This window comes from Bradyrhizobium sp. NBAIM03 (genome assembly GCF_020194055.1).
In the GTDB taxonomy this organism is placed as follows: Bacteria; Pseudomonadota; Alphaproteobacteria; order Rhizobiales; family Xanthobacteraceae; genus Bradyrhizobium; species Bradyrhizobium yuanmingense.
The window spans coordinates 57049-111883 of sequence record NZ_JADYVS010000026.1; the positions used below are offsets into that span (position 1 = coordinate 57049).

General features: G+C 60.3%; 47 protein-coding genes and 2 pseudogenes (1 of these 49 cut by a window edge). 25 read left to right on the top strand and 24 right to left on the bottom strand.

The features are described 5' to 3' along the window. A protein-coding gene (locus tag I6F21_RS29805) for a two-component system VirA-like sensor kinase (protein ID WP_346656839.1) crosses the window boundary here: on the top strand, positions 1–1307 show its 3' portion. Its footprint begins 1261 nt before the window's first position; only the last 1307 of its 2568 coding nucleotides appear in the window; its start codon lies off the left edge, out of view; it ends in the stop codon at positions 1305–1307. 35 nt (positions 1308–1342) lie between these two features. Here I6F21_RS29805 and I6F21_RS29810 read toward each other — a convergent pair whose 3' ends face one another. Both I6F21_RS29810 and I6F21_RS29815 read right to left on the bottom strand, forming a co-directional pair. Beyond that, complete coding sequence (locus I6F21_RS29810) at positions 1343–2590, bottom strand: multidrug effflux MFS transporter (protein WP_225183902.1); 1248 nt, start codon at positions 2588–2590, stop codon at positions 1343–1345. An 87-nt stretch (positions 2591–2677) separates the two neighbouring features. Beyond that, positions 2678–4030 (bottom strand): nucleotide disphospho-sugar-binding domain-containing protein, encoded by a 1353-nt coding sequence (locus I6F21_RS29815; RefSeq protein ID WP_225183903.1) that lies wholly within the window; start codon positions 4028–4030, stop codon positions 2678–2680. A gap of 477 nt (positions 4031–4507) precedes the next feature. On the opposite strand from I6F21_RS29815, the gene I6F21_RS29820 reads away from it, so the two are divergent. From I6F21_RS29820 to I6F21_RS29860, 9 genes are all read left to right on the top strand, one after another. Continuing rightward, entirely contained in the window at positions 4508–5233 is a 726-nt protein-coding gene (locus I6F21_RS29820) for a response regulator (protein ID WP_225183904.1), read from the top strand. 444 nt (positions 5234–5677) lie between these two features. Further along, complete coding sequence (locus tag I6F21_RS39090; protein ID WP_225183905.1) at positions 5678–6859, top strand: acyl-CoA dehydrogenase family protein; 1182 nt, start codon at positions 5678–5680, stop codon at positions 6857–6859. Between the two features lie 229 nt (positions 6860–7088). Next, positions 7089–7820 (top strand): DUF1127 domain-containing protein, encoded by a 732-nt coding sequence (locus tag I6F21_RS29830; RefSeq protein ID WP_225183906.1) that lies wholly within the window; start codon positions 7089–7091, stop codon positions 7818–7820. A 30-nt stretch (positions 7821–7850) separates the two neighbouring features. After that, positions 7851–9089 carry a cytochrome P450 gene (locus I6F21_RS29835; protein WP_225183907.1) on the top strand — a complete coding sequence of 413 codons (1239 nt, stop codon included), beginning with the start codon at positions 7851–7853 and terminating at the stop codon, positions 9087–9089. Between the two features lie 62 nt (positions 9090–9151). Beyond that, complete coding sequence (locus tag I6F21_RS29840; RefSeq protein ID WP_225183908.1) at positions 9152–10771, top strand: AMP-binding protein; 1620 nt, start codon at positions 9152–9154, stop codon at positions 10769–10771. A gap of 54 nt (positions 10772–10825) precedes the next feature. Next, positions 10826–12409 (top strand): AMP-binding protein, encoded by a 1584-nt coding sequence (locus tag I6F21_RS29845; RefSeq protein ID WP_225183909.1) that lies wholly within the window; start codon positions 10826–10828, stop codon positions 12407–12409. A 275-nt stretch (positions 12410–12684) separates the two neighbouring features. Continuing rightward, the gene (locus I6F21_RS29850; RefSeq protein ID WP_225183910.1) at positions 12685–13470 is read left to right on the top strand and encodes a cyclase family protein; all 786 of its coding nucleotides are present in this window, start codon (positions 12685–12687) and stop codon (positions 13468–13470) included. Between the two features lie 74 nt (positions 13471–13544). Next, the gene (gene ilvC, locus I6F21_RS29855; protein ID WP_035700280.1) at positions 13545–14564 is read left to right on the top strand and encodes a ketol-acid reductoisomerase; all 1020 of its coding nucleotides are present in this window, start codon (positions 13545–13547) and stop codon (positions 14562–14564) included. A gap of 154 nt (positions 14565–14718) precedes the next feature. Beyond that, a complete protein-coding gene (locus I6F21_RS29860) occupies positions 14719–15390 on the top strand; it encodes a peroxiredoxin (RefSeq protein WP_225141765.1) in 672 nt (223 codons plus the stop codon). Between the two features lie 301 nt (positions 15391–15691). Here I6F21_RS29860 and I6F21_RS29865 read toward each other — a convergent pair whose 3' ends face one another. Next, a complete protein-coding gene (locus tag I6F21_RS29865; RefSeq protein WP_225183911.1) occupies positions 15692–16402 on the bottom strand; it encodes a HAMP domain-containing sensor histidine kinase in 711 nt (236 codons plus the stop codon). A gap of 348 nt (positions 16403–16750) precedes the next feature. Here I6F21_RS29865 and I6F21_RS29870 point away from each other — a divergent pair, with 348 nt between their 5' ends. The 4 genes from I6F21_RS29870 (at position 16751) to I6F21_RS29885 (ending at position 24725) form a co-directional block, all read left to right on the top strand. Beyond that, the gene (locus I6F21_RS29870; protein WP_225183912.1) at positions 16751–17200 is read left to right on the top strand and encodes a cupin domain-containing protein; all 450 of its coding nucleotides are present in this window, start codon (positions 16751–16753) and stop codon (positions 17198–17200) included. Positions 17201–17976: 776 nt separating this feature from the next. After that, positions 17977–19503 (top strand): class I adenylate-forming enzyme family protein, encoded by a 1527-nt coding sequence (locus I6F21_RS29875; RefSeq protein ID WP_225183913.1) that lies wholly within the window; start codon positions 17977–17979, stop codon positions 19501–19503. Positions 19504–20562: 1059 nt separating this feature from the next. Further along, positions 20563–21384 (top strand): alpha/beta hydrolase, encoded by an 822-nt coding sequence (locus I6F21_RS29880; protein ID WP_225183945.1) that lies wholly within the window; start codon positions 20563–20565, stop codon positions 21382–21384. A gap of 458 nt (positions 21385–21842) precedes the next feature. Continuing rightward, complete coding sequence (locus I6F21_RS29885) at positions 21843–24725, top strand: winged helix-turn-helix domain-containing protein (protein WP_225183914.1); 2883 nt, start codon at positions 21843–21845, stop codon at positions 24723–24725. Between the two features lie 159 nt (positions 24726–24884). Here the strand turns inward: I6F21_RS29885 and I6F21_RS29890 are convergent, their stop codons facing one another. The 6 genes and pseudogenes from I6F21_RS29890 to I6F21_RS29915 all read right to left on the bottom strand — a co-directional run bounded on the left by I6F21_RS29890 (position 24885) and on the right by I6F21_RS29915 (position 29986). After that, positions 24885–25802 (bottom strand): LysR family transcriptional regulator, encoded by a 918-nt coding sequence (locus I6F21_RS29890; RefSeq protein ID WP_225183915.1) that lies wholly within the window; start codon positions 25800–25802, stop codon positions 24885–24887. 549 nt (positions 25803–26351) lie between these two features. Then, positions 26352–26816: pseudogene (locus I6F21_RS29895) on the bottom strand (LysR family transcriptional regulator); the annotation flags it as partial. 252 nt (positions 26817–27068) lie between these two features. Next, positions 27069–27446 carry a DUF202 domain-containing protein gene (locus I6F21_RS29900; protein WP_225141752.1) on the bottom strand — a complete coding sequence of 126 codons (378 nt, stop codon included), beginning with the start codon at positions 27444–27446 and terminating at the stop codon, positions 27069–27071. Between the two features lie 121 nt (positions 27447–27567). Beyond that, positions 27568–28143, bottom strand: a complete 576-nt coding sequence (locus I6F21_RS29905; RefSeq protein WP_225141751.1) for an isochorismatase family protein — start codon at positions 28141–28143, stop codon at positions 27568–27570. A gap of 193 nt (positions 28144–28336) precedes the next feature. Continuing rightward, the gene (locus I6F21_RS29910) at positions 28337–28738 is read right to left on the bottom strand and encodes a response regulator (RefSeq protein ID WP_225183916.1); all 402 of its coding nucleotides are present in this window, start codon (positions 28736–28738) and stop codon (positions 28337–28339) included. A 192-nt stretch (positions 28739–28930) separates the two neighbouring features. Then, on the bottom strand, positions 28931–29986 hold the full coding sequence (locus tag I6F21_RS29915; RefSeq protein WP_225183917.1) for a helix-turn-helix domain-containing protein: 1056 nt from the start codon (positions 29984–29986) through the stop codon (positions 28931–28933). Between the two features lie 190 nt (positions 29987–30176). Between I6F21_RS29915 and I6F21_RS29920 the strand changes: the two genes are divergently transcribed. Both I6F21_RS29920 and I6F21_RS29925 read left to right on the top strand, forming a co-directional pair. Continuing rightward, positions 30177–31889, top strand: a complete 1713-nt coding sequence (locus I6F21_RS29920; protein ID WP_225183918.1) for an ATP-binding protein — start codon at positions 30177–30179, stop codon at positions 31887–31889. 35 nt (positions 31890–31924) lie between these two features. Beyond that, the gene (locus tag I6F21_RS29925; protein ID WP_225183919.1) at positions 31925–32521 is read left to right on the top strand and encodes a response regulator; all 597 of its coding nucleotides are present in this window, start codon (positions 31925–31927) and stop codon (positions 32519–32521) included. Between the two features lie 111 nt (positions 32522–32632). On the opposite strand, the gene I6F21_RS29930 is transcribed toward I6F21_RS29925, so the two are convergent. After that, positions 32633–33613: an alpha/beta hydrolase gene (locus tag I6F21_RS29930; RefSeq protein WP_225183920.1), complete on the bottom strand. Its 981-nt coding sequence runs from the start codon at positions 33611–33613 to the stop codon at positions 32633–32635. A gap of 146 nt (positions 33614–33759) precedes the next feature. Here I6F21_RS29930 and I6F21_RS29935 point away from each other — a divergent pair, with 146 nt between their 5' ends. The 5 genes from I6F21_RS29935 (at position 33760) to I6F21_RS29955 (ending at position 37729) form a co-directional block, all read left to right on the top strand. Then, complete coding sequence (locus tag I6F21_RS29935) at positions 33760–34590, top strand: alpha/beta hydrolase (RefSeq protein WP_225141740.1); 831 nt, start codon at positions 33760–33762, stop codon at positions 34588–34590. Positions 34591–34621: 31 nt separating this feature from the next. Next, positions 34622–35377, top strand: a complete 756-nt coding sequence (locus I6F21_RS29940) for a cysteine hydrolase (protein ID WP_225183921.1) — start codon at positions 34622–34624, stop codon at positions 35375–35377. A 60-nt stretch (positions 35378–35437) separates the two neighbouring features. Next, the gene (gene soxC, locus I6F21_RS29945) at positions 35438–36715 is read left to right on the top strand and encodes a sulfite dehydrogenase (RefSeq protein WP_225183922.1); all 1278 of its coding nucleotides are present in this window, start codon (positions 35438–35440) and stop codon (positions 36713–36715) included. Next, positions 36702–37262, top strand: coding sequence for a cytochrome c (locus I6F21_RS29950; RefSeq protein ID WP_225183923.1), 561 nt, complete (start codon positions 36702–36704; stop codon positions 37260–37262). Before soxC ends, I6F21_RS29950 begins: the two co-directional genes overlap by 14 nt. Positions 37263–37324: 62 nt before the next feature. Beyond that, positions 37325–37729 carry a DUF302 domain-containing protein gene (locus I6F21_RS29955; RefSeq protein ID WP_225183924.1) on the top strand — a complete coding sequence of 135 codons (405 nt, stop codon included), beginning with the start codon at positions 37325–37327 and terminating at the stop codon, positions 37727–37729. A gap of 306 nt (positions 37730–38035) precedes the next feature. On the opposite strand, the gene I6F21_RS29960 is transcribed toward I6F21_RS29955, so the two are convergent. Next, positions 38036–38413, bottom strand: a complete 378-nt coding sequence (locus tag I6F21_RS29960; RefSeq protein ID WP_225183925.1) for a nuclear transport factor 2 family protein — start codon at positions 38411–38413, stop codon at positions 38036–38038. Between the two features lie 215 nt (positions 38414–38628). Then, positions 38629–39603 (bottom strand): helix-turn-helix domain-containing protein, encoded by a 975-nt coding sequence (locus tag I6F21_RS29965; protein WP_225183926.1) that lies wholly within the window; start codon positions 39601–39603, stop codon positions 38629–38631. A 429-nt stretch (positions 39604–40032) separates the two neighbouring features. Here I6F21_RS29965 and I6F21_RS29970 point away from each other — a divergent pair, with 429 nt between their 5' ends. Beyond that, complete coding sequence (locus I6F21_RS29970) at positions 40033–40332, top strand: hypothetical protein (protein ID WP_225183927.1); 300 nt, start codon at positions 40033–40035, stop codon at positions 40330–40332. Positions 40333–40377: 45 nt separating this feature from the next. Here I6F21_RS29970 and I6F21_RS29975 read toward each other — a convergent pair. The 6 genes and pseudogenes from I6F21_RS29975 to I6F21_RS30000 form a co-directional block, all read right to left on the bottom strand. After that, positions 40378–41263 (bottom strand): annotated as a pseudogene (locus I6F21_RS29975) (LysR substrate-binding domain-containing protein). Positions 41264–41766: 503 nt separating this feature from the next. After that, complete coding sequence (locus I6F21_RS29980) at positions 41767–43701, bottom strand: AAA family ATPase (RefSeq protein ID WP_225183928.1); 1935 nt, start codon at positions 43699–43701, stop codon at positions 41767–41769. Next, positions 43691–44290 (bottom strand): metallophosphoesterase, encoded by a 600-nt coding sequence (locus tag I6F21_RS29985; protein ID WP_225183929.1) that lies wholly within the window; start codon positions 44288–44290, stop codon positions 43691–43693. Before I6F21_RS29985 ends, I6F21_RS29980 begins: the two co-directional genes overlap by 11 nt. After that, the gene (locus tag I6F21_RS29990) at positions 44290–44736 is read right to left on the bottom strand and encodes a hypothetical protein (protein WP_225183930.1); all 447 of its coding nucleotides are present in this window, start codon (positions 44734–44736) and stop codon (positions 44290–44292) included. The genes I6F21_RS29985 and I6F21_RS29990 overlap by 1 nt, the downstream gene beginning before the upstream one ends. Positions 44737–44786: 50 nt before the next feature. Then, positions 44787–45263 (bottom strand): hypothetical protein, encoded by a 477-nt coding sequence (locus tag I6F21_RS29995; protein ID WP_225183931.1) that lies wholly within the window; start codon positions 45261–45263, stop codon positions 44787–44789. Between the two features lie 95 nt (positions 45264–45358). Continuing rightward, entirely contained in the window at positions 45359–46231 is an 873-nt protein-coding gene (locus I6F21_RS30000; RefSeq protein ID WP_225183932.1) for a hypothetical protein, read from the bottom strand. A 126-nt stretch (positions 46232–46357) separates the two neighbouring features. Here I6F21_RS30000 and I6F21_RS30005 point away from each other — a divergent pair, with 126 nt between their 5' ends. Beyond that, positions 46358–46624: a helix-turn-helix transcriptional regulator gene (locus I6F21_RS30005; RefSeq protein ID WP_225183933.1), complete on the top strand. Its 267-nt coding sequence runs from the start codon at positions 46358–46360 to the stop codon at positions 46622–46624. Between the two features lie 182 nt (positions 46625–46806). On the opposite strand, the gene I6F21_RS30010 is transcribed toward I6F21_RS30005, so the two are convergent. From I6F21_RS30010 to I6F21_RS30025, 4 genes are all read right to left on the bottom strand, one after another. Further along, positions 46807–47427, bottom strand: coding sequence for a DNA-binding protein (locus tag I6F21_RS30010; RefSeq protein ID WP_346656841.1), 621 nt, complete (start codon positions 47425–47427; stop codon positions 46807–46809). A gap of 58 nt (positions 47428–47485) precedes the next feature. Next, a complete protein-coding gene (locus tag I6F21_RS30015; protein ID WP_225183935.1) occupies positions 47486–47854 on the bottom strand; it encodes a hypothetical protein in 369 nt (122 codons plus the stop codon). Positions 47855–47857: 3 nt separating this feature from the next. Continuing rightward, a complete protein-coding gene (locus tag I6F21_RS30020; protein ID WP_225183936.1) occupies positions 47858–48673 on the bottom strand; it encodes a hypothetical protein in 816 nt (271 codons plus the stop codon). A 111-nt stretch (positions 48674–48784) separates the two neighbouring features. After that, positions 48785–48973: a hypothetical protein gene (locus tag I6F21_RS30025; protein WP_225183937.1), complete on the bottom strand. Its 189-nt coding sequence runs from the start codon at positions 48971–48973 to the stop codon at positions 48785–48787. A gap of 206 nt (positions 48974–49179) precedes the next feature. On the opposite strand from I6F21_RS30025, the gene I6F21_RS30030 reads away from it, so the two are divergent. Then, positions 49180–50280 (top strand): hypothetical protein, encoded by a 1101-nt coding sequence (locus I6F21_RS30030; RefSeq protein ID WP_225183938.1) that lies wholly within the window; start codon positions 49180–49182, stop codon positions 50278–50280. 12 nt (positions 50281–50292) lie between these two features. Here I6F21_RS30030 and I6F21_RS30035 read toward each other — a convergent pair whose 3' ends face one another. Further along, positions 50293–51291: a hypothetical protein gene (locus I6F21_RS30035; RefSeq protein ID WP_225183939.1), complete on the bottom strand. Its 999-nt coding sequence runs from the start codon at positions 51289–51291 to the stop codon at positions 50293–50295. An 85-nt stretch (positions 51292–51376) separates the two neighbouring features. On the opposite strand from I6F21_RS30035, the gene I6F21_RS30040 reads away from it, so the two are divergent. Further along, positions 51377–53665 carry a hypothetical protein gene (locus I6F21_RS30040; protein ID WP_225183940.1) on the top strand — a complete coding sequence of 763 codons (2289 nt, stop codon included), beginning with the start codon at positions 51377–51379 and terminating at the stop codon, positions 53663–53665. 442 nt (positions 53666–54107) lie between these two features. On the opposite strand, the gene I6F21_RS30045 is transcribed toward I6F21_RS30040, so the two are convergent. Beyond that, positions 54108–54835 (bottom strand): hypothetical protein (locus I6F21_RS30045; RefSeq protein ID WP_225183941.1); only part of this gene is annotated, 728 nt, incomplete at its 5' end.

A 54835-nucleotide genomic window follows, 5' to 3' on the forward strand; every position in this document is an offset into this window, starting at 1 on the left:
AGCGACAGACTGTCGAGGAGGAACGGAACCGGCTGCAGAAGCGCTTGCAGCAGGCGCGCCGCATGGAGAGGATCGGCACCTTTACCAGCGGTATCGCGCACAACTTCAACAACATCCTGGGAGGCATTCTCGGGCATGCCGAAGTGATGGAAGAGCACGCCCGTCTCAGCTCGCCGCTGGTGCGCCATCTCGCCGGGATCCGGCGAAGCGCGGACCGCGCCCGCGACCTCGTCAGTCAAATCCTGATATTCGGTCGTCGCAGCGACATCCGTCGCAATCCCGTCAGCATTGGGGCGCTTGTCGCCGAAACAGTTTCGCTGTTGCGCGTTGCGCTCCCGCCCCGGATTGAAATCGTCGTCAGACAGCATCCGGCAGGATTGATCGTCTCTGGCGATAGCGTGCAGCTGCAACAGGTCATCATGAACTTGTGCAACAACGCGGCGAACGCGATACCGGAGACGGGGCGAATCGAGATCGAGCTGCACGAGGTGCTCGATCCGACCTGTCTCAGCCACGACACGATCGAGCCCGGCCAGTACGTGCGAATGTCCGTTTTGGACACGGGAGTGGGCATGGACGGTGCGACACTGGACCGGATTTTCGAGCCGTTCTTCACGACGAGGTCCAGCGGAAACGGATTGGGACTCGCAACGGTCAAGGAGATCATCCTCGATCACGGCGGAGGCATCAACGTGCGCAGTTGTCCAGGCGAGGGCAGTCATTTCGACATCTGGTTGCCGCGGGCAACGGCAGTGGTCTCTGCGGAGCCGCCGCCGCCGGCACATCTGACGGGACAAGGCAAGGTCGTGATGCTCGTAGCCGGTGACCGTCATCGCCTGCTCACCGACGAGGAAATGCTGGCTGCGCTCGGCTTCGAAGCCGTGGGCTTCGCGACGGTCGAAGCTGCACGTGCTGCGGCCAAAGCAGCTCCAAGCCGGTTCGACATCGTAGTCGTCGGGCCGGTCTGCGCACTGGGGCAATCGCCTGAACTGGCGACCATGCTGCACAACGAGCTTCCGTCTGTTCCGATCATCCTTGCGACCAGAACGGCGTTCGAGATCAGCGCCGATGCGTTGTTGGCAGCCGGAATTTCCGACGTGGTGCGTTGGCCCCTCGTTGCCGAGGAGATTGCCATCGTCCTGTCGCAGGTCTTCCGGGCCTGCGAGCCCGGGGTTTCGCGACGGCCGAAATCGCAAGCCTCGGTGGCGCTCGCCAATGTGATCGCGTGCGGAGGAATGGAGGAGACGGAGGAGCCGGCGCGCCAAACCGGCAGTATGACGAATGGACCCAAAGGGAAAGGCGGGTGAAGCGCGACCGCGGAGCGGGAGAAAGGTTAGACAAATTAGCAGCGGGGATTCCGGATCGCGCCGCTGGTATCGATCGTATGCAATCGCAGCCGACGGTTGGCGGGACGGGCGACCAGGAAATATAGGAGGAGTGCGAGGAGCGACGACGCGGCCATCGCCGCCGTCATCGAGAACGCGGTCCGTCCATCGAAGCAAGCTGCCACCAGTCCGCTCGATATGGCCCCGGCGATGAGTTGGATGCTTCCGGCAGCCGCGCTGACGGAACCGGCGATGTCGGGAAGATGTTGCATCGTGGCGCTCATCAAGTTCGGCAGGCTGAGCCCGAAGCCCAGCGCGACCGCCATCAGCAGCGCGGCAACGGGCCCCGTGGGCATCCACCCGGTCAATGTCATCGCCAGCAGGGCGACGCTGGCCGCTGCCGACAGCGTCAGCCCGGTGGCGAGCATGCCTGCCGAAGATATCCCGCGCCGGGCCAGCCGCCCGTCGAGGAAGGCGCCGGCCATCACGGCAGCCGAGCAAGCGGCGAAGATAAGGCCATATTGCCCAGGTGAGAGACCGACGGCTCCGACGAAGAAGAGGGAGGATCCAGTGACGTAGGCAAACACCGTCGCGCCGCCGGCCGCGCCGACCAGAATGTAAGAGAACGACCCCGGATGCGTCAGGACGCGGTGATAGCTTTCGATCACGGCGGTGGGCACCAGGCGGGCGGACGGAGCGATCGTCGCGGTGTCGGCGAAGCGAAACATCACCACCACGAGCAGCATGAAGCCCATCGTAGCCTGGGCCGCATAGATCGACCGCCAGCCCGCCGTCGCAAGCAGGGCGGCGCCTGCCGTCGGAGCGATCACCGTAGCGATGTTGACCGCGACCATGACGTTGGCGATTCGGGTTCGTGCAGCGTCGCCAGCGAAGAGATCACGTATGATGGCAAAGATGGTGATGGTCGCGGCGGCGCCGATACCTTGAATGAAGCGGCACAGCAACAGAACTTGCAGCGAGCTGGAAAGCGCACAGCCGAGACTGGCGGCGACGAACAGCGCAAGGCCAAATGCCAGGACTGGCTTCCGGCCGAAACGGTCCGAGACGGGTCCATAGATCAGCGGAGCTGTTGCAAGGCTGACCATGAAGGCGCTCACTGTCAGCCCGACGTCCGATGCTCTCGCGCCAAAGGTGGTCCCGGTGGCTGCCAGCGCCGGCAGATTGATGTCGATGCTGGAATACGGCACGGTCGCCAGCATCCCGAGCAGCAGAACGTAGGCGAAGGAGTCAGGTTCGATGCGCATGAACGAACATCCGTGGTTATTGACGAACCCTGATGGCGGGACGGAGGGCGGTGGCACCGTCCTCCGTCGCCGCGGCTGGCTACCCGATCACCCGCGCCGGCCGGCGCGCCGATCCCGGTTCGGCGCGCCCGAGCGGAGGCGTGACAACCTGTTATCGTCTGCAACGAGTTCGCGGATGATCCGGTGAACTTCCTTCCGCGTATCGATCCCTGCAAACTCGTCCGCGATCTGCAACGCGCGCAATCGATAGCGTGGCACGTCGAGCACTGTCCGCACCGCCTCGCGCAAAGCTTCCGGCGTCGGCTCGTTGGTCGCTAGATCGATGCCGACACCGGACCAAGCGACCCGCGCGTTGACGTCGGCCTTGTCTTCGGTCAGTCCTGCGGTAACCAGGGGAATGCCGAAGCTCATAGCCTGGTTGACACTCCCGTAGCCGCCGTTGGTGACGAGCACATCGACCTTCGGTAGTAGCCATTCGAACGGCAAATAGCTTGCGACACGTGCGTTCGACGGCACTTTGCCGGGAATGGCGTCGGTCGTACGGCCGCCCGCCGTCGCGATCACCAGGATGTCGGGCTCGTTGGCGAGAGCTGCCAGGGTCGGGGCGACCAGCAAATTGAAGTTGTGATTGGCTACTGTCCCCTGCGTCACGAGCACGACTTTGCGCGAGCCGTCGAGGTCCTTCGCCCAAGGCGGCGGCGGGACCTGGTTGGCAATAATCGGAGGCGTCCCGACGAAATGCACCGAAGATGGCACGTCGCGTGGAAATTCGAAGCTCGGCACCGACAGTTGCAGATAGGAATCGGCGAGAGCGACCACGGAATGGAATAGCGGTATCGCGATCGGTCCGACTCCGAGACCGTGCAACGCGCGGTTCAGGCGCAGCAAGACCGGTTGATCGACAACCGAGTCATACTCCCGCGCCAGGGTTACATACCGATCCCGGTCCACGTCAGTTTTTGCCGGGGGCAAGCCGAGGAAATTAGGAGCACCGTCCTCACGGGCCCAATGCAGAATCGAGGTGCCGCACAACGCGATGGGGGGCCGATGCGAGCGCGGTCCGAGCAGCATCGGCAAGATACCGAAGAGCATGTCGTCGGCGACGATGATGTCCGCGGGAAATTGCCGCAACGCCTCCAGCAACCCCTGGTGCTGCGCCGGAATGGCGTCGACGAAGATGCGCTCGAAAGCGACACGCAGCCACTCCAGCCCCGGGGGAATGGCCTTGAGTTCGGGGACCAGCGAGAAGACGTCGTTCGGATCGAAATCTGCGCCCTCGGGAAAAGGAAAGAACTTGATGCTGCTGGCCTCGACGCGGGCCCGAAAGGCTGTGCCTGTCACGAGTGCAATCTCGTGGCCTTCGGCAACCAGGATTTGAGTGATCGCCAGCAGTGGATTGAGATGGCCCGTTGCGGGCGTTGACGCGATAAGAATCTTCATGTGAGCTTACCTCTTGATGATCGGGTGCGCGGTCGCTACAGGGCGGCCGATTGACTGCGCAAGCCGAATTGACCGGATCGCCGTTACACAAGCGCTTCCGCCGGCCATCGAATCGTTACACCGGAAACGCATCGTGACGTGGTCGGGGCCGACGCTGCGCGGACAACCGATCGGGTTGCCGCAAAGACTTCCGATCGCAGCGCGGGCAGCTGCTCGTGAAAACGGAAACGTAACGCCTTTCCGCTGGTGCGGCGGTCCGAGTGTCGGGCGCCGTCGAGTTCGGCATGGCGCGGATCACAATGCTTCACGTTTGCGACATCCGGCGGACGTGGTCGCAGAAACGGCGGATTACGGAATCATTGGGGCGCGAGAGACGGTGCCGAAGCGTCGCAACGTTCTGTCGTCGCTCGGTTTTCTTGAACGATACTCGATCGTGAACTTGGTTCTGCTGGTGCCGTCAGATATTGAGAGTGACATATGTCTGCAGAGGTCGGCCACATAGTGGTTGTCGATGACGATCCCACTTTGCGGCAGATGGTGATCAGGTACTTGGAAGAGCACAACATTCCGGCCAAGGCGGCGGTCAACAGGTCTGAACTCAACCGATATCTTGAGACCGGCCAGCCCACCCTGATCATCCTCGACCTGCGCCTCGGTCAAGACGACGGTCTGGATCTGTTGCGAGAGATCCGCTTGCATTCCGATGTGCCGGTAATCATTACGACTGGCCACCGTCCCGACGAGATCGATCGTATCGTCGGCCTTGAGCTCGGCGCCGACGATTACATCATCAAGCCCTTCTCCCTGAGAGAGCTCATGGCACGCGTCCGGGCAGTGTTGCGGCGGCAAAAGGCGAGCCGTGTTGCGCACGCTCCGGCTCTTGAGCGGGGAGGTTACCGATTCGACGGTTGGAAGCTCGAGCGCCGTAGCCGAAGGCTCGTCGATCCAAATGAAGTGACGGTCCCGCTCAGCAAAGGAGAGTATGCCCTGTTGCTTGCCTTCCTTGATGCGCCTCAGCGTCCGCTGACCCGTGAGCAGCTGCTTCAGGCGACGCGGGTCCATGAGGACATTTTTGATCGCAGCATCGACGTCCAGGTGTTGCGACTGAGGCGTAAGCTTGAGGTCGATCCGACTGCACCGCGCGTCATCCAGACCCAGCGCGGTATCGGCTACGTCTTCGCAGTTCCGGTGGATTTGTTCTAAATACGTTCGGCTGATTGCAGTTGTAACGCTTTTGTCGAGAACGGTGATCTCGGTGTAACGGCGGGCTTGCACATTGGTCACCACTAACAGCATGTGGGCGATCAATGATGATGACGCATTCTTGAAACGTGGCCAGGCTCGGACCGGAGCTTTGCAACCTCGTCGGCGATCCTTGCGTTCACGGAAGGGTTTGCGTTCCATCGTGCGGCGTTGAGTTTGACCGACGGCCGCCCTTACGAATGCAACGAAGTTCGAGCGTGGAGCAATCGATGGCGTCAACTGGGTAGTCTGACGGGAAAGTCAAATTGTACTGGAATATAGCTGGCTAAACGGGGGCGTAGAGCCCACAGGGATCGTCCAGAGAATCGTGCAGGTCTCAATGAAGGCCAGCAAGGTCGGCCGCAGGGCGATCAACAATTGGAGATCCCGTGTGAGGAGACAGGCGTGAATAAGCAAAGCAAGTCGATAGGCCCCGGGTTTGAGGTGCCAGGCGTTGAGGAACTAAGAGTCAAGTTCGAGCCGCACTTGGCCGAGATGGAGACCATCCGCCGACTGCCGGACGCGCTCGTTCAGCAACTGCAAACGATGGGCGTCTTCCGAATGCTGGCACCCCAGCAGTTTGGGGGGCAAGAGCTGGCTTTTCCGACTGCGCTGGAACTGGTCAGACGCATTTCGATCATCGACGGCTCGATCGGCTGGATCGCGGCGATCAGTAGCGGCGCATGCCTGGTGTTGCCCCGGCTATCAACATCCTCTCTTGGCGAGATATACAGTCGCGGCGCAGACCAGGTAATCGCCGGCTCGGCTCAACCGCAAGGGGTTGGAAAGCGCGTGCCGGGTGGTTGGCGAGTCAGCGGCCGGTGGCCTTTGGCAAGTGGATGCAACGCGGCAAACTGGATCATCGCTGGCTTCAAGGATGGTGAGCCGAATGCCGACGAAAAGCCGACCACGAAGCAGATGCTTCTTCGCTCCGACCTATATACCATCGAGGATACTTGGAAGGCGTTGGGCCTGCGCGGGACCGGAAGCCACCACATCTCGGTCTCGGATGCATTCGTGGCCGACGATTTCGTTCTAACTCTCGGGCCCGGCGAGCTTTCCGTTGATGCACCATTGTATCGCCACCCTGCGCATTTGATCGCTTTGGGACATGGGGCCGTACATCTCGGCATCGCACAGGCCGCGGTCTCAGACCTCGTCGCGGTCGAGCACGAACGGGCGAACGACATGTCGGGCCGACGAGACCTGATCAACTTCGAACTTGGAAAGTGTCATAGTCGGTTGAAAGCGGCGCAAGCTGTCTTCAACATTCAGGTAAGCTCCAACTGGTCAGACGCAAATAACAACGTCCCACCAAACCCCGTAACCCTTGGAGAGACCGTGCAGACGCTTGTCTACATTGCTGCCGAAGCACTGGATATTGTTCGGACCTGCTTCGAGCTTGCCGGAAGCGTAGCGATCTACGACAATTTTCCACTCCAGAGAAGACTTCGCGATATCCAGGTCGCCACGCAGCATGGCCTCATTCAACGGGCAAATTGGATGGCGGGTGGCAAAGCGCTTCTGGCGGGAGACGGCATTGCTAGTCTGAACAATCCGTTCCTCTCTGCTCTTGCAGCCGACTAGCGGCAACGCTTCTCGTATCGCGGCGGCTCTCAATGCCGGAGTTCACGGCATGGTTGGGTGTGTGAGTGAAACTGTTGCGGTGTCGGCGCAAGTTTGCAGTCGACCCAACTGTTAGATTGTTCCAACTGCGGCCAGCAGATTTCATCTGCAACGCCTTTGCCGAGGACTGTGATCTAGGTGTAACGGCCGGCGTAGACATTGGTCTCCACAAACAGCGCGTGGGAGATCCATGATGAAGACGCATTCTCAAAAGGTGGTCAAGCTAGTTCGTCCGGATGGCACGGGGCGCGATGGCCAAGATACGCCCGCATTATCGGGACGCTCCAGCGCGAGGCGTCTGGATGTCGACCGCATCGGAACACAGGGGCTCTCGGACTCCAGCGCGCATAGAGCGCCGGATGAAGCCAAGCCGGACCGGGGCGGTATAATATGGTCGGTGATCCTCGCCTTCATGGAAGGGTTTGCGCTCTATGGTGCGGCGTTGCATCCGACCGCGGCCATGCCGGTCCACGAGATCCTGGCGGCGCGAAGAGATCGGGAGCCGAACCAGCCGGTAGATCGCGTCGGTCGGCTCGGTGCCGAGGACGACGGCAAGGTCATGCAATGCGTTCTGCCGCGCAAGGCGCAACCGGAGCGACGTTACAATTGGCTACGCTCGGCCGGTGATAAGCTGGCGCTCTTGCGATTGCATCTGCGGCGAGAGGGAAAGGTCAGGGGTGCAGTTCCTGCTTTGATGAAACTCGACGACCGGACGTTACGCGATATCGGAATCCATGGACGTTCGGAAATCGAGTGGGCAGTAAGGCGCTGTTATGATTGCTGCGATGACCGCCTTGACGATGCTGCGCCGATCCCGGGTCGCGCTGCCGAGCCACCAGCCGTAAATCGCTTCGCCGCTGGTTACGATTGTAACGAATTTCCGTCGTTTGGAAATCGGGATGTAAGGCGTGAGGGTCTCTAATGAGACATCCGGGTCAAGGAGAGTAACGCCATGGCAGAGATAATGCGCGTAGAGGATCGCGAGGCACTTGCTGCTGTTGAAGACCTGCCGGTTCTCACTGCCGCAGAGCTCGACGCGGATCCTCACGGTATGTTCCGTAGGTATCGTGCCGCCTATCCCGTTGTGAGGCATGAAACGGGAGGTTATTTCGTGCTCCGCCATGCAGACATCGAGCGGCTTAGCACCGATGCCCGTATGGCAGCATCGGAAACCGCCCGCCCGGAACTGTTTGGGGTCACGGAGGGAGCGCTGTTTGACCTCTTCAAGCAGGGAATGCTCACCGCAAACGGTGCCGTTCACCGCCGCCGTCGCTCACCGTTCTCCAGAAGCTTTGCGGCTCGAACGATGGCCGATTTGCGACCGCATATACGGCGCGCCTCGGACGAGTTGATTGAGAGCTGGTATACCGATGGTCAGGTCGAATTTGTCGATCGGTTCGCAACTCAACTTCCGGCCCGCGTCATTGGCGATCTTCTCGGCCTGCCGCGGGCTGATATCCCGTCCTTTACAGAACTTGTCTACGCGGTGACCCGATTTCTCAGCACCAGTATATTGCCGGACGAAGTTCCCGAATCGGAGTCGGCGTGCCAAAAGTTGCGCATCTACGTGGAGAGGACGCTCGAAGACCGGCGGCGCACCCCCCGTGACAATTTCCTCTCTGATTTCCTGGCGAAGGCCGACGCAGCCGGCGAGTTGTCGCCACTCGAGATCGTATTCCAGATCGTGCAGTTGATCATCGGCGGCACGGATACGACTCGCGTCGCCGTCGTCATGCAACTGGCGCTTCTTCTCCAGCACAGGGAGCAATGGGACGCTGTGTGTCGCGATCCTTCGTTGATCCCGGACGCAGTTGCGGAAGCAATGCGATTCGAGCCGAGCGTGGCATCGTTCAGCAGGGTGACGACTGAAGACATCGAGGTCAGCGGCGCTGTTCTTCCAGCCCGGCAATTCGTCCTCTTGTCGACCATGTCCGCCGCGCGTGACGAAGAGGCCTATGAACGACCCCACGTCTTCGACATTCGCCGAACCGACCAGCCACGGTTGCTTCCCATCTTTGGAGCCGGTGCCCATCGCTGCCTCGGTGAGGCGCTGGCGCGTATCGAACTAGAGGAGAGTCTGGCGGCGCTCGCGGCCAGAATACCTCAACTCCGATTGGATGAAGCGCCTACGATTAGAGGCCACAGCGGCATCCGTCGCATCGACATCATGCGAATATCCTGGCAGCCGTGAGACGTGGTTGGGCCATTTGTTTCGAATGACCGGTTGATCTTCAGCAACCGCATGGAGCCGTCATGTGCGCGACACGTTGCAATTCTTCACAGCTTTCCTACCAGTCCGCCGATCTCAGCGAATCCGTCTTGGATATCACGTTTGGTGATGCTCTCCGCAGCGCAGCCGCCACATGGCCAACTCGTTTGGCGCTGGTCGAAGGCACTTCAGACAGGGCGGCGCGGCGCCGGTGGACTTTCGAACAACTTCTTACCCAGTCCGAAGCTGTCGCTCGCGCGCTATCGATGCACTTCAGCCCAGGTGAACATGTCGCAATCTGGTCGTCGAATGTGCCGGAATGGGTCCTGATCGAGTTCGGCGCGGCTCTTGCGGGATTGACGCTTGTAACGGTCAATCCAGCCTATCTCGGTGACGAGCTTGCATTCCTGCTGAAGCAATCACGCGCATGCGCTGTAATTGTACAGGATACTTATAGAGATCGGGACCTCCTCGCCACCGTGAACGACGTCCGCGACTTGCTTCCGGAGCTCCGCGAGGTCATTCCGTTGTCCTCATGGTCGAGCTTCGTCGAGGGCGGCGACGAATCCGTGCCCCTCGCCTCTGTGACACCGGACGATGTTGCCCAGATCCAGTACACGTCGGGTACCACAGGGAGGCCGAAGGGAGCTCGCCTGACTCATCGAAATCTGATCAACAACGCCCGGATGTTCGCGCGGACGATAGGTGCCGGGGACGACGACATATGGATCAACCCGATGCCGATGTTTCACACGGCCGGATGCAGTCTCTGTACGCTCGGCGCGCTGCAAACGGGCGGAACACATGTCTTGCCTCCTGCCTTTGATCCGCAGCATATGCTTCGCTTGGTCGAGGAAGAGCTTGGAACGATATTACTCTGCGTACCGACCATGCTGGTACGCATCTTGGACGTAATCGGGGCCGCCGATCGAGATCTCTCATCGTGGCGGCTCGTCACGCTCGGAGGCGCACCTGTGCCCCCCGAATTGGTCCGGCAGGCACAGCTGTGCGGCTTGAAGGTCGCAATCGGCTTCGGCCAGACGGAAGCTTCTCCCTATCTGACGCATACGCGGCCCGACGATCGTCATCCCGACTGGTTATCGACCGTGGGTCCGCCGTTGCCGCAGACAGAAATCAAGATCGTCAATCCGAATACTGGCGCGACCGTGCCGCGAGGAGAAATCGGCGAGATCTGCGCTCGTGGATACTCGATCATGAAAGATTATTTAGACGATCCGGAGGCGACATCGTCAGTGATCGATTCCGAGGGATGGCTTCATACGGGAGACCTCGGAAGTCTAGACGAATATGGCTACTGCCGTGTACAGGGGCGCCGCAAGGACATGATCATTCGCGGAGGTGAGAACATCTACCCGCGCGAGATCGAGGATGTCCTTCATACACATCCTGCTGTGCTCGATGCGTCGGTCGTTGGCGTGCCTGATCGCGATTGGGGCGAGGTCCCCGTCGGGTTTGTACAGATCAGACCCGGGCATCAGTGCGACGTGAACGAGTTGATTGCGTTCTGTCGAGAGCGACTCGCCTCCTACAAGGTGCCGCGCATCTGGCGTTTTGCAGAGCAATTTCCGCAAACAGCATCCGGCAAGATCCAAAAATTCAAGCTCCGCGAACGATATCTCAACGAGCAGTCGACGTCCGGATGAACGTCCGTGTCCTTCCCCAGGTACCCGAAGACAAGGACATAAGGAGATGACGAGATGGATATCGTTCGGCAGCGAAACCTGATCTCCCGCGTCAATGTTGGCGACCTTCTCGTTCGCAGCGCCGCGCGATCACCAACATCTCTGGCGGTTGTGGATGGCGAGCGTCGATTCTCCTATCGGGACCTGAATGAATGGGTCAATCGAACCGCAAACGGGTTGGCGACGCGCGGATATCAACGCGGTGACGCTCTCGCCTTGATGTCTGGCAATTGTGCCGAATTCCTGATCACCTATTTCGCTTGCGCCAAGCTGGGCCTGATCTGCGTGCCCATTAACCTGTTTTGGCGCCTCGGCGAGTTGGCTTATGTGCTCAATCACGCCAACGTCAAGGGGGTCGTCGTGGAGGGGACGCTCGGAGAGCAGCTGGCAAGCGGGCTCGAACGTGCCCCCAATGTCGGGGATGTCATCGTCATCGGCGACGATCTCGCCGGTCCGCCGACGTTGCGGCGCCAGTGCGGTTTCTCGTCCCTCGGGCAGGGGGCGTCACCGGCCGAGCCGCAGGCAATCGTGGAGGATCGTGATCCGCTCTCATACCTCTACACCAGTGGGACGACGTCTGCGCCGAAGGGGGTCGTCAGCAGTCATCTTTCCGTTTATCTCGAGTCGCTGGGCGTCGCGTTGGATACGCGGATGACGGCGACTGATCGAGCGACGGTCTTGATGCCGCTGTTCCACACAGCCCAGCTGAACGTGATTGCGACCCCGGCGATTGCGGTCGGGGCGTCGCTCTTCCTTCAGCGCGGCTTCAAAGCAGAGGAGTTGCTCGATCTGATTGCGGCGGACCGCCTGACGATGGTCTTTGCCTTGCCGATGATGTATCGCGCGCTACTCGAAAGCATCGAGCGTCGCAGCCGCAATGTCGCCAGCCTGCGTCTGGCGATCTACGCCATGGCGCCGATGCCGACGCACGAGTTGAAGAGGGCAATGGATACACTCGGTTGCGAGTTTGCTCTGATGTTTGGTCAGACTGAGATGAACCCGCTTTCGACTTATCTCCGTCCAGAGCATCAGTTGAGCCATCCTGGAGCCGTCGGAATGCCGTCAGTGAATGTGCAAGTCGCGATCATGGACAAATCCGGTCGGCTCCTGCCTGAAGGGCAGTCGGGTGAGATCGTTTATCGAAGCCCACAAGTGCTATCAGGCTATTTGCGCGACGAGGCTGCAACTGACGTCGCTTTCGCCCATGGTTGGTTTCATTCCGGTGACTGCGGGCACTTCGATGCCGACGGCATTCTCTGGTTCGAAGATCGCTTCAAGGACGTGATCAAGACCGGTGGCGAGAACGTCGCGTCGATCGAGGTCGAAAAGGCCGTCTACGCGGCCGATCCCAGGGTGCAGGAGACCGCGGTTGTCGGCTTGCCTCATGATCGTTGGGGTGAGGCCGTCACGGCGGTGGTGGTGGTCAAGCCCGGCGAAACGCTCGTCGAGGATGAGTTGATGACGAGTATCAAATCGCACCTCAGTTCGTTCAAATGCCCGAAGGCGATCATCTTCACGGAGGCCATGCCCAAAACGGCAACAGGAAAGATACAGAAGGCCAAGCTGCGCTTGCAATTTGCCGACGCGTACCGCAAGTGAAGGAAGCAAGCTCTTGGCGGGAGAAAGCAGAAAACCATCTCAGGACGCTGCCGCGGTCTTTTGCGCTGGCTGCGGCGATGCCGACACTTTGTATGTCGTTGCGCGAAGCGCCCGCACACCGCCGCTTCAGCTTCTACCTGCACTTTCTGAAGTTTTGAAGACGTTGACGAACCGAAATTCGCACACATGAGGACGCGTCACTGCACTTCAAAGTTAAACCGGAGATCGGCCGCCGTCGTTCGTCTCATCACCGCGATCGATTCACGAGGTATTCTGTGACACGCTTGCAACCATCGCGGTTCATCGATCTCTCAAAAGAGATCGTTGAAAATCGTGCTGATCCGTTCTTCATGAAAGTGAAGGTGAAGCACTATTCCCACGGTCGCGCACGTTGGCTGGTACGCATGCTTGGTCTGCCCTTTCGCTTGTTTCCACAAGACTTCGCGGGCTGGGCTGACGATACGATCACCCGACTGGGCGTGCATTCGACAACGCACATCGATGCACCTTGGCACTATGGTCCAACCGATGCTGAAGGACGCAAGTTGCCGACCATCGAGCAAATGCCGTTGGACTTGATGTTCGGTGCAGGTGTGGTGCTCGATATGTCCCACAAGCGGGACGGCGAGGAAATTGAGGTCGCGGATCTGCAAGGTTCGCTTGCCGCAACCGGAGCGACGCTGGCTTGCGGAACGATCGCTTTGATTCGGACGGGACGTGACCGATATCAAGGGCAAGCGGACTATTGGAAACGCGGCACCGGAGTGGGACCCTCCGCGACCGAATGGCTGATTGATCAAGGTGTGAAAGTTATGGGGATCGATCAATGGGGGTGGGATTTGCCATTCCACCATCAGATCCGCCGCAGCCGAGCCGAGAACCGGAATGACCTGTTTTGGTCCGGCCATTTGGTAGGCCGGCGCAAGCCCTATTGGCATATCGAGCAGCTTCGCGGGCTTGAGTTGCTTCCGGCGCACGGATTCGATGTTGGCGTCTTCCCGTTGCGGCTCCACAACGCCTCGGCCGCACCAGCACGGGTGGTCGCGTTCTTCTATGACTAGCCGGTAGCGTCAGCCGAAGGATCACCAACGAGCGAGTTGGTAGAGCCTCAGTCACCGAACGGAAGGAAGAATCCATGCGTGTTTACTACGATCGCGACGCCGACCTGAACCTGATCAAGGGCAAGAAGGTCGCCATCGTCGGCTATGGCAGCCAGGGCCACGCCCATGCGCTCAACCTGAAGGATTCCGGCGTCAAGGAAGTCGCCATCGCGCTGCGCAAGGGCTCAGCTTCGGCCAAGAAGGCGGAGAACGCCGGCTTCAAGGTGATGGAAGTCGCCGAAGCGGCCAAATGGGCCGACCTCGTCATGATGCTGACCCCGGACGAACTCCAGGGCGACATCTACCGCGAGCACCTGCACGACAACATGAAGAAGGGTGCGGCGCTGGTGTTCGCGCACGGCCTCAACGTCCACTTCAACCTGCTCGATCCGCGCGCCGACCTCGACGTCCTGATGATCGCGCCGAAGGGGCCCGGCCACACCGTGCGCTCGGAGTATCAGCGCGGCGGCGGCGTGCCCTGCCTGATCGCGATCGCCAAGGACGTCTCGGGCAATGCCCATGATCTCGGCCTGTCCTACGCCTCCGCCATCGGCGGCGGCCGCGCCGGGATCATCGAGACCACCTTCAAGGAAGAGTGCGAGACCGACCTATTCGGCGAGCAGGTGGTGCTCTGCGGCGGCCTGGTCGAGCTGATCAAGGGCGGCTACGAGACCCTGGTCGAAGCCGGTTACGCGCCGGAGATGGCCTATTTCGAGTGCCTGCACGAAGTGAAGCTGATCGTCGACCTGATCTATGAAGGCGGCATCGCCAACATGAACTACTCGATCTCCAACACCGCCGAATACGGCGAGTACGTCACCGGCCCGCGCATCATCACCGACGAGACCAAGAAGGAGATGCGCAAGGTTCTGGCCGACATCCAGGGCGGCAAGTTCGCGCGCGACTGGATGCTCGAGAACAAGGTCAACCAGACCTCGTTCAAGGCGACCCGCGCCAAGCTTGCCGCGCACCCGATCGAGGAAGTCGGCGCGAAACTCCGCGACATGATGCCCTGGATCAAGAAGGGCGCGCTGGTCGACAAGAGCAAGAACTGAGCCTTCAGACGGATCGACCTACAACCATTCAGCTAAGGAGGGCGCTGAGACGATCGAGCCCATCGCACCAAAACCGTCAACGAGTCAACACGATCCAATACCTCGCGCCAACGAGCGCGATCCAAACCTCTGCGAGAATACAGGAGAAGTCGCAATGAACGGACCGCTGGCTATCGGTTCTCCGGCACCAGATTTCGAGGCAGCTACGACCGAAGGGCAAATTAGTTTTCATGACTGGTTGGGCACCGCTTGGGGAATCTTGTTCTCGCACCCAAAAGACTTCACGCCGGTATGCACGACCGAACTCGGAGCTTTGGCCAGGCTGAAGCCGGAGTTCGATAAGCGAGGCGTAAAGGTGATCGGGCTCAGCGTCGATCCCGTGAGCCGACATGCCGAATGGGCGCATGACATTGAAGAAACTCAGGGCCATGCGCCAAACTTTCCCATGATTGCCGACACTGAACTGGTCGTGTCGAAATTATACGGGATGCTGCCAGCAGATGCCGCGCCCACATCAAGTTCCCGGACCGCAGTCGATAACCAGACCGTTCGGAATGTCTACGTCATCAGTCCCGACAAGAGGATCAAACTACTCATATCGTACCCGATGTCGACGGGCCGCAATTTCGCAGAGATATTGCGGGTCGTCGACGCTCTCCAATTGTCCGCGAAGCACAGTGTTTCGACTCCGGCAGACTGGAACCAGGGAGATGATGTGATCATTGCGACGTCGGTGAGCGATGACGAGGCTCGTGCGAAGTTTCCAGACGGGTTCACCGTGCTAAAGCCTTATCTGCGCGTCGTCCCCCAGCCCAAGGAAGAATGACGCATGCCGCCTTCGTCGACGACAATCCGAAGCGCGTCCCCACCGACGATACCTATCTGAGGTAATTGGATGCGCCATATTTCGGTTTGCAGATCGCAAACGTGTGTTCTGCGGGCATGATTGTCCTGCGTCATGGCGATCCACTCGGCGGGAGGTCGCCATGACGGAGCAGTGCAAGCCGACTATTTTGTCAAGCCGGTCGGACTAACGCGGAGCTCGTTGAGCGCCGCATTGAGAGTGACCGAGGCGAGGTCAATGCTGATGCCTTCGCGAGATGACGGGCATTACGCAGGCTCTCGCATTATGCGTGTTCGCGATGTGCCGCCGTCTCGTCCTTGGTGGCTCCTGCCTGTGCGCGTCCGGCGTCGCAAAAGTGGAGCGGCACCTCGACAGAAAAACGCGAGCCTGAATCTTGCACGGATCGCACAGATATCCGATGACGGAGCAGGCCGGCCGTTTGGTGGGCAATCAACAGGCCGAGTCCGAGACCATCCGAATGGTCCGATTGATCGCCTCGTTCGAATGCATCAAAGATCCTATCGAGGACACCAGGCGCAATGCCGCATCCATCATCCTCAACGTCGACGCGGAGGTTGTCGCCCGCTGCCCGGCATATAACTCTAATGTGTCCACCTGCTTCGCTGTACTTCAGGGCATTGTCGAGAAAATTCCGCAGAATCGTGTAGAGCATCTCCGGATCAGTCCTTACCAGATGATCCGATCGGCACACTGTCAAGTTGATGCGACGAAGGTGTGCATGCATACGCCACTCGCGTCCGATTCGTGACAGGACCTCGGTCATGCGCACGACACGCCGTTTCGGAAACACGGAATGCATCTGCGACAGACGGGCGATGTCGTTAAGTTCGCTGCTGAGCCTTCCCATCGCCTCCACCGCGGTGCGCAGCAGGTGAGCGGCCTTTTTTGTGACGCCCTCTTCGACGGCCTTTTCCATGCAAAGCATAGCGACTTGGATTGGTTGCTTCAGATCGTGCCCGGCAACGGCCATCATTCTTGACATTGCCAAACGAGACGCCTCTACCGCCGTTCCGTCGTTGCAAATCCCTGAGGTCGGCATCTTCGACATCTCCTGCGAGGCTAAGAATGGCACTGACACTTATTGCGAGCTCCACGGTGCTGCAATCATACCTATGATTACCCGGTGGAGGCGAGTACCATTTCGATATTCGAGCGTGAAGCGTTCGCCCGATCGTTTCGTGCAAGCTCGATCACTTCGAAGGCGGTTCGAATCTTACGGGAGCAGACCGCAACTATTTTCAAGAATTAACATGCGACGCCGACTGAAGTTGTTATCGATATGGAGGGCTACAAGTATGTGAATGCAAGCTGGAGTGTCGGAATGAAGCTAAAAGTCGTGATATCGATTGCCGGAATTATCGTCGCAGCCACTGTTCCCGGACTTGCTGCCGATGAAGGGCGTGGCAGAGAAGCAGCCGCAGCAAGCGTGGTCGTGAGGCAAGTGATGTCGAGCTCGACAACGACAGCAGGTGATCCTGTCGTACTTCCACAGAAAGACGCGCAGGTGGTGGTGTCGATGTTCGAGATTCCGGCTGGCGCTAAACTCCCAGTACATAAACATCCGTATCCTCGTTATGGATACGTCCTCAAGGGGGCATTACAGGTGGCGAACACCGAGACCGGAAAAACAGAAGTGTTCAAGGAGGGCGATTTCATCTTGGAGTCAGTTGGGCACTGGCATCAGGGTCGGAACGTTGGACAAGCGCCAACTAAGCTCCTTGTCATTGATCTCGTCGAAAAGGGAGCAAACAACACTGTGCTCAAGGACTGACGAAGTGAATTACCTCGCTATGTGTTTGTACTAGTCAGTTTACGGGCATCCGGAGGTCGCGCTTCGGGATTCCGTAGAAAGCCCGGCACGACGGTCTATCAGGAGCCAAAGCTCATGTCGTCTACTTGGCTATGCTGATCCAACGGACTGGGTCAGGCTGCAGGTCCGCGGCATGTCCTCGTTGGTTGCGCCGAGCGATGTGGTGACGAGCCGCATTGCTCGGCTCAGAATAACGTGTCGTTGCACCCAGATTGTCACCGACATCGAGAATCGCTTGCGTGAGAGCGCGGCCAAAGCCCCACAAGCTGCCGGTGCAAAGCCGCATCTTAGCCACCGAGCTTGCGATGTCCGTGCGTCGAGAACCGTTGCTGATTATGCAATGACGCGAGCACCGGCGCGCGCCGCCCGACCTGCTTCAATCGTTGATCGATCCAACATTCGGCGGCGGAGCCGACGAAGTTCGGAAACGATGTCAATGTCGCTTAAGTGTCGACACGACCTCATGCCAGTTCTCGTCCGATCGCCCATGCCAGAGCATCAGCTGACTGCGCTGAGCGATGGACCTGTTGCGTATCCTTGCCTCGATTTGCAAGATCTTACGTGCCGAGATCTCTTATAATCGTTACCCTTGCACATCGAAGCCGGCGAAATCTTATGGTCTGAGCCGGATCAGCATTCAGTGCGCTCTACCGAGGCTCTACGTTGCTGCTCGTGTATCGCGCGATGGTTGGATCGGACACCAGATGACATGCAAAGCGGCCCCCATCGATGCCCTAATGCGCCAGATCGTCGTTCGGCCAGATAAGACCGCACTCATCTATAAGGGCGTCCCGTGGACATACGGAGGACTCGGTGCCGAAGCAGAAAAGCTCGCCAGGGGCCTAGCCGCGATGGGGGTTGAGCCTGGTGACCGCGTAGCCCTCCATCTTCACAACGGGCCCGAGTTAATAGCAGCCTACTACGCTTGCTTTCGGCTCGGCGCCATCGCGTCTCCATTCCATGCCGCCCTCAAGTTCGAAGAGCTACGGTCGCTCGTGCGCCGGTTGCTGCCGACAGTCTATGTAGGCGACGCTCGTCTCTACGAGAATATTGCCTTCCTCGACGAGGGGACGTTGCCGCACGATAAGCGCTTTCTGGTGAACGGCCTGGATGGAGCAGGAGCCCGATCGTGGCATGAACTCTTCGAGAGCCCAGTGAAACATTTGCCGACACACTGTTCGAGAAAGGATGAGCCTGCCGTCCTGATTTGTACATCTGGAACATCAGCTCAACCAAAACTGGTGACGCACAGCAGGGAGACCTTAGCCAGCTCAACCGCAATGATTATCGATAATTGGGAACTGTCGGTCGATGACGTCATAGTGGTTCATCTGTCGATGGCTCATATTTGTGGATTGATGAGCGTCCTGTCATTTATCCAACTTGGTGTCCCTTTCGTTTTACTTGAAACATTCGACGTCGATGAGTGTCTCGAGAGCATCGAGCGCTATGGCTGTACGTGGTTCATGGCGTTTCCGGCGCAGTATAGCGCGCTGCTGGAACGACAGCGATCTCGCGAGCGAGATCTATCTTCGTTGCGGATCTGTATCACCGCAGCTGATGTGTGTCCGTTGGAGCTGCAGCTTCAAGTCTCAAGCGCCTTTGATGCGCCGCTCTACAATCTGTGGGAGGCGACGGAAGTTGTGGGATCGCTGACATTTGGGACGGTACCGGGTCCGGTCGAGCGGATTTCAAAAGGAGCAAAGATCAGGATTGTGAACGAAGCCGGGGATGATGTCGCTCCGCTGGAGGCAGGTGAGCTTTTGGTCCAGGGATCGAATGTGTTTCTGGGGTACTGGAATGATCCTGAGGCGACCGCAGAAAGCCTCAGAGGAGGTTGGTACCATACCGGCGACATCATGCGTCGCGGCAACGAGGAGGAGTTGTGGTACGTCTCGCGGAAGAAAGACATCATTGTCGTCGGTGGCGCTAACGTCTCGCCGCTCGAGGTTGAAGAATCGCTCGTCGCATCGCACTCGCTTGTCGTCGAGGCGGCGGTTGTTGGAATTTCGGACGAGGTGCTCGGGCAGAGGGTATTCGGCTTCGTCAGGCTCGCTGTCGGGGCGAAGGAGTGGATTTGTGCCGAGATCCTGCGGAACGCTTCAAGCAAGCTTGCGAACTACAAACTACCTGTGCGGCTGAAAGTTCTTCTTGATATGCCACGTAGTGCGTTGAGTAAGTTCGATAGAACCGCATTGAAGGCCGTGGCGGCCAGAGTAACTCGACAGAGCTGTGCGAAGGTGTTCGATGTATCTCCGCGGTGAACACGACGAGAGATCAGAGAGGTCATTTAGGCCCGGACTGCCGTCCAGCCGGCAAGTTGCCCGCCATTCCTCACCGCAATTGGGTGAAGCGAACCTTAAGTCTCGGGTGATGTTGAGGTGCCGAACGAGTTATCATCTATGCGCGCAATCCGATCTCGTGCGTTCGCTATTGGGGATCATGTCCTTGGGCCTTGCAGCCGTACTGGCTGGTGGTCTGGCGTACGTAAAGGCGTTTTATCCTGAGTTGTCCGCCATCGCAGACATGCTCGATCGTTCAGAAGCTATTGCTGACTCGAAAGCAGACTCCGGTGTCAGGAGTAGCGATGAAGGGTGTCGGTTTGGCCAATGAGACCAGACGCAGAGTTGGGCGACAGACAAGTAAGAGAACGCTACGGATGAGGATGTGCCCAGTGGACTGCGGCGTACAGTGCCGCCTTTGCACGGCAGCCTCAGTCTTCGCTGCACATGATTGTGATGATCTCAGATTGAACAACCATGCTTCTCGCATGCGCCTGTTGTAGCGGGACGAATGTGCCAATATCTCGCGCGGTGTCTACACGATGACCTGAACATGCTTGGTTCTCGGGGGCAGGCTGCGTTGCGGAGGGGTGATCTCTGCGTTGATGATGGGGCGAAGACCATCCAGGCGCTGCCGCTTTGGAGCCAATCAACAAGAGAGTCGAGCACACGTGTGCTCGGAGATCGATGACGGCTTTGCCGGAAGCAGGCAAATGTGCATCTGGGGCTGCACCGAATGCAGCGGGCCAGTGCAGCGTGCATTGGACGCTTGCGGGCGTGGTCGTCAGGACGTCGTCGATCCGTCCGCACGACAGGTCTCGATACGGTGAGTCGAGCGATTTGTCGCGCACCCATTAGAAAGGCGTAGAAAAAATGATCAGATCCCATGCCACGGACAAGGTGAGATCGTACATCAAGGCGCGAACTCGGGCGGACACGGAATCACCGGGGAGAGCGAGCTGCGGATCGCACAAGCGGTGGACCGGCGGCAGCGGTTGCGGCATTTTACGCATCTACCGAGTATTGACCGCTCTCCTCGTCATGGCGTTCGCGCCCGGGGTCTCCGCCGAGGAGCTATGGAGAACATTACCGCCTACTCCGGCGCCTATTGGTTCTCATGGCGGCAGCATCGAAATCAACGGCATCCATCTGTTTTATACGGAGATCGGGGTCGGCCCGCCCGTGGTTTTGCTGCACGGCGGGCTCGCAAACTCCGACTATCTTGCCGACCAGGCCCGTGCCCTCGAGAGTTCTTACCGGGTCATTCTAGTCGACAGCCGCGGCCACGGGCGCAGCACACGAGACCAACGGCCCTTCAGCTATGATCTCATGGCGGATGATGTTGTTGCACTGCTGGACCATTTGCGAATCGACAGAGCGGCAATTGTCGGTTGGAGCGATGGTGGGATCGTCGGGCTTGATCTGGCAATGCGCTATCCCGATCGGGTGACGCGCGTCTTTGCGTTCGGTGCTAATACCAAGACGTCTGGCCTTCAGGACGACTTTGCCAATAACCCGGTATTTGCGGCCTACATGGCGCGTGCGGGGAGGGACTATGCGCGACTTTCTCCTACTCCGAACGAATATGCCGCGTTTCAGGAGCAGATCGACAAGATGTGGCAAAGCCAGCCGAACTGGGACGATGCGCAGCTCCGCACCATCCACGCCCCGGTCTGGGTGGTTGACGGAGAGCACGATGAAGGAATCAAGCGGGAGCATACGGAATACATGGCAGCGACCATTCCGCGTGCAGGGCTGTTGATCCTCCCAAACGTCAGTCATTTTGCCTTCTTGCAAGATCCGTTATTCTTCAACGATGCGATCAAGCGCTTCCTCGCAGGCGACCTGGAGCGCCAACGATAGAAGACGTACTGACCACATTGCTCACCGGTTGTGGAGAGGTCATGGCGCGGCTGGGAGCGTCAGCGAGTTCGTTCAGTTCAAAGCACCTATCGGCGCCGCACGCTTCAATGATCCCGCGGCTGTAGATTGGCGGTCGGAAGGAAGCGATTGAAGGCATCGACATAACTGATCCTCTGGGTTGCGGAGACTTCTCGCGCTGGGGAAGTAGTTACCGACTGAGGAGGCAGCAAACGATCGTCCGCGAGCGAATGCCCTGGACGCCAACACTTCTACTCCTATTTCAGGGCACTGATATTACCTTTCCCAAGAGCAAGCGCGTTGTCCGTGACTGCTGCTGTATGCTTGGCCAGCTGTGTCGCTCGCGGCGAGCGATATGCGAGGCGGTCAGTTGGCAAAATTGACTTGGACAAGAGGGACTCAAGCACAGGGGCCCTGATTGCCTCGTCATCGAGTCGTGAATGAGTGAGATGTCTCCTGACCCTCGGGAAGTACTGAAGTTCGGACCTTACCAACTCTGGCCGCTGGAACGGCGTCTTTGTCGTGATGGTGAAGAGGTGAAGCTGGTCGGGCGTGGGTTCGACATCTTGCTGGTGCTCGTCCAAAATTCCGGAAACGTCGTGACCCGTCTGCAATTGATGGAGTCTGCCTGGTCCGGCCTTGTTGTCGACGACAGCAACCTACGCGTTCAGATCGCGGCCCTCCGGAGCACGCTAGGAGACGCGAAAGATGGTATCGAATATATCAAGACCGTGCCGCGACGGGGGTATTCCTTCGTCGCGCGGGTCGAGCGTGAGGAGACGCTGAGTCGAGCGTCGTTCGGCCTTCCGACCGATTCCATCCAGAACTGCTTCCGAACCTTCCCGTCGGCGTTTCGTAGGATTATCGGCCGTGCGGACGACATCGCAGAAATTTCTGCGTCGCTGCATACCTCACGATTTGTCAGCGTCGTTGGGGCAGGGGGGATGGGCAAGACGGTCGTTGCGATCGCGGTTGCTCACGCGCTGATGGGGGACTTCGACAACCAAGCAATCTTCGTTGATTTGAGCATCGTCACTAGCGAGGAATGTGTCGACGTCGCGATTGCCGCCGCATTTTGCCTGACCACCCAGTCGGGCGATGCACTGGGCGAAGTGATCGCCCATATAGGAAACCGTCGGTTGCTGATGGTGCTCGACAATTGTGAACATGTCATCGGGGCGGCATCGGCGGCGGCCGAGCGCCTCTTCGCCGGAGCACCAAATCTATCCATTTTGACGACAAGTCGCGAAGGTTTGCGCGCTGAGGGTGAGAATGTTTATCGCCTGGAGGGCCTTGCCTGCCCGCCCGATGGTGCAGATCTCGGCGCTGATCAGGCGATCGAGTGGCCTGCGATTCAGCTTTTTATGGAGCGCGCGGCGGCTAACGGTCATCGGCGTGCCCTTGCTGACGAGGAGGTTCCATCGGTAGTTTCGATCTGCCGTCGTCTTGAGGGGATGGCGCTGGCGATCGAGCTTGCGGCAAGTCGCGCCGCCAGTCACGGCATCATCGGCACCAGCGAATTGATGAATCACCGGTTCAAGCTGATGTGGCAGGGGCGTCGCGGTGCCGTCTGCCGTCACCAGACAATGAACGCGGTGTTGGACTGGAGTTACAATTGTCTTGGCAGGGCGGATCAGTTGGTGCTTGCCCGCCTATCGATCTTTGTCGGTTCAATCACTGTGCGCGTTGCAGAGGAAGTCGTTGCCGACGACCGCATTGATCCGCTCGAGGTCGTCAATTCATTGGTCGGGCTCGCGGAAAAATCATTGATTAGCGTCGATGGAACGAACGGCGAGGTTCGATATCGTCTTCTGGACATGACTAGGACATATGCTGCGGCGAAGCTCGCGGAAAGCGGAGAACACGCGTCTGTCGCTCGCCGTCACGCCAGTTATGTCGTCAGCCGTCTCATAGCAGTTCAACGATCGTGTCAAACAGGGGAAAGTCTCGTTCAGGAGGATATTGTCAGTCTCATGGGCAATTTGCGAATTGCCTTGGATTGGTGCTTTTCAAATCGGTCGGAACGCAGAACGGCCGTCCAACTGGTTGTTCGAGCCGTCCCCCTTCTACTTCGGCGCTCTCTTCTCGAGGAATGTAGAAAATGGTGCGAGTGGGCGCTCCACCTCCTTTGCGACTCTGAACGCGGTTCCGAGATCGAGCTTACTCTATGGGAAGGGCTCGCCGTTTCCGAGATGTTTACGCGGGGTAATCGAGAGGAAACGCGACATTCGATCGAGCGGGGCCTGTCGCTCGCCAAAGCGCTGGAGAGCGATGAACAGGAACTCCGCCTCTTGTCGGCAATGCATATCTTCCGGGCGCGCATCGCAGACATTCATGGAATGAAAGAGGTATCGCGCCGAGCGATGGAGCTTGCTGCGCGAACCTCTCGCGATGATCTGTTGGCGATGACTGAATGGATGCAGGGGACCACCTGTCACTTGGGCGGCGATCAGGTGAATGCCCAGATCTATTGTGAGGCGGCACTACGGCGTTCAGTTCACATTGACGCCTCTCAGTTCAATTCGATTGGATACGACCACCGAATTCGTGGGTTGATCGTGCTGGTGCGTACGCTGTGGGTGCGCGGCTTTCTCGATCGAGCCGTGGCTCTTGCTCATGAGGTCATTATCGAAGCGAACGAGAGACAGCAGCCAGTTGCGCTGTGCATCGCGTTGATCTACACAACCACGATTGCCATCTGGTCCGAGGATCTCGATAAGGCAGGAGCGCAGATCGAACGCATTATGGCTTGCGCCGCGGACAACGCGCTTGAACCATACCATGCGGTCGCTATCGCGATGCGCGGTGAAGTCGCGGTGCTGCGCGGCAACATTGACATGGGGATAGCCGACCTGAGAGCAGCCATCTCCGTTCTTCATGCCCATCGTCACAGGGTGCTCTCGACGGAGTTCTTGCGTTCGCTCTCTGAAGCTCTCGCTGCGGACGGACTGATCGCGGAGGCGATGGAGACCCTCGATGAAGCCATTTGCCGGGCGGAATCCAGCGGAGAGTTGTATCTGCTACCCGACATGCTTCGCGCACGTGGCGAGATTATTGCAAAGGGCCCCGTACCCGATCTGGATCAGGCCGAACATCATCTGCGTCAGGCTGTGGCGGATGCGCGTTATCAGTCGGCAAAGGGATTCGAACTGCGGGCGGCGATATCCTTGGCGCGACTCGTGCTTGCGAGTGGGCGCGCCGACGACGCAGCTACGATAATTGGGAGCACAATCAGCGGCTTTGAAGAAGGGCTTGATCAACCCATTATGCGATCCGCTTACAGGCTTCTCGCAGAGGCAAACAGTTTTATCGCGAAAGGTTGAATGGTCGCGAAGGACGCCGGAACTGCTCGCTGAGCGATCCTCTTGCGATCGATCAAGCTGCCGTTCTGTCGAATGCCAAACGGGCCTGAAGACGGGGGCAGCGGTCGTGAGCGGAAGAAGTTGAGAACGCAAGGACGCAGGAATGCGCCGTGTCGTGCGTTAGGGCTGGAATGCGTCAGGATCCTGCCTCAGGAGATCTCTTAATCTGGGGACCCCGAAGTCGAGGAACGCGCGTACCTTTTTGGGCAGGAGTTGCTGACCCGCATGTACGATGCTGACCGGCCAAATCGGCAGTTCGTAGTCTTCGAGAACGACCGCGAGTCGACCCGCATGGATCTCGTGTGCAATTTGATAAGAGAGCAAGCGTGTAAGCCCCAATCCTGCGACGGCTGCATCCACTGCGGCCTCTGCGGTTGAAACCGTCAGCCGGGAGTGTACGGGAACAACCACTTGACCTTTCGGCCCCGCAAATCGCCAAGCCGCCGACGACGCGAGGTTGTCGAAGGTGATGCAAGTATGCCGCAATAGGTCCTGCGGGTCTTTCGGCCAACCGTGAGTGGCCAGATATGTCGGGCTGGCACAAGTCACACGACGAACCGAGCCGACCCTCAAGGCGATCAAGCTGCTGTCATCGAGGTCTCCGATCCGGATGGCGACATCGATCTCAGCCTCGAGGAGGTCAAGCAGCCGATCGGCGAGCACAAGCCTGATGTCGATGTCAGCGTACTTGCGCAGGAAATCCGAAACGATCGGAATGATGTGCGTGCGACCGAAGACCACCGGGGCCGCGATGCTCAATTGCCCTTTTAGATCGTGATAGACCCCCGTTGCGGTGCGTTCGGCTTCCTCGACCTGCTCGAGAATGCGCCTGCTTGCTTCGACATACAGCTGTCCCGCTTCCGTCAAGCTCAATCGGCGGCTCGTTCTGTTCAAAAGGCGTGTGTCGAGGTGAGACTCCAACTCCGCAATTCGCCGGCTGACACTGGCAAGCGGCACATCGAGCTCCTTGGCGGCGGCGGAAAGACTGCCTGCGTCCACGGTCTTCAGAAGGATCGCCATCGCACCCAGTCTATCCACGATATGGTCCTCTCCAGTTCGGCGACCTGGCGTCTCCCAGGTCGTGTTCTCCTCGGATGCAATCGCGTCGTGAACCGACAGGGGTAACCAAAGTCGCTGGAGCTCGACGAGCGGGTAATTTCTCACATGTCGACTTGGGCGCAGGCGTTGAACTTTGCAAGTCGCTGCAGCCTCGTGGAGCGGCTACTGCGCTCGGCGCAGTTGATGCCAACAGATCAAACTGGAACATCTACGGCGTGTAAGGGTCGCTGGGATTCGTTGGCTATGAGAAATCTTCGTTTCATTTAGGATCACGGAGCGAGCAACGTCTACTTGGTCGCTTACTTCTGGCCCACCCCGAAAGGATCATGCCCAACTGTATCGGCAGCAGGACAATGTTGTTTGAGGTCTGGGCTTGTGGAGGCTGTTTCTGGATGAAGGGCATTTTCTGATTGCGGCGTCCGTGTACCATCGTTTCAGGCGCGAGCGATCACTGTTCATCGCGACAACCAAATTGGACATCATACTCAAGTTTAAGTGGAGGTCACTGACCGCAACCTGAAAGGAGCTGATCGGGCGAGCGACAAGATCGGAGTCGGGAAGGTTATCCCACCCTGATTCTACAATCGAAGCCTTCGCCGATCAGGTCGACGTAGCCGTCACTATAACGGACGTGGATGTTGAGTAGTGGGGGACGTCGCGCCATCTCGGCGAGCGACGGTGCGAAGTGCTGGTTGAAGGAGGATTGGACCCGCCACCCTGAGCAGGCCGCGCAGATAGCCCTCCGGCAATAGTTCCTCCCGTGCGATCTCGATTCAGCGCAGACTCGTGCCGCATGCTCGCGAAAGATTACGCCCGCTTCTGTTAAAGCCGCGCCGCGCGTGTTGCGTGCCAAAAGTTCAACGCCAAGCTCGTCCTCTAGGCGGAACAGCCGCCGGCTTATAGCGGACTCGCTAGACCCAGCCTGCGGGCCGCAGCAGAAACTCCGCCCGATTTCGCCACCTCGAGGAAGGTCTGTAAGTCTTCCAATTCCATGGTCGCATTCCACCTTTTGCGACACGGCTTACCATGACGCATGGCTACCGCGCCGACAATCGCAAGACTAGCTTGGCTTAAATAAACGTGGTGCCTTTGGCGTCGTCACTTGGGTGGACGAATCAAGCACGCCAAAAAGGAGCACGGCCCTAAAGACGATGAAATTGAAGCGCAGTTTCAAGTGCGGCAATCCGGATCACGGGGGCGCCGTTGAGATCATTCGCCCCAGGCTGGCCTGAAGGGAAACGAGAGCTATAATTGAAGGCTGATGAAGGCTGCAATAGTGGCCATGATCACGACGATCGAAACTCCAAGTTCGGCGAGTACGCCTCCAGCCGAATGAACTTCCGACGCATCGATGAGCCTTCGGATGCGCACGAATCGCCTAGTCGCGACCGCGATGAGTGACATCCCACCGAAGACCAGCAATAGACCGTCGAGGTGACCGAAAGATCTCGACCAGGGGCAGGTGTTATGACCAGGCGGGACGGCGACCCGCTGTTCGAGGCTCCAAATCAGCAGGTTGACTTTGCCGATAGCGAAACCGAATGCGATCATTGCGATCCCGGTTCGTATCCAAGCCAAGAAAGTGCGCTCGTTAGCGGAATGGTCTGAGTATTTATCAATCATCTCGCCCGACCGTCCGAGACCCGGAGCGTGCCACTCGGGCCGATATGGACTGCGGAGGAATATCGGCTGCAGTCCATGCTGAAACGCCGGGCCCTCGGAGCTCGCCTTGTTGGTCCAAACATTAATGATAGTTGAGAATTCCGCTCAGCTTGCTTCCGAGCGGCTGGGTCCAATCGACTGCCAATTCGGAGACGATCTGGTCCATTGTGGTGATGATGGCGCCCGCGTTTTCCATGCGCCGAAGCGCAATGTCGTCGCCGAATTTCGTGTAGGATGCCGATGCGTCGGCCGAAACCTGGACTTCGTATCCTTCATCAATCATCTGCAAAACGGGAAAGAGAACGCAGATTTCGGTTGTGATCCCCGCGACGTACAGCTTCGTTCGACCGGTCGCCTTGACTGCGTCGTTGAAACCCTGGTGATGCATGGCATTTACGATGCCGGGACGCCTGATCCGTGAGGCGAAAGCGTCGGGAAGAATTTCTTGGATATCCGAAAGCAGAGGACCCTGCGCATGTTCTTCCATGCTCGTCGTGAGGACTGTCGGCATGCCGGATGCCTTGGCAATTTTGGCAAGCTTTATCGTGTTCAACTTCACAAGGTTTATGTCGTGAGAGTGAGTCCAGGACATCGTTCCGAGCTGATGATCAATCAAGATCATGGCGGCCGTTTCGGGTGTGAAAGCTTTCTTGTGCATGGTTGAGTCCTTCTCCGTGAATATGATTTCCGCGGCTGAGCGATTGCGAGCGTTACGCGCCGCAATGGGACGCCGACGCAGATGCCGCCATCGGTGGATTGGGCCGATGAACTCGCGGAAGAAGAGTAGGGCGGCAGGGGGCTTCCAGGCACTCATACGCGAGTATGATGAGGCCCGTGTGTCGGGCGCGCGCTCATGCCCGTGATGGCCCCCGCCCTCTCGCGAGACAAAGACGGATGCACTCCAGCAATGCCATATGATCTACTGGCTTGCCGAAGAAGCCCATTGCGCCCTCATCAAGGGCTTGACGCTTCATAACCGGATCAGCGTACGAAGTAAGGAATATAATCGGAGTGGAGACGCCTTCCTGGTTCAGCCTGGCCTGAAGTTCGAGGCCGCTCATGCCGGGCATGCGCGCGTCCAGAATAATGCAATCTACCTTAGATCTTTCCGTCGAGACCAGGAAAGCGCGAGCGGATGCGAAGGCCCAGACCCTATATCCATGCGAAAGGATGAGGCCCTCCAGAGCTTCGCGGAACCCTCGATCGTCATCGACGAGTGCGATTGTTGCAAGTTGGTCCACACCCGCCGCCATGCTGTTAATTTGAGCAATTGCCGGCCGATGATATGGTGCAGGGCGTGGAATTCACCCATACCTTCGTCTAGCTGGAGATGCAGCATGGACCGGGTCACACGTTGCGACGCAACGGGCGTCATCTGCCGGTGACCAGGGTGAGCTGAATGCACCTCAACGCTGCGCGCCGGACGGGGGACGGACGTCCCCTAGTTATTTCTGGTTCCGCCAGTCTCTCGGTCGCATTCCGAATCGTTGCTTGAAACGTCGCGAGAAATGGGACAGGTCGACGAACCCCCAGTCGAACGCGATGTTTCCGACGTTCTGATTGAGGGGGTCGACTTTGCGCAAATCCGCAGCAGCTCCATCGAGTCGCCGCTCCATCAGGTAGTCCGAGAAGGTCGTTCCTGTCCTGGCAAGGAGCATATGTACATAGCGCTCGCTTACGCCTGCTGCAGCCGCGACATCGACGGCCTTCAGGCCGGGCTCGTGCAGTTTCGTCTCGATTGCGCGCTTGACCGACAGCAAGGTTGCATGCGCGATCGACGTCGATTCCTTCAGTCCACGGCTTTCGCGCCTCAGGCCTAGAGCGACGAGTTCAAGAAGGACCTCGAACAACCGCGCAGCTTCGTCGGCCTCCATCGAGAAGGCCTTGGCGTTCAGCGTGCGGGCCGTCTCGGTAATCAACGATCCAAGATGAGGATCGCCGGACAATTGAACGGGCTTGATGTCGAACGCCGGTCCCAGTCGCTCGCGCAGATTATCTGCGGGCACCCAGAAAGAAGCGACCTTGATGGGCTCCGACGGTTGATGAGCAAACCTGAACGGCCGGTCGCTGTCTATGATCGACACTTGGCCGGGCGACTGAACGAAGGTGCAGCCAGCTTGTTCGACAACACTTTCGCCGGCGAGCCTGAGATTGAGATAGAAACCGCGACGGTCGGATGCCGCAACGTCGGCTCGCGAGCGTATCGTGGTGTGCGCCGGAAATTGGACGCGATTCAGCGCACCATTTCCCAAGCCAATACTCTGGCCGTTTGCAGAAAACTCGATGCCGGAGGGACACTCGGGCGTTACTCTCATGAAGGCTTGGCAGATCGCCTCGCGGTAGTAAGCAAACCGTTCTGACGGCTTGACGGCGGCTGTCGTCCAGCTTCGATGAAGGAGATCTCCAGATTTCCCAGGCAATTTTTCACTCCCAGAACAATTAGCTTCGGTCCTGGCCAAGCAGGAATTCGCGATGACGTTCATGCTCTTGGAGGTACGCATGGGATGATCTCGTCGTTACACCTACCACGAAATGCCTAAACTTGCAGATAAGCGGTATTTTGATACCGATACTTCCACGGAGTTCGATGCCTCCGGCGACCCCGGCAGGTGGGCGGCAAGCTTACAGGCTGCCAAACCTCGCCGGGAGCCCAATCGCAACAGGTGTCGCAGCCCCTGGCAATACACAAGTTTGCTGTGGGCGGCCGGACTTGCCGCTGCGGCGTTTCATCTCGATCTGATCGTGGGCCACACCGCGAGCCCGATCCTTCTCTACCTTCTCGCGCAGCTGCTCGTGACTTCGCGCAATGGACGAGAGACTGGGCTGGTCGGGATCAGTGCAATAGCTGCACTGCTGACGATTGCCGCCTTCGTCGTGAACGCGGGGACGGCTGCCAATTGGGCAGGGGTCGTGCGGCTCTCAGAAGAGCTCATCGCTCTTGCGGTCGCGGGTCTGCTTCTTTCAAGAATCGCCGCAGCACGGCAGGCGTGCGAGTGGAGGTATGAGTCAATCTTCACGCGAAGCCGATTTCCGATTCTGGAGGTCGACTTTTCGCCCGCGCTGCCCTTCCTGGACAACCTCAAGGCCAGGGGCGTGGTCGACGTGGTGCAGTTCAGTCGCGAAACGCCCGGTTTCTTGTCCAGTTTGAAGGAGAATGTCCGCCTGCTCGACATGAACGATGCGATGTTCGTTCATTTCGGCATGAAGCCGGGCGTAGATTTAATTCCGAGAACGATTGCTTCAGTTGCCGTCGACGACGATTGCCTGCTCGAACTGTTGCAGGTGATGTGGACCGGCAAGGAATACTACGACGGTGGTGGCCGCATCACCAGGGTCGACGGCAAGAAAGTGGATGTCATTCTCGGCGCTTCAATCAATCTGAAGGGGGCTGGCGCCGGATCCGTGATCGTGACGCTGGTCGATGTCAGCGCAAGGGAGGCGGCCAACAACGCCCTGATGGCGGCAAACGCCGAGTTGGCCCGGGCGACTCGCGTCGCGTCCGTCGGAACGGTGTCGGCAGCGATTGCGCATGAACTCAATCAGCCGATCGGCGCGATCCTTCTGAATGCCCAGACATGTCTCCGTTATCTGCGTCGCGAAGTGCCCGACGTCGGCGCGGCCTTGTCGGCGGCCGAACGGGTGGTCCGCGAGGGGGATCGAGCAGCCGACATCGTGCGGGAGACCAAAGAACTCGTCGCGGGGCGACGAAGGCGGCCCGCGCCACTCGGCGTGATCGGCTTGATCGAAGACGTTCTGGAACTCCTCGCTCAGGACATCGCCGATGTCGGAGCCGAATTGTTGGTTGACAAGCCCACCACCGAAGTCTGGATCCTTGGCGATCGGGTGGCCCTGCAGCAAGCTTTGGCCAATCTCGTGTTGAACGCCGTGCATGCACTGCGCGAGCAAGGGATTGGTCAGCGAAGGCTCATCGTCGCTCTGGCTCACTCCGAGGGGTACGCGACCATCAAGGTCCGTGACACCGGACTTGGTATATCCGAACAGATCTTCAACCGAATCTTCGATTCCTTCTTCACGACGAAAGAAGAAGGGACCGGAATGGGTTTGATGATCAGCAAATCCGTGATCGAAGCCCACGACGGCACCTTGAGGGCCCGCAATTGCGAGGGTGGCGGAGCTGAATTCGAGTGCACATTGCCTTTGTGGATTCGTGCGGTGGATGAGACGCCCCAATCGGCGACGCCGGAGCGATCCGAGGCAAATGGTCGCGGTGTCGACGCTGACCCAACTATGCAGCAGCCGTCACCCGGAAAACTGCAGCCCCTTGGTTCTCGTAGAGAACATCAGGAAGCTGGGCGGCAAGCAATGACGGTCGGGCCCTTTCGATCGGGTTCCGATGAGCATGCGGATCGAAATCAACCCGGAGGTCGAAGGGACGAATGGTGATTACTGCTTCTGCCGGGCGGAGTGAGGCTCCGTCCGTGCATATCATCGACGACGACGAAGGCTTCCGTGTTGCCTTGGGCGAACTGTTGATATCGGAAGGGCACAACGTGCGCCAGTTCAGGGCCGCGGAGGAATTCATCAAATCTGGAAACGCGCGGTCACCCGGCTGCCTCGTCCTCGACGTCTGTTTGCCGGACGTGAGTGGGATCGATCTGCAAAGGCGTCTGATCGATTCCGGAATACTGATGCCTGTCGTCTTGATGAGCGGCCAGGGCGATATTCCAACGACGGTGCAGGGCATGAAGGCGGGAGCAGTGGACTTTCTGCCCAAGCCGTTCGACGATCAGCACCTATTGACCGCCGTGACTTCGGCTCTCTCTCTGGACGCAGAGAATCGTGCTCAGGAAAAAGAGTTCGCCGATCTCAAGGAGCGTCTGAGCAGCCTTTCGGCCCGCGAACGCGAAGTCCTTTCTCATGTCGTGGAGGGGCAAATGAACAAGCAGATCGCGTTCAAAATGGCCATTAGCGAGATTACGGTCAAAATTCACCGCAGCAACGTCATGAAGAAGATGGGTGCCCGCTCGCTGGCTGCGCTCGTGAGAATGACAGAAGCTCTCCGCAACAGGTCCTGATACGTATTCTATCACGACCTACAAGGTGATCTGAGCGGTTGAACCGGCTACGGCTTGCTTCCGAGGCGCTTGAGCGCGGGATTACCGCGCTCAAGCAGGTTTGGATGGCCGTCATCGTTCCGTGTTGGCCACATGTCGATCGAGAAAGCTTCTGATCAGCGGCGCCATCTCGTCCAACTTGTCCTCGAGGGCAAAGTGCCCTGTGTCGAGAATGTGCATCTCGGCCTTGGGAAGATCACGGAGGTAGGGATGGGCACCCTCCTCAGGGAAGATTTTGTCGTTCTTTCCCCACACGATCAGCGTGGGCGGTTTGCGCTCGCGGAAGTATGCCTGAAACTTGGGGTAAAGGGGCACGTTGGTGCCGTAATCCTTGAAGAGATCGAGCTGGATGTCTTTGTTGCCCGGTCTGTCAAGCCCGGCTTGGTCATGCACCCAGTTGTCCGGGCTGATCCGCGTCAGATCCTTCACGCCGTCGGTGTACTGGAATTTGGTCGTCTCGAGCTTGACTAGGCCAGCCAGCGCCTCGCGATTCTTCTCCGAATTATCACCCCAATAGGTCTTAATCGGGTTCCAGAAGTCACGCAAACCCTCTTCATAAGCGTTGCCGTTCTGAACGATCAGAGCGCTAACCCGGTCCGGATGCTTGAGGGCGAGCCGATAGCCGACCGGCGCTCCGTAGTCCATGACGTACATCGCGTATTTATGGGTCCCAAGCTGTTGCATCAGCGTGTCCACCATGTCGGCGAAGTGGCCAAACGTGTACGCGAACTTTGTGTGATCTGGCGCGTCGCTCTCACCGAAGCCAGGATAGTCCGGAGCGACGACATGGTAGCGATCGGCCAGCAAGGGAATGAGATTGCGGAACATGTGCGAAGACGTCGGAAAGCCGTGGAGCAGAAGCACGACCGGGCCGTCGCCCGGACCGGCTTCACGGTAGAACATTTTCACGCCGTCGATAGTCTTTGAACGGTAGTGCACGATGACCGGTGGCTTGAGCACCGCGCGGTCCTCCTTTGCGTATGTCGGGCCGATGAGGCCCGGCGATACGAAGCCCACGATCGCGATGAGCGACAAGAGCAGCAGCTTTTTCATAAGTTCTCCTTTGGAAGTGCTGGTCAACAGAACCGAGGACAGTCCAGTCGGTGCTCGGTCGCAAGCATTCCTAGGTATGATTGGGCTGGAGCCGGCGCTGATCCATACTGCCCTGACTACTTTGCAGGCGATTGACGGAGGCGATCTTGAACACTTTGACCATGAGCGATGGGATCAATCTCTTTTACAAGGATTGGGGTCCCAAGGACGCTCCGCCCATCTTCTTCCACCACGGATGGCCTTTGAGTTCTGATGAGTGGGATCCTCAGATGCTTTACTTCCTGGAGAAGGGATTTCGCGTCATCGCCCATGACCGCCGCGGGCACGGGCGCTCGTCTCAGACAGACGCGGGAACGGACATGAACACTTACGCTGCGGATGTCGCGGCGCTCGTCGATCACCTCGATTTGAGCGGCGTGGTTCACGTGGGTCACTCGACCGGAGGTGGCGAAGCTACACGATATGTTGCCCAAGCCAAGCCTGGGCGAGTTTCGAAAGCGGTCCTTGTCGGCGCGATTCCGCCGGTGATGCTGAAGAAGCAGAGCAACCCGAACGGATTGCCCAAGGAGGTTTTCGATGGCCTGCGCGACGCGCTCTTTGCCAATCGCGCTCAATTCTATCTCGATATCGCTCGCGGTCCGTTCTACGGCTTCAACAGAGCGGGTGCCAAGGTCTTGGAAGCGGCAATTTGGAACTGGTGGCGTCAGTCGATGATGGGGGCGGCGAAGGCGCAGTACGACTGCATTGCGGTCTGGTCGGAAACCGATTTCACCGAGGATCTGGCGCGCATCGACGTGCCGGTTCTGGTTATGCACGGCAATGATGACCAGGTCGTGCCGATCGCGAATTCGGCGCTGCTGAGCGTCAAGCAGTTGAAGCAAGGTGAGCTCAAGGTCTACGAAGGATTTCCACACGGCATGTTGACGACGAACGCCGACAGACTGAATGCCGACATATTGGCATTCATTCAGAAGTAGAGATGGCGCGAGTATTTGGAAGGGGAATTCCATGCCACCAGACCTCAAGCGTTACGCCGATCCGGCCAATCCTGCGCTTCCACACGTACCATTCGCGTTGGATGTTTCGCGGGCGGCGCTGGTGATAACCGACCCCCAGATCGATTTTCTGAGTCCGAAGGGTGCTGCCTGGGAGGTGTTCAAGGACAGCATTACCGAGCTCGATACAGTGAACAATCTGGGGCGCCTCTTCGTGGCGGCGCGAGATGCGAATCTGCCGATCGTCATATCGCCTCACTACTATTATCCGCACGATCACCGATGGAGCTTTGCTGCGCCAGGCGAGGCACTTATGCACAAGCTCCGCATGTTTGATCGGCCAGGCCCGTTGTCCGTGGACGGATTCGTCTGTTCGGGAGCCGATTGGCTCCCGGAGCTCAAGGATCTCATTGAGGATGGCCGGACAATCGTGTGCTCGCCGCACAAGATCGCCGGACCGCAGACCAACGACACCATCTTCCAGTTGCGCAAGCTCAAGGTGGATCAGGTGATTCTGGCAGGCATGGCCGCGAACTTCTGCGTAGAATCGCACCTGCGGGACTTCGTCGAACATGGATTCGAAGTCGCCGTCGTACGCGATGCGACTGCAGGAAGCAGGATCCCGGAGGGTGACGGCTATTCGGCAGCGCTTCTGAACTTTAGGTGGCTGGCGAACGCATTGTTGCCTACCGACTCTCTCGTAAGGATGCTCGGCGCAAGCGTGCACGGTTCGAGCGCCGAGGGTGCGTCAGACCATACCTCGGTATAGTTTCGCAAGCTCGTGCAGACCGACAATGTCTGACGTGGCCGTGTAGAGCGAGGGATAAGGATGTCGAGCAAAGATCAATTGCCCGCGTGGGGTGGGCTGGACAAGATGTCCGATCTGTCTCGCAGGAAGTTCATCGCCAGTTCGGCAGGAGTCGCCGGGAGCATTGTTTCTACTCGCGCTGCCGCAGAGTCCCTTGCCGATGTGCCTCCACGGGAGGTCGGAGCCGATCTGGGTGCCCGCAGCGAACGTTCCAAATATGTCACCCTGGCCCGCATTCCCGAAGCTGGGCCTGGCAAAAGGAACGTCGATCCGAGCGATGCGATCAACTCCAAGACGCCGCTCGATAAGCTCTACGGCAGTATCACTCCGTCGGATCTACATTACGAGAGGAGCCATTCAGGCGCGCCGGACATCGATCCTGTCAAGCATCGATTGCTGGCGGATGGCATGGTTCGCAAGCCGTTGGTGTTCACGGTCGAAGATTTGAAGGCTATGCCGTCGGTCACTCGCACGGTCTTCATTGAATGCACCGGCAACGGTTGGGAGAACTGGAAGAAGGCGGACGAAAGTCTCAGCGTGCAGAACACCCACGGTTTGGTCAGCACGAACGAGTGGACTGGAGTTCCCTTGAGGTTCCTAGCCGAGCTGGTCGGCCGTGAAAGAGACGCCCATTGGTTGCTTGCAGAAGGTGGAGACGCTGCCGGTGTTGCTCGCAGCATTCCGCTCACCGACGAAATCCTGGACGAGGCCTTCGTCGCTTACGGGCAGAACGGCGAGCCGCTACGCCCGGCCCACGGCTTTCCGATACGACTGATCATGCCGGGATTTGAGGGCAACCTGAACATCAAATGGCTGCGCCGTCTCAAGTTCGGCGATCAGCCTTGGATGACCCGATGGGAGACGGCCAGATACACTCAGCTACGTCCGGACGGTAGGGCGACCCAGTTCCAACTCCGGATGGAAACGAACTCGGTTATCACCTCTCCTTCCGGAACCATGGTGATCCGCCCGGGCTATCAGCGTATCACAGGCCTTGCTTGGAGCGGCCACGGCAAGATCGTCAAGGTCGAGGTTTCTGCGGATGGGGCAAAGAGCTGGAAGGAGGCGAAGCTCAATCTTCCCGCTCTTCCGAAGGCTCAAACCCGGTTTCAGATAGACTGGGTCTGGGACGGAAAGCCAACCAAGATTGTCAGTCGGTCTACCGACGAGAAGGGCAATGTTCAGCCGGATCGGAAATCGTTCATCGCCGCGGTGGGCACGAACGCGCTGTTTCACTACAGCGCGCAACAGACCTGGAGCATCGACGACAAGGGGCAGGTCCGCAATGTCCTGGATTGATCGAGCGCTCCTGGCTTGTGGTGCACTCGCGCTCGTGACGCCCGTTCTCGCCCGCGACCCCGTTATCAGCTACGATTTCGGCCGCCCGGCGACGCCACAGGAGATCGCCTTGTGGAACATAGACGTCAGGCCTGATGGAACCGGATTGCCGCCAGGGAGCGGGACGGCAGCCCGCGGCAGACAGGTTTTCGCGGAGAATTGCGCCGCTTGCCATGGTGAGAACGGCGTCGATGGGATCAAGGATCGTCTTGTCGGAGGGCAGGGAACGCTGGCATCCGGTGCTCCGGTGAAGACCGTCGGCAGCTACTGGCCCTACGCTACCACGCTATTCGATTACATCCATAGGGCAATGCCCTACCAGGCTCCTGGTTCGCTCAGCAACGACGATACCTATGCGGTGGCGGCTTACATCTTGAGCTTGAATGGCATCGTGGCAGCGGATGGCAAGCTCGACCGGGAGAGCCTGCCAAATGTCCGGATGCCCAACAGGAACGGGTTCGTGCCCGATCCGGCATTCGATCCGGCGAAGCTGTTCAAGACGAAATGAGGGCGAATTTCTTCGGAGCCATCCTCTGTATCGTTGGTCTCTTGTTATCTGGAGTTAAGTCGATGTCGGCAGACGGAATTATCACCTTGTCCAGCAGCTTCGGTGCTGCCGAGACCATGAGGCGGCTTGAAGCCGAGATCAAAGCAAGGGGCATGACGGTGTTCGCCCACATCGATCACGCCGACGGCGCTGCCGCGATCGGGCTTCCATTGCGGCCGACCGACCTCCTTATCTTTGGTGCCGCGAAGGGAGGTACACCTTTGATGCAGTCTCAACAGACGGCCGGCATTGACCTTCCTTTGAAGGCTCTCGTCTGGCAGGACGAAAACGGGACAACATACGTTTCCTACAACGATCCTGCATTCATCGCCCGCCGCCATGGCCTTGCCGACAACACAAAGCCAGCAGTAGAGGCAATGTCGAACGTGTTGAAGTCGATCGCGAACAAAGCGACTACGCGCCCTTAATGACCGGGGCCGCGCGACAAATGGCTTGAGCACTTCAAGGCCGATTTCGGCTGATCAGGAGCAGGGCTTGATGCCCGGACGTTCGGCTCGGCGCAGGACTAAGCAAACGTCTCCGGACGACTGAGACTCTGATTGATGTTGGCCGTAGGTCGGCGGCCCCTATCTCCGTCGCAGGTACTGCCCTCGTTCTTGTCTCGGTGAGCTGCAAGGGGCAAGAACGACGCTGCCTGCGAGCGACGGAAAATCCGAGGAGAAGCCCAGATCGACTGGCCTCCGGTCAGAATGCGATCGATCGGGGTGGTCGTCTCAATCCTTGGAAACCGTAGGGTCGAGGAAAACGTAGAGCGATTGGATGCGTCCAGCCCTGAAATGTGCGACGTCGGTCCCGCTTGCGGCGGCTGGCCCATCCGGAATACCAGCGCGCCAACGTAGCCGAGCTACGTCGTGGTGACCTGTTGCCGGGCCAATGGGACTGAAAACAAACTCTTTTGGCAGGGTTGTGAGAAGGTTCGAAACTGTGGCGCTGATTGCTTCTGCACCGATAGCCTCGTGGTCCGGCTCGTAAACGGCCGCGTCATCTGCATACAGCTCGCTGATTGCCGTCATCCGCTTGGCGACATCCCTCTCGCCGAAGACACGCACGATGTTCGCCCTCATCAATCGGTCGTAGTCTGCGTTTTCCATCACCCGCTCCGGGTAGGACCAAGCGACGCTTGCTTGGTCTTCATCTTGCCTGGCGGCAAAGGTAGCTGCTGAGCCAACGCAGCCATCTATACATAGGTATAGGCAGCCGCCCGAATCCAGCCGTCGGAGGGAAAAGTGCGAAGCGGTTTCGGAAAGATCATGCGCAAACAACAGCAGAAAGCGCGATGACGATTCATCCCAAATCTCATCGCGCTTTAGGGGGTACGCCAATCGCGTGGGCGCATCCCAAATCGCTTCTTAAAATTACGAGTGAAATGAGATAGATCGGCAAACCCCCATTCAAATGCAATTGCTCCGATATCGGCGGACGCGAATTCGGGAGCGCGCAAACTCGCGGCTACGTTGTCGAGACGCCGCTGCATGACATGGTCGCGAAAGGTCGTGCCGGCTCGCGCGAAAAGCATATGCACATAGCGCTCGCTGATGCCGACTGCGGCGGCGATATCGGAAACCCTCAGTCCCGGCTTGTTCAGCCGAACTTCGATCGCGCGCTTGACGGCGAGGGTGGTTGCGTCGGCGACTGACGACGACTCTCGTATGGTCGAGCGGCTCTCACACGACAGCGCTAGGGCAACAAGGTCAAGCAGAGCCTCGAACAATCGTCCGGCATCATCGGGGGACATCTGAAGCGCGTGGAGGTTCAAGGTGCGCGCCGTCTCGGTAATCAGTGGACCCACATGTGGATCGTCGGAGAGCCGAGCCGGTTTGATGTCGAATGACGGTTCGAGCCGCTGGTAAAGTGCCTCTGCGGGCATCCAGAACGAGGTGACGCTTGTCGATCGTGCCGGGTGGTGGGTCAGCGAAAACGGGCGATCGCTATCGATGAGGCAGACTTGTCCTGGCGACGCCACCATGTCGATACCGGCCTGCTGAACCAGGCTACGCCCGGCAAGCCGGTAGTTCAGATAAAACCCGCGTCTATCCGCCGCCTTAACATCGGCAATGGTGCGTAAGGTCCTATGCGGAGGATAAACGACAACCCTATTGAGCGCACCGGTACCGAGAGCAATACTTTGGCCACTCGCCGAGAACTCGGGTGCCGCGGGGGCCTCCGGTGTCATTTTCATGAAAGCTTGACAGACCACTTCGCGATAGTAGGCGAAGCGCTCGGTCGGCTGGACCAGATTGGTCGTCCAGTTCTGAGTGCGGCTGTGGTTCGTCTTATCCATTGCTTCTGTCGCAAACCGATATCACTCCGCCCCAGCCAAGCGGTGAGAACATGTTTCGGTTCATGGTCGAGATTTCTACTTTGTGCCTGCGTCAGCCCGGTCATGTCAAGCGATTCCGATCTAGCAAATAGCTCCCGACCGAGGAGGCCGCCCCTCCCGATGCGGCAGCCTTCAGACTGAGAAGTGACGGAATCGTGTCTGCGCGATCATCCATCGAAAGCAGCCTTTCTGCGCCAGCGCCGCTAAAGCGCAGCGGCGAGCTGTCCCGGTCCCGTCTCAAGTCGATAATTGTTGCAGTTTCGACAGCAATGAACTGTTGAGATCGATCGTTCCGGCCGGCCGCGGGACGGGGCATCGTTGTGAACAGACAGAGCAACCAGCGGCGCCACCTGATGCAGAGGACAGCCGCATCAACGGATGGAGACAGAAATGTCTGAAACTGACATGACGCAAGAACGTAAATTCGGCATTGGTGCCATTGCGACGATCGGAGTCCTTTTTGGATTGCTGCTGTTTTCAATCGTAGTCGCCGTGCTGGGCTGGACGTCAGCAGGCGATGTCCGGATGTCGCTGGACGGTTGGATCGCATTGGCACTCGGGACGTTCTTTTCGCTTCTGGTCGGAATTGGCCTCATGGGGCTGGTATTCTACAGCAGTCGAACCGGACACGATGAGGCTGTCGTCGTCCACGTGCAGAATACGACGGAGGCCCGCGATCAAGAAGTTTGATCGTTCGTTCACAAAGTGGGGAGCGCGCCCAAGTCTGCCGCAGCTTCAGTTCAGGAGGCGGTTTGAGCGAAGCCGCGGTACAGCAACTTCAAGGAACGCCTGGACCTTGGCCGGTGCATGACGACATTCCGGATGAAGCACGTGGATTGGGAGAGGGGGCTCTTCGTATTCGCCGAGAGTAGTCTGCAATTTACCTTCGACGAGCGCTGGGCCGATCTGATAGTGAAGCACCGGCGTCAATCCCAAACCGGCCTCTGCTGTGGCGATCGCGGCCTCATTTGTGTTACACTCTAGGTCCGGACCATGATACGCTCGTCACGCGCTAATCGGCATTCCGGCGAGGCCCAGGCGCTCGTGGACGTTACGATGCGATGATCCTTCAGATCTGAAGGGGTGACAGGAATACCATTCTTCTCGAAGTAGGACGGCGTTCCGCAAATCACGCGTCTCACTATGCCGACCTTGATCGCGCTGAAGCCGGAATCCGGTAGGTGCCCGATCCGAATCGCGACATCGATCCCCTCCTCAACGATGTTCACGGCCGATCCAGGAACAAAGCTCTACCGGACATCGTTGGATGAGCGTCGAGATACTCCGTCATGATCGGTAGTACGCACATCTGCCCGAAAAGAGCGGAGGCGGTAACCGCAAGCCTGCCGGAGGGCTTTGCAAGGGATCCCGCGGCCGCCGCTTCCCCGTCGACGATGTCGGACAAGATGCGACGGCAATCGTCGAAATACCGGGATCCGGATTCGGTGAGCTTGACCGAGCGGGTCGCTCGAACGAAAAATCGAGTGCCAATCGTTTCCTCGAGAGCCGCAACGGCCCTGGTCACCGCCCGTGCACTCATGTGAAGGAGCCGAGCGCCTTCCGCGAAGCTCTCCGCCTCCGCGACCGTGACGAACGCACGGATCGCTTGCCAGCGATCCATAACTGTCTCTCGCTTTTTGCTTTACCTCCTGAACTCGGAGGCCCGCTTCATCTATACAATGGAATGATTGACGGCCTCGGAGGCCGGTCCTCGAAGCTTTACGCCGAAGGCACGCGCGATCTGACCAGATTGCGGCGGACGAGCGTATAATTGTCACCGGCTGATGAGCCGGCGCCTGATGTTCATCGAGCCCCGCCGAAGCCAGCCCGAGTTCGACAAGACGCGTGTGTTCAAAGGCAACGCCCATGCGGTCCGCGTGGTCAGTTCGTCCTACGGAGCCTTGCCTATATCGCGCCGGAACGGCCGATCTCCTGGTGGATTGGGACTACAAGCTTTCGGACTGTCCGCCGGCACACGCCTGACGGAGAAGCCGGCGGTCTCGTCAGCGACCTGCGTAGCGGACCGTTCCGGATCTACGAGCCCGGCTGTCTCAGGTCCACCGGTGTAAGCTAAGATGAATTCGTCGAATGCGTCATCGCGTCCGCGGGTCTTCTTCTCGGATCTCAAGGGAGGGGGCCTTGGCACCCGAAATCGAGTCTGCAACGCATCTGCAACACCGGAGCATTAACGCATTGATTCATCATGCCATTACACGGTTTCCTAAACCGTAGGTCGGGAGCTCGCTTTTTCTGCGGCTCGGCATCGCCGACGAAGAGCAGGCCGTGCTCTCCCAATCCGAGCGAAAACTCCATGCTTGCGACCAAGCGGGTCGCCAGCGCCAGGTCGGAACGCTCGTCACCGCCGGATCCTGCCGAGGGATCGCCGAGCAACACGATTTCCGCAGCGCGTCCGGCCAGGATGCCCACAACCTGCTTCTCGATCGACTGGCGCGTGACCAGATCACTCGAAGCGGGGTCGATGCTGGTCACGCCGCCGGCGCCCTGACGACCGCCGATCCTGACAGATCTGACCCTGCCGACGCCTGCGGCGATGGCGACGACGACATGGCCGGCTTCGTGGATAGCGATGCGCTTTAGTGCTGCCGGAGGAACGGTAGTGGCCGGCGTAACGGCACGTCTGAGATCGTCGCCAGAAAGAGGGCGTGCGGCGATTCGAGCCGTGCGGCGCGCGCTTCTCACCGTCTCCATGATTTCCGCCGGCGTGAAGCCATCCAGCATCTCCGCCGCGGAACGCAGAACCTTCTCCGGCAGATCGTCGCGGACATGAAAGCGTAGGATATTGAGGATGCCTTCCGGACCGGGTGCCGTGATCTCGATGGCGCGCTCGAGCCTGCCGGGCCGCAGGATCGCCGGGTCCACCGCCTTGATCCGGTTCGTCGCGCCGATCACGACCACGCCCTCGCGCCGCGCGCTTGTGGCATCGTCAAGCAGCAGCAGGAAATCTTCGATGATCGGCATCCACCACTCCCGGGCACGGGAGCTCAAGGATTCTCTGGATGGAAGCCCGTCGATCTCGTCGAGGAAGAGTATCGACGGTGCAGCAGCCACGGCCTTGGAGAAAAGTTCGCGCTGCGCCTTGATCACACCGTCGAGATATCCGGAACTGGTCGCGAACAGTTCGCCGACGCTGCCGACGATCAGTGTCGACTCGCACGCACGGGCGATGCTCCTTGCGAGAACGCTCTTGCCCATACCCGGGCCGGAGTGGAAGACCGCGCCCCTGTCGACCGCGCTCCACGGCAGATTGCCGGCGCGATACTCACGCATGTCGCGCGCGAGAGCCAAAGCCCAGTCTCTCGCGGCGCCGTATTCGACGGCCGTCTCGAGGAGCGGCACGTCGTCGGCGGAGGTCTGTCCGGCACGCGTCCTTGCGGCGGATGACAAACGAGCCTTGACGTCTTGCTCCGTGCTGCCGCGTCGCATGGCCGCGACCACGTCCTCGAGATCGAGTCCGATGAGATCCCGCTGCTCGATTTGCGCGGCGCTTCCGTAGATCCTCCGGATCGCCTCTTCGACGACGTTCGATCCGAACTTCAGGGGCAGCCGGAAATCGGCGGCTCCGATGAGCGTCGACGGAAGAGTCTGTTCGGGAGCGACGGCGATGCCTACGACCGATGCTCCCGCCGCGAGAGCCGTGGCGGCCTCCGCGTTACCGGAGGACGGCTGGTGTCCTCTGCGGTCCGACCCGTCTCGCGCGATACATGTCCACTTCCGTCCGAAGGGGCGCCTCCCAAAGAGATCTCGCAAGGGCGCGATCCAGGCCGCCGACGGAACCGAGATCACTAGTGCCCGAGAGGAAGGGGAGTTCAGGGCTTCCTTGATGGCGGGCGTAAGAGAAGCAGCGAGCGCGGCGGACACCAGCGCCTCGCGCGGCGTGAAGGAATCGGGAATGGCATGTTCGGCCGAATCCATGGCGTCGTCGTCGCTCGGATCGTCGTCGGAGTCTTCCAGATGCTCACGCGCATTCGCGCTCAGGGCGGCCAAACGCGAGAATCCCCCGATCTTGCTCGCGTGGTTCCGCTCGTCATCATCGCGCATGGTTGCGCCTCCCGTAAGCCGGCGCGACCGCCTCCAGTGTCATGGCGTGGTGCGAGATGCAGACCGTCGGGCCATCATGCGGCCTCGCGAGCTCCGCCTCGAGAAAGGACCGGGATTGGTGGTGGAGGATGCGCGCCTCCGGGGGGCGAAACCGCTGCCAGGGATCTCGCGACCACTTGATGCGGCGATGGTCGAGCATGGAGTGGGTCGCCGTACTCATGGCTACCTCGCGCATGTGTGCTCCGAACAACTCGTAGTCGGTCCACAAGGTGCAGCCCAGCAGGCGAATGCCCCTCAAAGTCTCGACCGAGTTCTCCAGTAGGCGGACGCCATGACGTTCGGCCGCCAGATGGCCCGCCTCCCAGTGTTCTTCGAAGTCCAGGGTCTTCGACCAGAGTTCGTGATTGCCGGCGACCATGACGACTTCCGTCGGCGCCGGGTAGACACGACGGAGGTGTTCGACTGCCTTGGCCAATCCCTTGCACGTATCGCCGGCGACCAGCACCTTCTCGACGCCTTCCGCGAGCGGCGGCGGTCCGCCGCTGCCGGGATGGCCGAGGTGCAGGTCATTCATGATCTGCAGCCTCATCACGTCTCCAGTCCGGCACGCGCGAGGAACGGCCGGATCGCACGGACACTCCACGAGGTGGCGAGCCGCTTCTCGCGGGCAGTCGCCTTCGGAAGCCGCCTGAGCACCCAGGCGACGACCAGGCAGGATGCGGCATCGCCTTCGCACGCGCAGACGACGAGAGCGGTCATGCAGATATCGAACTTCAGAGCGTGGGAGTTCTGCACCCCCATTGCGAGCACGATGGCGATGGCGGCGGCGGCGTCGCCCGAAGCCGCTTCGCGCCAGCGGGGCTCGGCAAGCATCGCCACATTTGCGACGGCCGCCTTCATCTGGCTCAGGGCCGGCGCGTGGAAGTTGTCCGCACGCGTGCTGCGCCACCAACGCAGCGCGTTGAAGGACTGGTCATCCACCGACCGCAAATCGGGGATACCCTTTTCGTAGGGGATTTTGCGTGGGGTATTCACTCAACTCTCCTCTGGCCGATATCGAGGTCCGAAGCTCTCGATGTAGTTGATCACGCAGAACAGCGCCTGCTCGCCGGATGCCGTCGAGATGTCGACGAGGAGATCGCTGACGAGTTGGCGTTCACGTAGGGGCCCGCGCGGAGCGACGGAGCGTGGCAGTAGCAAGGCGCCCACGCGTCCGCGAGGTCGGATTCCTTGTCGCCGGCCTTGGGCAGGTTCAGGATGACGTTGCCGACGATCACGCAGGCGGCGGCGCTGCCCTCGCAAGCGCAAGCGGCGAGGACGGTCATGGCCACGTCGAATTTCTGACGAAACTGCCCCCTCGGGTTCATCGACAAAGCGATCGAGATCGCGCTCTCGGCATCGCCGGCGACTGCGGCGCGCCAGCGGGGCTCGCCGAAAAATTCGACGCACGATGCGACGTGCCGCATCGCGCGGATCGCATCCGGGTGAAAGCCGGACGGCGGGAGGAGGCGCCACCATCGCGTGGGCGGATGGTCCCAAGCGGTCGAGCTCTTGCCGATCACGTTGTTGTCCCTCGACGATCTACTGCTCACTCTGACTTTTCTTCTCGATGCCCCCGGCGCCGCCTCGCACCGAGCGACGGCGGCGCCGACCGGCACTACGCCACGCCGCTCACCCGGATGGTTGTGGCCGGCTTGCGCGGACCGGGGCCGGTCGGACGGGTGCTGATGAAGTGCGTCACGGCCTCCTCGGTCGGGGTAGCATCCGGTACCAAGTCGGTGGCGGAGCTCGTTGCATCCTTCCGCGCATTCTCGCGGTTGATCGCCTTGATCACCGTGCTGAACAGGTTGGGGAGCTCCGACAGCAGCGCGGTGCGAAGGCACGAGGTGACCTGGTCCAGCGACTGGCGGACCGGCACGTGGAAGTGCGCATCGAGCTCGTCGCGGGAGATCTTGAAGTCTTTATGGAAGCCGGCGGCGCCGTAGTAGTCGATGACACCCGCGGTCACGCGCGTGATGTTCTTGTACCCCCGCTTCGCCAAGTAGCTGGGGAGCACCAGGCGCGCCGCCTTCAGGTCGTGCTCGATCGGGCGGCGGGTGCGGCCATCGACGGGGCCGTTGCCGCGCTTCACCTCGTACACGCCCGCCCAGCCGACCTCCTCGTCGATGACGGTGAGATCCATCGTGACGATGCGTTCGGCGGCGGCGTCGGCGCGGATGCTGATCCGGGCCAGATCGTTGGTCGAGTTGCGGGCGAGCAGCAGCTCGTTGGCGGCGTCGACGATCGGAATCTCGGCGTCGACCAGAACCTCGAAGCGACCGCTCGCCGCCAGCGCATGAGCGGCAGTGCTCTGGAGGAGAAGACCGTGGCGTTTGACCACGGAACCCACCACCGAGATGGCACGGCTGAGATCCGGGCCGATCACGGGATCTTCGTTGAACGCTGCGGCGACGGCGTTGGCGACGAGCGTCTGAGCGGTGCGCGTCAGCGCGGCGGCGGAGACGGAATGGACGTGCGACTCGACTTCCATGCTATGGCTTCCCTGTTTGTGGACCGCGACCTGCGTCGTGCAAATAGCGTCTCTAGGCGCTATATGGGACGAAAGGCGCTTTTAGCGCAATAGGGCGCTGAAAAAAAGTCGGTGTCAGGCGCTGCTATGGTTAAGGAGACCTTTTCGACGGACGGAACCGTCACGCCCCAGCAGGTGCGGGCTGCCAGAGCTTGGCTGAATTGGTCGCAGCAGGACCTTGCCAATGCGACGCTCGTGGCTCGTCGTGCAATTCAGGAGTTCGAGCTCGGCAATCGGGAAGCGCAGCCGCGCACGTTGCGCGATCTGCGGGAAGCCCTCGAAAAGGAGGGCATCGAGTTTCTCTTTATCGGCGACCGCGCCGTCGGCATCTGCGCCAAGGAAACGAAAGATTAGAGGGAGCTCGTTGGACTACGTCTGCCTCGAGACCGAGGCGAATAGGGGGATCGAGGCGCAGGTCGACGTGGTCACGGCAAGATCGGTGGGCAAACGGCGACGCTGTGGAGCTGATGGGCCGGCCTGCGATCGGTTCGTTTGGCGACGACACCGAGGTCGAAGCGGTGTCGTCGCCGCCGGGATCAGCCAGTCACGTCCACGGACTTAGCGTTGCCGTCGCCGTTGGGCGTCGCCGTCTTGGCCTTGGACTTGTGCTTGGTGCCCAAGACCTCCGCCATGCGATTGACGCCCTGATAGGCGCGATCGAGTTCACGCTCGCGCTGCTTGTTGACCTCCTGCATCACGCGGACCTCCGCTTCCAGCGATCCGGCGCGAGCCTCGGCGGTCTCCGCACGGACTGAAGCGGCCCGTTCGGCCGTCTCGAGGGTTGCGACCCTTTGAACGAGTTCGCGGATGCGATGCTCGGCCTGGTCGATCTCCTGCAACGCCTCTTCGGCTTGGCTCGTTGCAGCGGCAACGCGCACATCACAGGCTTGACGGACGTCGGCAACCTCGCGATTGGCGATCTCTTGGGCGGCCGTCCAGAGGTCAAGCGCGAGGATGCCTACCTTGTCCTGCAGGACGCGGGGCAAATCGGTCCGGACGGCGCGCAGAGCTTCGCGCTCGGCCTTGACCTCGCGCATGGCCTCGCCAATCTCGGTGTAGCCGCCGCCCCCCATCTCATCCCGCACCTTGCGCACCGACGGCGTGATGTTCCGCGCCTCGAGCGCTTCCATCGCCTTACGAACTTTCTCAAGCATCATAACACTCCATAACGTTACGTAGCAGGTGTCGTCGTCGTTCTTCGTTTCTTCCGCGGATCTAATTGCCGGGCTGACCCTCCGCGCTGGTCTCGACCACGGCGTTCGCCAGATGCGTTTCGCCGGCCGGGCCGAACTTCAGGATGGCGGCCAGGCTTTCGACGTCGGTCCTCGAGTTCATCAACATGCCGTAGAGGCCGCGCCGCCCGAGGATCAGGCCGAGGCCGTGATGGGGGCCGGATCCGCCCAATGAGAACGATGGTGCGTAGTCGTGGTGAGCGACGAGAAGGTGGACCCGGTCGCCCGCCGGCAGGGTTGCGATGCGCACCAGCTTGGCGCCGCCGTACTTGCGGCGGATCGCATGGGGGAAATCGGGAAGGTCGACGACGCCGATGGAGCGATCGCCAGGATTGATCAGGATGGCGCGCATATCCTAGGCGCCCCCGCCCGGCACCATCCCCCGCACCGCCAGGTCGGCCATCAGGAAGATCTTGGTCTTCTTCTTCTCCACGTCGGCAGCACGGCGACGGAATTCATCGACACGGCGCACGTTCTTGCAGACCATCCCTTCCGGCGTCGGCACCAGCATTGCCTCGAGCTCACCGACTTCCTCCAGAAACTCGTCGACGAGCCGTTCGTAGGAGCCGCGGCCCTTCATCTTGGAGCCGATGGACTGCGTGACGGTGAGACCCTTCCGTTTTGCCTTCTCGGTCTCGTAGGCCATCCTGGCCGCGCTGAACCTGGCGACCTTGTTGGCGACGAATTCGTCGCGCCCCTCGATGCCGAGAGTCCGCTCCCGGATACCGTTCGGGCGCTGGTAGAAATCGAAGTCGGCGGGGTAGCGGGAGTCTTGGACGAAGGCGATGTGCGGCTCACCGTCCGGCTTCGGCGTGACGTCGCGCAACTGTCCGGCGATCGTCCTGTGGACCACGTGGAACTCGGCGGCGTTCCAAAGCCCCGGGCAGCACCAGATCGCCCAGCCGTGAACGGCGACGCCGCCTTCGCGCGCGACGACCTCCGCGACGTTCGCGAAGCACCAGCCGGCGCGAGCCCCTTCCGCCGGCGTGACGTCGACGAGCAAGGGCAAGCGGCCCGCAATGGTGGTGCCGAAGGCGGTCACACTGGAGGTCAAGTACGGCGGCGATGTTTCGCGGATGAAAAGGCCGTCGTCCTCGTACCGGGGCCGGAGCTTGGGAAACATGCGCTTCGCCAGATCGATGGTGTCGCGTGAGTTGGGGCCGAACTTCATGGGTGGGGGTCTCCATTGCTTGGCCCCCGGGTCGATGTTGGCCGACCCAAAGGGGGCATAGGGTAGATGTAGCGCCCTAAAGGGCGCTACTAATCGATTGTGTGTCTGCGCCTAGTGCCGAACGTGCAGAAGCAGGGCGATGGGATCGCCGCAGTTATCGAAGGAACTGTAGTCCCCTTCGATCACCTGCAGCACGAGGCGCAGATTCGGCTCCGACAATGGGGCCGTGGGCTGTTCGATGCCCTTGGCGGGCGGCGGCGCCGCAGGGGCGCCCTGCGGGGTGGAACTGAGATTGATCACCGCTGTAGCTCTCCTAAAAAACGATTGCAAGGGGCGTACGATTGCCGTACGCCCCACTACGTAGGGCCCGTCCTCCCGTCTGTCATTGGTCGGTTAGGATCATGGTAAATCTCACCTTAACGGCAGCTCTGGGGGCTGAATGCCTTCACCGAGGAGGCCGACCTTGCTAGGGGTGGACCCGCGCGCGCGACGTCGATGGGGATTGGTTGGCCGGCATGGTCGGAGCACGGCTCTATTCTGGGAATGTCGAGCAGGCTGCCAGGCTACATGCGGCGCGGATAGCGGCCGGATATGCGACTGCCCGGGCGGCTGCGCAGCGTTTCGGGTGGGCCGAATCCCGCTACGTGTCGCACGAAAACGCGAAGAGAGGCATGGGTGATGCGGCGCGTCGAGAGTACGCCTCAGCCTTTTCGGTGTCCGAGGGGTGGCTCAGGGACGGCGAGGCGAGCTCCCCACACGACCAGAAAATCCATGTGGATCCCTTGCGCCTTGAGCAGTTACGCCTCCGGGTCGAGGAACAGAGCCGGAGTGGCGAAAGTCCGGATCACGCGCGTGGACGAAGGCTTCGACTTGCGAGACGGCTTGCCGGTTTTCGTACCGCGGCCGCCGGCGCCGCTGCGGCCGGCGTTCACAGATCGACTCTCAACGGCGCGGAGCGTGGCCTGCTCGGCTTTGAGGTAACCAAAGCGCGCGTCTACGCGGCCGTATTCGGCTGCGAGCCGGGCTGGTTGCTCACGGGTGCCTTTCCCAGCGGATACCCGGCCGAGATCGAATCGAAATTGAACCAATTGCTTGAGGATCACGGTCGCGACGAAGATGAGGCGGCCGCGCGGCTGCCGTCCTACAGACCGGTCCTTCGAGGAGCGAGAACAGCGAACGCGCTCAGGACACGCGTAGCTTCAGAGCACTCCCGCTCGTCTCCGCCCGAGTATGAAATCCAAGGACTCGTTCGCCTGCTCACCAATTCTGATCGACGGGCCCGACCGGCGATCCTGCCGGGTTGGTCCATGCCGCGCACGTTCCTCGAATCGGTCTTGCGCGCCGATGCCGATGGTTGCGTACTGGTCGCCGTGCCGAAGGAAGTGCACGCAGCGGATCTTGCGATCGCGCCCGGAGACCGGCTGATCGTGGACACATCGGTCACCGATATCTTCTCCGTCCGGTACGCGGTCGTGCACGACGGTGTGCTCATCGTCGCCGATGCGAGGGCCGAGGAGGGCAGGAGGCTGGCCGGCGAAGCCGCGATGCGCCGTCGGGACATGGTCTTGATCGGCCAGATCGTCGGCGTTTTGGCAGCCCTCCGGTAAGGCTCGGACGCGCTACATCTTGCAGAAAGCAATCCGCCGGAGAGCGGTCACCCGGTCTCGCGGAACCTCCACCCGATTGCTTCGGGCCGTATCGATGCCGATCTTGTCGCGGCTGACGTAGAGGAGCTTACCGAGGACCGCCTGCAGATTCTCCGACTTCGTATCCTTGATGACGGCCGCGACAAAGTCGCCCTTCCTCGGTTCGGACCCGGCATCGAGGAAGATCGTCTGACCTTGCTCGAAACGTGGCGCGTAGGAATCGTCCGGAATCAGATATGGCGTATACGCGCCCAGTTCGTCATCCGCGGGATCGGCGGGCTGCAATGTGACGAACTTGGTCTTCGATGCCGACAGACGGGGTGCCTCCGTCGCGGCCGGACCTCGCGTGAGGCGATACGGCACGCCGTCGCGGGTCCATCGGGTCGCGGCCCGGTCGACGGCCGCGACCAAGTCGGGCGGTACGCTCGCGTTTGGATCAAGGCTGCGTACGCCGAATCCTTGAATCAAGCCGACCACGTCGAGTTCGAGCATCCGGCATAGCGCGACGATCTGGTCTGCCCTCAGCGTGCTGGTCCCAGCCGCGACGGGTGCAAACAGATCGAGGGCGTTTGAATCCCTATGGTCGATCCGTTCGACCAACCACCTGCTCAGCGCTACGCCGGCCGTCTCGCGGATCTTCGTCGAGCGAAGCCGCCTGATCGCATCTGTCGAGGATTCGGGAGCTCGCTCGGAAACGACGGAGAAAAAGGCCCGGGCGAGCGCGCTCTCTTCCTCGCTGAGAGGGCGTTCGCCACTCGAGATCCGGCTGACCGCGGCGTTGTCGATGGCCAGGTAGCCGGCGAAGGACGACTTCGGCAGGCCAGTCCTGATGAATTCTCGCTCGATCCAGTGTTGAGGCATCGCTTCGGCAAACGGTTTGGCAAATACGCCTGGAAAGTAGCGCAAATGGGGTAAATGCAGCGTTAACCAACAAACAACGTCGGTGATTGCGGCACGGGAAAGCTGCCCCACTTCTGAAAATGCCGGTGCAAACAGTTGCTCGGCGCTGTAACAGGAGCGTTAGCGTATGCGTAGCCAGACTTCTCCCGAGGCCCCGATGACGACCGCTGCGATCGCCGTCGGGCTGAACCTTCCCCACCCCTCGGTCGGGGGTGTGCCGACCAAGAAGGCCGGCAGGGCGTTCGTCAGCGACGGCAAGATCGCCGCCGCGATCGATGAGTTCGAGGAAACGCTGAAGGCCGGCGCCAAGGTGCCGGCCAATCCGGACCATCCCGAACGCCCCTACTGGAAGGCGATCGCGGCGCAGTTCGGCGTGAGCGCTGCCAGTCTCTGTGCCAAGCACCTCGGCCACCGCAAGCGCATCGCCGAGCTCGCCGTCACCTACGGTCTGCAGCCGGCCCCGGCGGAGCCGAATGCTTTCCCCTTCGCCGAGTTCTCGATCGTCGCCCGGTCCCACCGCGAGCGCGAGCTCGACGATGAGAGCGATGTCGTCCGTGCGCACAAGCTCGCAAGCTTCGTCGCGGCGATGGACGCGGTCGCCGCGCGGAGCGGCGTCGACGGGGACGCGCGCGACGCGTTGTCGTCCGCCATCACCCTGGTCGGAGTCGAGGGCGCCGATGTCCCCTTCGGCTTTCTCGACGAGGTCAAGCGCGCGATCGCGTACCTCAACGCTTGGGACGCGAACGAGGACCTGCCGCGAAATCCGGCGCATCTCCTGCGCTACGGGCTCGCGCGCTCCGGTTTGAGTCAGCTGAAGGCCTGCGCCGGGAGCGGGCTGACCCAAGGCTCGGTGTCGAGCTGGTCGAGGGGCAAGCGCGGTCCGGACGAGACGCGCTACCCGCGCGTGAACATGCTCGAGAAGGTGCTCGGCCTGCCGCGCGATTCGCTCACCTCGCGCTTCTCGGCGTGGCGTCGCCAGACGCGGCCGCGCCCCGTCTACGGCGCGACCGACTACGGCAAGGCGGCGGCCTGGCGCATCCACCACGAGTACTGCTTGCACGACTGGTCGGTGAGCCTTGAGGCCGAGTTCGCGGACTGGACCAAGTTCCGCAACGACCGGCTGTGCCCCTACGGCATGGTGCGCCCGAAGGGCCGGCTGTCCGCCAAGACCATCCAGATGCACCGCGACTATCTGGAGAGCGTGTTCGGAAGCTGGACCACGGAGCTCAATCCCAGGCTCTGCATGGATCCTGCCGACGTCACGTTGGCGCTCCTGGTCTTCCCGCGCATGCTGCATGAGCGCCTGCAGTTCGCGCTCGCGCGGGATGCCGCCGCCAAGGCTGCTGCCGAGGCCGCCGGCGCCGCCCGCGACGTCGACCGGGACGACGACGGCTTCGAAGGCTCCCTGACCAAGTTCGAGGTCGATCAGATCCGCTGGGCCAAGTCGTTGCTGGATCCCGAGACCGGCTGGTTGACGCAGAAGCCGCATCTCGCAGAGCGGCTGGTGCCGGTGACGGCGCGCGACGGCGAGGTCCTCGTTTCCGAAGCTGATATCGCCGGCGTCCGTGCCGACTGGAAGGCGGCCTGCGCGCGAGCGCGTAAGGAGTACGTCGACATGAAGGCGTCGAACCTCAAGCACGTGAAGCGCTCGCGCGATCCGCACGCCTCCGTGCGGCCGATCCTGCTGCTCGCGAACCCGCTGTCGGCGTTGGCGACGCTCTGCCGAGGCCTTGAGCGCGACATGGTGGGGCTCGACCCCGAGCCGCTGGCCTACGCCGCGCGCGACGCCTTCATCGTCGGCATGCTGGCGCAGACCGGCTTCCGCAAGGGCACCGTGGAGGCGATGGAGATCGACGATATCTTCTTCGACGAGGGCAAGGGCAAGTGGTGCCTGCGCGTGCCGGCGCACCGTTTCAAGAACGGCAAGGCCGGTCCCTTCTTCGGCACCGGCTACGGCCGCCGCGACCACTACGAGCGCGATCTCATGGACGAGCACGGCCTCTACAAGGCCATCGATCACTATCTGAAGCTGGGTCGCGGCCTCATCCTCGGCGACGGTCAGACCCGGGCGCTTTTCGTCGTGCGCCCGACCGAGCGCACCGGGGTGCGCAAGCAGCAGTACTCCTGGTGCGAGAAGGGCCGGATGACCACTCAGTATCTCGGCAGGCTTGTCCACGGCATCACCGGCAAGTACCTGCGCTATGATCCCGAGACCGGCGTCGGCATCCCCGGCATCACCAGCTTCCCCGGCCACGACATCCGGCACATCATCGCGACCGGGACGCTCAAGCAGGCGGTGGCCGACAAGGCCCCCGATCCGTGGCACCTCGCCGCCGACGCCATCCACGACGGCGTGCGCACGGTGAAAGCCTATGTGCAATACCTGCCGCGCGATCGCCAGGACACCCTGCTGGCGCTGCTTCGCCGCGGTCTGATCGACGGCTAGTCGATCCCCGGTCCACCCGGAGCCGCGCGCATCGGCCGATGCGCGCGGCTCACGCGTTTCCGGCGGCGGTCGTCGCCGTCATCCTCATCGCCACGGCCGGGGTCGCCGCGAGGGCGGCCTCGGGGACCCTGCCTCGAAAAGTTAAGGCTGGCGTAGGTGACGTGGCCGACGAAGGGGAGGTCTCTTCCGCACCAATTTTCGGTTGTGCGGAGATGGAGACAACTACGTCGGCGGACGCCGCCTCCCACCCGATCGTCGCCGGGGCCGGCATCTCGGTGGCGTGGGGAAGCACGTCGAGGTCGAATGGCCGGCGGCTTCGACTGCTTCCGGAAGGCCTGGAGGAGCCTGACGTCGGAGAGAACGGAGCCACGAATACTTCGCCGCATCGAACACTGCGACGCCGCCGAAGCCGCTCGTCTCGCCCTGTCCGGCCGCGCCGAGGTTAATACGCGCTTCTCCATTCTGCGGACGGATCTTTTCCGAGCGCAGCAAGCACCTCTTCGTCGGCAGCCAGCAAGGCCGGGTCGACGAGCTTGAGACGTCGTAGGATGGCCGGAGCGGCGCTCCTTCTGAGCCCATACGGATCCTGGATGTCCTCGTTAGCGAGCGAGAGATAGTCTTCCAGGATGTCACGGTGCGGCAGATCGACGGGGACCACGAAGGGCGAGAAACCGTCGTCCTTGAAGTTCGCGAGCGACGGGACGAGCATGCGCAGCCTTTCGCGCCACGACGCATCCGGGTGATCATGCATGTCGGCCCACAGCCCAGCCGCAAATGCTCGTGCACAGGTGCGCGGTCCTGCTTCACGGGTCGGAGGCGGCAGTAGTTCGTCAATGCGGTTGACCACCGTAACGGACTTGATCCGCGGGGCGAATGCGGACCGCTCTAGACCCAGTTCCGTGGGACCGAACGCCCGACCCAAGGCGGCGGCCGCCTGCCTGTCGGCGACATGAGGTCCCGGAAGGCGATAGTAGGGATTGGCGATGTCTATGCCTCGCAGCGTATCCGCTGTCGAAGGACCGGCCTGTACCGAGAACTCGCCCGGTCGCGAGGGGTTGGCCAACACGAAGTAGATCGGGGGGCCACCCTCGATCAACACCGTTTCTCCGCAGAAGATCGTCCTAGCGGCCGACCGTTGCGCGCGTTTGAGCCTGTCTCTTATACACAGCT

Bases quoted from the DNA above. Each gene is read 5' to 3' on its own strand.
- I6F21_RS29810 (WP_225183902.1), bottom strand. From the start codon at position 2,590: ATGCGCATCGAACCTGACTCCTTCGCCTACGTTCTGCTGCTCGGGATG.
- I6F21_RS29815 (WP_225183903.1), bottom strand. From the start codon at position 4,030: ATGAAGATTCTTATCGCGTCAACGCCCGCAACGGGCCATCTCAATCCA.
- I6F21_RS29820 (WP_225183904.1), top strand. From the start codon at position 4,508: ATGTCTGCAGAGGTCGGCCACATAGTGGTTGTCGATGACGATCCCACT.
- I6F21_RS29830 (WP_225183906.1), top strand. From the start codon at position 7,089: ATGATGAAGACGCATTCTCAAAAGGTGGTCAAGCTAGTTCGTCCGGAT.
- I6F21_RS29835 (WP_225183907.1), top strand. From the start codon at position 7,851: ATGGCAGAGATAATGCGCGTAGAGGATCGCGAGGCACTTGCTGCTGTT.
- I6F21_RS29840 (WP_225183908.1), top strand. From the start codon at position 9,152: ATGTGCGCGACACGTTGCAATTCTTCACAGCTTTCCTACCAGTCCGCC.
- I6F21_RS29845 (WP_225183909.1), top strand. From the start codon at position 10,826: ATGGATATCGTTCGGCAGCGAAACCTGATCTCCCGCGTCAATGTTGGC.
- ilvC (WP_035700280.1), top strand. From the start codon at position 13,545: ATGCGTGTTTACTACGATCGCGACGCCGACCTGAACCTGATCAAGGGC.
- I6F21_RS29860 (WP_225141765.1), top strand. From the start codon at position 14,719: ATGAACGGACCGCTGGCTATCGGTTCTCCGGCACCAGATTTCGAGGCA.
- I6F21_RS29865 (WP_225183911.1), bottom strand. From the start codon at position 16,402: ATGATGGCCGTTGCCGGGCACGATCTGAAGCAACCAATCCAAGTCGCT.
- I6F21_RS29870 (WP_225183912.1), top strand. From the start codon at position 16,751: ATGAAGCTAAAAGTCGTGATATCGATTGCCGGAATTATCGTCGCAGCC.
- I6F21_RS29875 (WP_225183913.1), top strand. From the start codon at position 17,977: ATGCGCCAGATCGTCGTTCGGCCAGATAAGACCGCACTCATCTATAAG.
- I6F21_RS29880 (WP_225183945.1), top strand. From the start codon at position 20,563: ATGGCGTTCGCGCCCGGGGTCTCCGCCGAGGAGCTATGGAGAACATTA.
- I6F21_RS29885 (WP_225183914.1), top strand. From the start codon at position 21,843: ATGAGTGAGATGTCTCCTGACCCTCGGGAAGTACTGAAGTTCGGACCT.
- I6F21_RS29900 (WP_225141752.1), bottom strand. From the start codon at position 27,446: ATGATTGATAAATACTCAGACCATTCCGCTAACGAGCGCACTTTCTTG.
- I6F21_RS29905 (WP_225141751.1), bottom strand. From the start codon at position 28,143: ATGCACAAGAAAGCTTTCACACCCGAAACGGCCGCCATGATCTTGATT.
- I6F21_RS29910 (WP_225183916.1), bottom strand. From the start codon at position 28,738: ATGGCGGCGGGTGTGGACCAACTTGCAACAATCGCACTCGTCGATGAC.
- I6F21_RS29915 (WP_225183917.1), bottom strand. From the start codon at position 29,986: ATGCGTACCTCCAAGAGCATGAACGTCATCGCGAATTCCTGCTTGGCC.
- I6F21_RS29930 (WP_225183920.1), bottom strand. From the start codon at position 33,613: ATGAAAAAGCTGCTGCTCTTGTCGCTCATCGCGATCGTGGGCTTCGTA.
- I6F21_RS29940 (WP_225183921.1), top strand. From the start codon at position 34,622: ATGCCACCAGACCTCAAGCGTTACGCCGATCCGGCCAATCCTGCGCTT.
- soxC (WP_225183922.1), top strand. From the start codon at position 35,438: ATGTCGAGCAAAGATCAATTGCCCGCGTGGGGTGGGCTGGACAAGATG.
- I6F21_RS29950 (WP_225183923.1), top strand. From the start codon at position 36,702: ATGTCCTGGATTGATCGAGCGCTCCTGGCTTGTGGTGCACTCGCGCTC.
- I6F21_RS29955 (WP_225183924.1), top strand. From the start codon at position 37,325: ATGTCGGCAGACGGAATTATCACCTTGTCCAGCAGCTTCGGTGCTGCC.
- I6F21_RS29960 (WP_225183925.1), bottom strand. From the start codon at position 38,413: ATGGAAAACGCAGACTACGACCGATTGATGAGGGCGAACATCGTGCGT.
- I6F21_RS29965 (WP_225183926.1), bottom strand. From the start codon at position 39,603: ATGGATAAGACGAACCACAGCCGCACTCAGAACTGGACGACCAATCTG.
- I6F21_RS29970 (WP_225183927.1), top strand. From the start codon at position 40,033: ATGTCTGAAACTGACATGACGCAAGAACGTAAATTCGGCATTGGTGCC.
- I6F21_RS29980 (WP_225183928.1), bottom strand. From the start codon at position 43,701: ATGCGCGATGATGACGAGCGGAACCACGCGAGCAAGATCGGGGGATTC.
- I6F21_RS29985 (WP_225183929.1), bottom strand. From the start codon at position 44,290: ATGAGGCTGCAGATCATGAATGACCTGCACCTCGGCCATCCCGGCAGC.
- I6F21_RS30000 (WP_225183932.1), bottom strand. From the start codon at position 46,231: ATGGAAGTCGAGTCGCACGTCCATTCCGTCTCCGCCGCCGCGCTGACG.
- I6F21_RS30005 (WP_225183933.1), top strand. From the start codon at position 46,358: ATGGTTAAGGAGACCTTTTCGACGGACGGAACCGTCACGCCCCAGCAG.
- I6F21_RS30010 (WP_346656841.1), bottom strand. From the start codon at position 47,427: ATGATGCTTGAGAAAGTTCGTAAGGCGATGGAAGCGCTCGAGGCGCGG.
- I6F21_RS30015 (WP_225183935.1), bottom strand. From the start codon at position 47,854: ATGCGCGCCATCCTGATCAATCCTGGCGATCGCTCCATCGGCGTCGTC.
- I6F21_RS30020 (WP_225183936.1), bottom strand. From the start codon at position 48,673: ATGAAGTTCGGCCCCAACTCACGCGACACCATCGATCTGGCGAAGCGC.
- I6F21_RS30040 (WP_225183940.1), top strand. From the start codon at position 51,377: ATGACGACCGCTGCGATCGCCGTCGGGCTGAACCTTCCCCACCCCTCG.